The organism is Cypionkella sp. (assembly GCF_034376685.1).
In the GTDB taxonomy this organism is placed as follows: Bacteria; Pseudomonadota; Alphaproteobacteria; order Rhodobacterales; family Rhodobacteraceae; genus Cypionkella.
Genome location: NZ_JAXMJJ010000029.1, coordinates 171,240 through 227,980, shown reverse-complemented (window position 1 = coordinate 227,980; position 56,741 = coordinate 171,240). Strand labels below are relative to the sequence as shown.

The following is a 56,741-nucleotide window of genomic DNA, read 5'->3' as shown; positions in this document are numbered from 1 at the left end:
GGCGGCGTGGCACATCGAGCAGCGGCCTTGCACGATCGAGACGACTTGGTCGAAGTCTTTCGCGCTGGCGTAGGTGAGGGCTTCGGGGTTGAGGGCGGCTTCTTGTGGTGGGTGACGCATCGGCGCGATGGAGAGCCAAGCGATGATCAGGAAGATTACGGCGGTGACGAACCATGTCCAATGCGGGTTGCCTTTTTGGGCGTGTTTGGTGTTGAACCAATGGCGGATGGTGACGCCCATCAGGAACACGAGGGAGGCGATCAGCCAGTTGTACTCGGTGGCGAATACCAAGGGGTAGTGGTTCGACAGCATCAGGAACAATACCGGTAGCGTAAGGTAGTTGTTATGGGTGCTGCGCTGTTTGGCGATCTTGCCGTATTTTGGGTCTGGGGTGCGGCCTGCTTTCAGGTCTGCGACCACGATGCGCTGGTTCGGCATGATGATCATAAAGACGTTGGCGGACATGATGGTGGCGGTGAACGCGCCTAAGTGGAGGAGGGCTGCGCGGCCTGTGAAGACTTGGGTGTAGCCCCAGGCCATGCCGACGAGGATGATGTAGAGGCCGATCATCAGGCGGGTGTTGTCGTCGCCAAAGCGGCTTTTGCAGATTAGATCATAGGCGATCCAGCCGAAGGCGAGGGAGGCGAGCGATATGGCGATGGCTTGGGTTTGGGTCAGGTCGGCTATGGCGGGGTCGATCATGTAGAGGTCGGCGCCGAGGTAGTAGACCAGAAACAGCATGGCGAAACCGGAGAGCCATGTGCTGTAGCTTTCCCATTTGAACCATGTGAGGTGTTCGGGCAGCATCTGAGGTGCGACGAGATATTTCTGGATGTGGTAAAAGCCGCCGCCGTGGACTTGCCATTCCTCGCCGTGGGCAAGCGGTGGCAAGCTGGGGGTTTTGCGCAGGCCGAGGTCGAGGGCGATGAAGTAGAAGGATGAACCGATCCACGCCATCGCGGTGGTGACATGCAGCCAGCGCACCGCGAGTTCGACCCATTCCCACAGCACAACCCAGTCATACATCTGTCGTCTCCTGTTTTGGCTGCACCGCTAATGAGTAAGCTATACTGACCGGTATTGATCTGTTAATCCTGAAAAACCGGGGAATACTTTCAAGATTGGCGCGAAAATGTCCTATGTCAACACGATCAAGATGTTTGTGCGGGTGTATGAGTTGGGCTCAATGTCGGCGGCGGCGCGGGATCAGCGCACCTCGCCTGCGGTGGCCTCGGCGCGGATCTCGGAATTGGAGAAGCATCTGGGGGTAAGGCTGTTTTCGCGCACGACGCGGAGTTTGCAGCCGACCGAGAACGGGCGGATCTTCTTTGAAGGGGCGAAGAAGGTTCTGGAGGCCATCGACGAGGCCGAAGCCGCGGTGATGGATGTGACGCAGAACCCGCGGGGGACGATCTTTGTGTCGGCTCCGTTAGGGGTGGGGCGGCGGTTTATCGCGCCGCATGTGCCGGTGTTCAAGGATATGTATCCGCAGATCGACGTGCGCCTCAGGCTGTCGGACCGGATCATTGATGTGACGGCCGAGGGGCTGGATGTGGCGTTTCATCTGGGGATTTTGGAGGATTCAACGCTGAAGGTGCGGTTGATTTCGGATTGTCCTCGGGTGCTTTGCGCGGCCCCTGCCTATATCGCACGGCGCGGGATGCCGTTGGACGGGGCGGCTTTGGTGGGCGATAAGCACGAGTGTCTGAACCTGCGGTTTCCGGGGGCGAAGGAGTTTCAGTGGGCGTTGCAGACCCCGGACGGGGTGCGGCGCTATGAGATCACCGGGCCGTTTGAGAGCGACGATGGCGATGTGTTGACCGGCTGGGCGCTGGATGGGCGCGGCATCGTGATGAAGCCGGTGTTTGAGGTGGCGGATCATTTGCGCTCGGGCGCGCTGGTGCCAGTGGCTGTGGCGACCCCGCCGCTGCCGACGCAGCTTTCCAGTCTGTCGCAGCATCGGCGGTTGAAAGACCCGAAGGTGAAGCTGTTCACCGATTTCATGGCGGCGCATGTCAGGGATGCGGTGCGCGGGGCGACCCTTGGGCCCGTGGGTTGAGATGTGCGCCTCCGGCGGGAGTATTTAGGCCAGTCTGAAAGCAAATTTTAGATAAATTTTAGCGGTTTAGGTCTCATAGGGCCAGTTGGCTTGGGAGAAAGCGCCGCCGTCGACCCAAAGGGTTTGGCCGGTGACGAAGGCGGCGGCGTCGGAGATTAGGAACAGCAGCGGGCCAGTCAGGTCTTGCGGGGTGCCGACACGGCGCAGGGGCGTGACGCGGGCCCAAGTGGCGTTGTAATCCGGGGCCTCGGCGGCAGTGCGGGCGGTGGCGATGGCACCCGGCGCGATGCAGTTGACGCGGATGTTGTGCGGGCCGAGCTCGACAGCGGCGACTTTGGTGAACTGCTCGATGCCGCCTTTCGAGGTGGTGTAATCGACCAGTTTCGGGAAGGCGAGTTTGTTGCAGCCGGATCCGAGAGTGATGATTGCACCCGGTTGGCGGGCGGCGATCATGGCTTTTGCCGCCATTTGGGTGTTCAGGAACGTGCCGCGCAGGTTGGTCGCGATGGTGCGGTCCCAATCCTCGGGGGCGAGGTCGAGCAGGCTCGACCACGTCTGGATGCCTGCGTTGTTGACCATGACAGAGGGGGCGGTTTCGGCCCATGTGGCGGCCTCGGCGTGGAAGCGGGCGGTTTCGGCGGCGTCGCCTGCATCACATTCCCAAGCGCGGGCGCGTTGGCCTACGGCTTCGACGGCGGCGATCAGGGTTTGCGCGGCATCGGCTTGGCCGAGATGGGTGAAGCCCACGTCATAGCCCGCGCCTGCGAGGGCGGTCACGAGGGCATGGCCGATGGCGGAGGGGCCTGCGGTGACGAGGGCGAGTTTGGGCATCTGCGGGCTCCTATCGGTTTGCGGCAGGATGGCGAAACTTGCGGCGCAAGGAAAGGCCAGCTTGCGGCGGTTTGCCCGCCACTTGCGCGATTTTGGGGTCAATGCTTTAGTGTCGCCGTCACCGATTGTTGCAAGGGGTCAGCCTGCCATGCTCAGCTTGCCGAAAGTTCTGCCGCAGCCCGCTGTCGCCTATATGGCGATCACCGAAACCATCGCGATGACCGCGTTTGACGAGAACGCGTCCAGCCTGTTGGCCGAGGTTTATCACTGGCTGGCTGCGCGCGACATCGCTGTGACGGGGCCAGCCCTGCTGCGGCATAATTTCATCAGTCCGGCCTGTGATCTGGAGATAGAGTTCGGCGTGGTCGTCGCAAAGCCGGTGCCTGGAGATGGGCGGGTGCAGCCCGGCGAGATGCCTGCGGGCGAGTACGGCGTGGTGCGCTATACCGGGCCGTATGACAGATTGTTCGAGGTCAATGCAGTGCTGGTCGGCTGGGCGAAAGAGCGTGGCGTGGTTTGGGATGCCGAGACTGGCCCCGCAGGCGACCGTTTTGCCGCACGGGTGGAATATTACCACACGGACCCCGCAGAAAACCCGGATCCGGCAACTTGGGTCAGTGAGCTGATGATCAAGACCGCTTAGGCACGGTTCGGGGTGTTTCGTGCGGCGATTCTGGAAAGCCCATGCGGGTTAGTTAGCCGGGGCTTTCCAAGTGTGCTGCGCCTCAGACGCCCCATGTCCGATCCAACAGCGCCAGCCAGTTGTCGTAGCACAGCTTTTGCATCAGCGCTTCGCCGTAGCCGTGGTCAAGCATGGCTTGTTGCAGGGTGGGCAGGCCGGTGACGTCACCGATGCCGTTCGGCAGGGTTGCGCCGTCGAAATCGGAGCCGAGGCCGAGATGGTCTTCACCGACGTTTTCCAGCAGGTGATCGAGGTGGGCGAGCACGTCTTCCCAGCCCATATCGCCCGATTGTTTGCCGTCGCGGCGCAGGAACGAGGTGGCGAAGTTCAGGCCGACCATGCCTTTGCTGTCGCGGATCATGTGGAGTTGGCGGTCGGTCAGGTTGCGGCTGGAAGGCGTGATGGCGTGGGCGTTGGAATGGGTGGCAACGAGGGGCGCATCGGTCAAGCGGGCGACGTCGTTAAAGCCTGCTTCGTTGATGTGGCTGAGGTCGATCATGATTTTCAGATCGTTGCAGGCGCGGATCAGGCGTTTTCCGGCGTCTGTCAGGCCCTCACCGGTGTCAGGACCGGAGGGGAAGGCGAAGGGGACGCCGTGGCCGAAAATGGTGGGGCGGGACCAGACCGGGCCTAGGCTGCGCAGGCCCAGGGCGTGGAAGGCGTAGAGGTTGTCGAGATTGGCGTCGATGGCTTCGGCACCTTCCATATGCAGGATGCCTGCGATGGTGTTGGTGTTCAGGCAATCGCGGATTTCGGCGGTGGTGGTGCAGAGTTTGAACTGGCCGTTTGAGGCGCGCTCCATCCACAGCATCTGGCGGGCCATTGACATGGCGACAGGCAGGGCTTCCGGTTCGGTGATCAGGGTGCCGAGCGGCAGGCTGAAGGGCGGATTCTCCATCTGCGCCATGTAGTCGGGAGCGTCGTGGGCCTCGGGTGAGGGGATGTAGATGGCGAAGAAACCGGCCTTGAAGCCGCCCTTTTGCATCCGGGGCAGGTCAAGATGGCCCTTGCCCTCGCCAGTCAGCCAGATCGCCTCGCGGTTTTCGGGGTGGATGTGCAGGCGCAGGAGCAGGTCGTTGTGGCCGTCGAAGGTGGGAAACATTTGTAAGCCTTTGGTTTTATTGGCAGGCGGCTGGGGCGTTGCCCCAGACCCCAGGATATTTGAGCAGAGAGGATGCCCCCTTTAGCCTTCGAGCATCCTGTCGGCAGAAGCCGCGAACAGGCTGCTTGCGTAGGGGGTTTTCATTTGGGCGGTGGCGAGGGCTTCGCGGGTCAGTTCCTCGACGGCTTTGCCATGCTGCATCACGAGAATGCGGTCGCACATGTGGTCGATCACGGCGAGGTCGTGGGAGACCATCAGGAAGGTGAGGCCGCGTTCGGTGCGTAGGCGGGAGAGTAGGTTGAGGGTTTCGGCTTGGACGGAGGCGTCGAGGGCCGAGGTCGGTTCATCCAGCAGCAGGATTTCGGGTTGCAGCATCAACGCGCGGGCGATGGCGACGCGTTGGCGTTGACCGCCGGAAAGTTGGTGCGGGTAGCGGAAGCGGAAGTTGGGCGGGAGGCCGACATCGGTGAGGGCCTTGGTGATGGCTTGGTCGGTGAGCGGCAGGCCGTGAATGGCGAGGGGTTCGCTGAGGGTGCGGTCGATGGTGTGGCGGGGGTGGAGGCTGGCGTAGGGGTCTTGGAACACCATCTGCACTTTGCGCGAGAAGGCGCGGTCGTGGGTGATCGGTTTGCCATTGATGCGAATGGTGCCGCCGCTGATCGGCGCGAGGCCGCAGATCGCGCGCAGGATGGTGGATTTGCCGGAGCCGGATTCGCCGACAAGGCCGAAGGATTCTTGGGCTTTGACGTTGAGCGAGACGCCCTCGACGGCGCGGACGTGGCGGCCTTGGGCGGTGAAGGTGACGGAGAGATTTTCGATTTCTATCAGCATGTTCAGAGCGCCCAACTTGCGTCGCGGTCGAGGCTTGGCAGGGCTTCCCGCGTGCCACCGATGCGGGGCAGGCAGTTCAGCAGGCCTTGGGTGTAGGGGTGTTTGGCGTGCATGAGATCTTTCGCGGCCAGTTCTTCGACGACTTTGCCTTTATACATCACCAAGACGCGGTCGCAGAAGCGGGCGACGAGGCGGAGGTCGTGAGAGATGAAGATCAGGCCCATGCCGCGGGTTTTCACAAGGTTGTCGAGGATCGAGAGGACTTCGGCTTGAACGGTGACATCCAAGGCGGAGGTCGGCTCATCCGCGATCAACAGGTCGGGGTTGGGGATCAGCATCATCGCGATCATCACGCGTTGGCCCATACCGCCGGACAGTTCATGCGGGTAGGCCTCCATCACGCGCTGCGGGTCGCGGATTTGCACGGCGTTGAGGGCGTCGATGGCTTTGGCGATGGCCTCGGCCTTGGAAACTTTATCGCGTTGGCGCAGGCCCTCGGTCAATTGCGCGCCGACTTTCATCACCGGGTTAAGGGAATATTTAGGGTCTTGCATCACCATGGCGATGCGGGGGCCACGGAGGGAGCGCATTTGAGTCTCGGACGCTTTCATCAGGTCGATGCCGTCGAAGGTCATCTCATCCGCTTCGATCTTGCCCGGTGGGCGGATCAGGCGCAGGACGGAGCGGCCGGTCATGGTTTTGCCGGAGCCGCTTTCGCCGACGATGCCGAGGCGTTCGCGGTTCAGATCAAACGAAACGCCGCGCACGGCTTCGACGCGGCCTGCTTCGGTGTCAAAGGTGACGCGGAGGTTTTTGACGGACAGGAGGCTCATTTGCTGGCGCTTTTCGGATCGAGAACATCGCGGAGGCCGTCACCCAGCAGGTTGAAGCCAAGCGAGACGATGAAGATAGCGAGGCCGGGCATGGTGGCGACCCACCACTGCTCGAACAAGAACTTGCGGCCTGCGGAGATCATCAGGCCCCATTCTGGCAAGGGCGGCTGCACGCCAAGGCCAAGAAAGCCGAGGCCTGCGGCGGTGAGGATGACGCCTGCCATATCAAGCGTGACGCGGATGATCACCGAAGGCAGACACATCGGGATGACATGGCCCCAGATGATGCGGATCGGCCCTGCGCCTTGCAGTTTGACGGCGGCGATATAGTCGGAATTGCGCACTGTCAGGGTTTCGGCACGGGCGACACGGGCGTAGGGCGGCCAGCTGGTCAGCGCGATGGCGAGGACGGCGTTTTCCATACCGGGGCCGAGGACGGCAACCAAGGCCAGCGCGAGGATCAGCTTGGGGAAGGCGAGGAAAATATCGGTGATCCGCATCAGGATGGTATCGACCCAGCCGCCGAAATAGCCCGCGACGGTGCCGATGATCAGACCGACCACCGGGGCGGTGAGGATCACCAGCAGCACGATGTAAAGCGTGATACGGCTGCCGTAGAGAATGCGCGACAGGATATCGCGGCCGAAATCATCGGTGCCAAGCACGTTGCCGGGGGTGCCGGGGGGCAGCAGGCGGCGGCCGAGTTCTTGGGTAATCGGGTCATGTGGGGCAAGCAGCGGCGCGAAGATCGCGACGAACAGCAGGGCGGCGGTGATCAACAGGCCGATCATCGCCAATGGGTTGCGGCGCAGGCGGAGCCAGCTAAGGTAGCTTTGACCCAAGCGGGATTGCATCCGCGAGGCGGGGTTGGGGTCGCGCAGCCATGTGGTGAGTGTGCTCATACCCGTGCCCTCGGATCGACCAAGCGGTAGAGCAGGTCTGACAGCATGTTGAGGCCGATATAGGCGATGCCGACGACTACTGTGCCGCCTAAGACGGCGGGCATGTCGGCAACCATCAGGGCGTCGGTGATGTAGCTGCCCAAGCCCGGCCATGCGAAGATGGTTTCGGTCAGCACGGCACCTTCGAGCAGATAGGCGTAGCTGAGCGCGATCACGGTGATCAGCGGCACCATGACGTTTTTCAACGCATGCACCCAGATCACCCGGCGCTCGGGCATGCCTTTGACGCGGGCGGTGGTGATGTATTCCTGGCCAAGTTCGTTCATCATAAAGCTGCGGGTCATTCTGCTGATATAAGCCATTGAGATATAGGCGAGAATCCCTGCTGGCAGGATGATGTGGGAAAACGCGTTGGCGAACATGTCCCAGCGATTGTTCAGGGCGGTGTCGAGCAGGATCATGCCGGTGTATTGGGTGAGCTCGAAATCCAGCGACATTTGATAGGCTGCGTCAAGCCTGCCGGGGCCGCCGACCCAGCCAAGCTGGCCGTAGAACAGCAAGAGGCCCATCAGGCCAAGCCAGAATACCGGCATCGAATAGCCCATCAGGCCGATCAGGCGGGTGGATTGGTCGAAGAAACTGCCCGGCTTGGTGGCGGCGATGACCCCTGCAGGAACGCCCAGAAGCACACCGAGGATTGTGGCAAGGGTGGCAAGTTCCAGCGTGGCGGGGAAGCGTTGGGCGACTTCGTCCAGCACAGGTTCGCGGGTGCGGATCGAGGTGCCGAGATCGCCTTGCAGGGTGTTCGTCACATAGATGCCGAACTGCTTCCACAAAGGTTCGTTCAGGCCCAGCCGTTCACGGGCTTCCTCCATCTGCGCCTCCGTCGCGCGTTCGCCAAGGATCGACAGCACCGGATCCACCGGAATGACGTTGGAGATGAAGAAGGTCACCATCAGCAACCCAAGAAAGGTGACGAATAGCGTAACAACCGTGCTGCCGATTTGGCGAAGCATGGGCATCAGGCGCGAGGACGGAGCGGGGGTGCTGGTCATATAAAAACGGGCGGCCCTTTGCAGGGCCGCCCATGGCCTTACTTGGTCACAAGCCAATAGGCGGTCGAGTCAACCGCGCCACCGGTGTAAAAGCCCTTGACGTTGGCCCGCACGCCGGTCTGACGGGCTTGCTGGAACATCACGATGAACGGGGCGGTTTCGCGGAATTTCTTCTGCAAAGCGGCATACATTTCAACGCGTTTGGCCGGGTCTTGCTCCAACACGGCGGCTTTCGATTCCGCGGTCATCTCACCCGGATCATAGGCGTTGCGCCATGCCAGATAGCCGGTGTTGTTGGCGGCATCCGAGTTGTCGGGGTTCTCGGCGAAGGTCGAGGAGTTGGTGTTCGGATCGGGATAATCCGGGCCCCAGGTTTGCAGCGTGCCATCATGCTGGCGGGCGCGGTATTCTTTCAGTTGTTCGGCGCCTTCACCGACGCTGAGTTCTACCTTGATACCGGCTTGGCCAAAGGTGTTCTGGATCGACTGCGCCACATCCATGCGGTCAGCGGCGTTGCGCACCGACAACTTGATCGCCGGATCTTTGATGCCGGATTCCGCGATAAGTGCTTTGGCTTTCTCGATATCCAAGGAATAGGGGTTGTCGTCCAAAGCACCCAGATAACCCGACGGCAGGAAGTTTTGGTGAACGACGGCGGCGCCCTTCATGAAGGTATCGGCCATGCCGTTGTAATCCACCGCCCAGCGCATCGCGTCGAGGAATTTGGCGTTCTTGTAGTTCTCATTCTTCTGGTTGAACGAGAGATAATAGATCTGGCCGCCAACGTCTTCTTGGATCACCACATCAGCGTTGCCAGCCATGCCCGCGACATCAATCGGGGTCAGGGTGCGGGCGACGTCAATGTCACCTTTTTCCAGCTGCAGACGCTCGGTCGCGGCTTCTGGCACATGGGTCATAAAGACCTTGGCCATCTTCGCATCGCCGCGCCAATAGCCGGGGCGCATCTCCAAAACATAGCCTTCATTCGGCTTGAAGGATTTGAGCGTGTAAGCGCCCGACCCTGCCGAATGGGTTTTCAAATATTCATTGCCAAGGTCCGAGACGCCATCTGTGACGACTTCGTTGGCCTTGACCACATCGGCATCAACGATCGAGGCCACACCTGCGGTCAGGCAGTTGTAGAGGAAGGTCGGCGCGTAGGGCTTGTCGACCTTGATGGTCAGGGTGTCGCCCGCGCCGGTGATCATGCTGTCCACGGTCTCGGCGGTCCAGCCAAACTGGTTGAGGATGAACGCCGGAGTTTTGTTCAGCTTGACCGCGCGTTGCAGCGAATAGGCGGCGGCCTCTGCCGTCACCGGATTGCCGGAGGCGAAGGTCACGCCAGCCTTCATCTTGAAGGTATAGGTCAGGCCATCTTCGGCCACCGACCAGCTTTCGGCCAGACCCGGCTCGGTTTCCAAAGTGGCTGGGTTGATCTCAACCAGACCGTCATAGGTGTTATTCACCACGTCGAGGCCAGAGAATTCATAGGCCTCGTGCGGGTCGAGGCTGACGATGTCGTCGATGGCACCCGCCAGCACCAGCGTATCGGCTGGGGTTTCGGCCATCAGCGCAGCGGGGGCGGTGCCCAGCATCATAGCCGCAATGGCAACAGCGCCCACGCGGCGCAGCGTCGGTTCAAGTAGCATGACAAACTCCCTGTTTTATCATCGTTTTCTTTTGGTTTTATCGTTGTCGTGACTTGGGGCTTGCTGAGTCCCAAGGTATTTCCTGACCGATTGGGCAACTTCTGTGCGGGCTTGTCAACAGCGGCTTGCGGCGTGAAACTGGCGGCAACGGGCAGTTTCACGGGCAGATGGGTAAAATGTCAGACTTTTCAATCTTCGACGGGCATAATGATCTGCTCTCGTGCCTCTGGGCAGAAAAATCCTTTGGTGGCGCTGCGTTTTTCAGCGGGCGGGATGGCGATCTTGATCTGGCGAAATGCCGTGCGGGTGGCTTTGCGGGCGGTTTCTTTGCCGTTTGGGTGGGCGGAGGGCCGGGCACTGGCCCCGATCCGATGGCGACCTACCGGGAGTTTCCGGCGATTGATGCGGTGCGGGCCGAGCGGCAAACGCTGGAGCAGATCGCTATTCTGCTGCGGATGGAACGGGCGCGACCGGATGCGATCCGGCTGTGTCGCACGGTGGCCGAGATCGCCAATGCCCGCGCCGCCGGGGCGATTGCAGCGATTTTGCATATCGAGGGCGTTGAGGGGATTGCTGCAAATCTGGACGCTTTGCATGTTTTCTACGCTGCGGGGTTGCGATCTTTGGGTCCGGTCTGGAGCCGTTCGAACATTTTCGGCCATGGCGTGCCGTTCAACTTCCCGGCCAGCCCGGATACCGGGCCGGGGCTGACCGAGGCCGGGCTGCGGTTGGTGCGGGAATGTGACGCCTTGGGGGTGCTGCTGGACCTGTCGCATCTGAATGAAGCCGGGTTTTGGGATGTGGCGCGGGTGTCGGGCAAGCCTTTGGTCGCCACCCATTCCAATGCCCATGCGGTGACCGCCTCGACCCGCAATCTGACCGACAAGCAGTTGGCGGCGATCAAGGATAGTGGTGGCTTGGTCGGGTTGAACTATGGCTGTGCTTTCATCCGTCAAGACGGCATCAAAAATCCCGCGACCGGGCCAGAGGATATGCTGCGTCATCTGGATCATCTGCTGGCCCACCTGGGCGAAGATGGCGTGGCGCTGGGGTCGGATTTCGACGGCACGATGATCCCAAATTTCATCAGCGATGCCAGTGGGCTGCCGAAACTGACGGCGGCGCTGGAGGCACATTATGGCGCTGCGCTGACCGAAAAACTCTGCTGGAGCAACTGGCAGGGCTTGCTGGCAAGGGTGATTGGCTGAGGTCTATCGCGCGCCCGAAACCCACGTTGCGCCGCCGCGGATTTGATCCGGGGCGGCTTGGGGTTAGACATTAGGCGCGGGTGATGCCTTCGGTCATTTCCCAGATCAGCCGCCCGATTTCAGGGAAGGCTTGGGGATAAGTTTGCGCCATGCCCTGCCCTTGGGTGGTCAGCACAACAGTCAACGGCTTGCGGTTGGGTGCCGCCAGACGCACCATATCATGTTTGAACCAGCTGGTTTTGGCATCGCCGGTCCACAGGTTGTGCCCGGCTTTCGACCAGATCTGCACCGCTTCCGGCAGGTCGCCCGCCAAATACTCCGACAGTTGATAGGCCGGGTTTGCGGCATCAGGGCTGGCTTTGTCACGCTGCAAGATCGCCTGTGCGCGGGCTTTTGAGGGCGGTGACAGTGGCAAATCGCCCTCAAACAGCTCCCACAGAACCCGTGCGGCAGCCAGAGGGGTGAGGCGGTTCAGATGCGCGCCGTCTGCGCCTGCGAATTGCGCCTCACGGCCATAGCGGGTGTCGTCCATCAGCTTTTGCGCGATGCTACAGCCCTGCCATTCGTCCCAGCCCAGCGCCCAGAAAAACCGGTTCAACCGTTCGCGCTTGTTGACCCAATCGAGGTATTCCGCGCCATGCAGCAATGTGTCGCCCGTGGTGCCGGTGATCAGGTCGATGGCGTAGTTGGTGGCGGTGTTCGACGAGACACGGATCATGTCGCGCAACGCCCGATCCATCTCGCCATGCGGGGCGATGCGGGCGTCTTCCAACAGCGCGAGCGCGTGGATCAGATGGAAGGTTTTCACCAAGGAACAGGGGTAGACCGGAATATCGCCGCGATGGGCAAAGCCTTCGGGACCATCGGCGCCTTGGGTGATCAGGACCAGACCAAAGCTTTCAGGATCAAGCCCCTGCGTGCCGTGCAAACCGACCAGAGCGGCGGTGATGCTGGGCCCGAGTGCCGACCAATCCGGGGTTTCGGTGAAGAACATGGCCGACCTCCTGTTTTGCGTACAGCTTAGGGGGTGAGGGGCGGAAAGAAAGCCCGCTATCGGGGTGTTGGGTGGCTTGATCTTCCGGCCTGTGATCGGTTAGCCACAGCGCATGATCCGCTTTGCCCGCCCATTTGCGCAAACTCTGATGGTGCTGCTTTTGGCAGTGGCCCTGAGTGTTTTGGGCTTTGGCCACCGGATCGCGTTGCACGTTCCGGTCGATCTCAGCGCCTATGCGATGCCGGACGGCACTCTGCCAGAGTTGTGTCATGATGGTGGTGGGCCGGAACATGGTGCGAAGGATCAACCACCCTGCCCCGCCTGTCGGATCATCGCGGCGGTGGAACTTCCTGCGGTTATCACCCTACCCCCGGTGCAACTGGTGCCCGTCACCGTAGTCTGGCCGGATGTGGCCTTGGCGGATGCCAGCAGCCACCTGCCGCGCGCGCCACCTGCGCGGGGACCGCCCGTCACCCAGATCTAAGCGCAACCTGCGGGCCTGAGCGCCCGTTTCCTTGGCTTTTTTCTGGGATGACCCCTTATGTCTGACACTTCGACTGCGCCTTCGGGCGTCAATAAACTCTACTTCGCGGTCTGGCGCTGGCACTTTTACGCCGGGCTTTATGTGATCCCCTTCCTGATCATGCTGGCGATCACCGGGATTGTGATGGTCTGGTTCACCGCAATCGCCCCGGAATATGGCGAGCGGTTGGTGGTTGCGCCGCAGGCCCAAACCCTCAGCGTCACCGATCAGGCCAGCGCCGCGCTGGCTGCGCATCCCAAGGGTAAGATCGGGCAATATATTGCGCCACATGATGCGATGACTCCGGCGATTTACCGGGTGGATTTGGGGGATAGCCAGCGGATGATCGCGGTGGACCCCTACACAGGTGCCGTGCTGCGCGACACTGAGAATGGCACGACGTGGTATAGTTTGGCCAATGACATCCACGGCACGCTGCTGATCGGCGATCTGGGCGATCGGTTGGTGGAGATTGCGGCCTCGCTGGGGCTTTTGTTGGTGATCACCGGGCTGTATCTGGTCTGGCCGCGCAATGGTGCGGGGCTGCGCAGCCTGCTGGTGCCGGATTTGCGCGCCAAGGGGCGGGCTTGGTGGAAGTCTTTGCATGGCGTGCTGGGGTTCTGGATTTCTCTGGGGTTGGTGTTTTTCCTGATCTCGGGCCTCGCTTGGGCGGGGATCTGGGGCGGCAAATATGTGCAGGCCTGGTCGACGTTTCCGGCGGCAAAATGGGACAATGTGCCGTTGTCGGACGCCAAGCACAAAGACATGGACATGACCGCCGATGATACCGTGCCCTGGGCGCTGGAGCAGACGCCGATGCCGATGTCAGGCTCGGATGCGGGCGTTGACGGCTTGCCGATGGGCATGCCCGTCAGTTTGGAAAACATCGTCGCCTTGGGCCGTTCGATTGGCTTTCAGGGCCGTTTTCAGGTGGCTCTGCCCGGCGATGACGGTGGGGTTTGGACGCTGAGCCAAGACAGCATGAGCTATGATGGCCCTGACCCTACCGCCGACCGCACCGTGCATATTGATCAGTATACCGGCAAGATTTTGGCGCAGGTGGGCTTTGCTGATTATTCTCTGGCGGGCAAATCGATGGCCGTTGGCATCGCGCTGCACGAGGGGCAGATGGGGCTGTGGAATGTGGTGTTGAACATCGCGTTTTGCGGGGTCGTGGTGTTTGTCTGTGTCAGCGGCGTGGTGATGTGGTGGAAACGACGTCCTGCGGGCGCATTGCGGCTGGCGGCTCCGCCGATGCCTGCGGGCGTCCCGTTGCGCGGCGTGGCTTTGATTGCGTTGGTGTTGGGGGTGGCGTTTCCGATGCTGGGGCTGACGCTGGCGGCGGTGCTGCTGGTGGATTTTCTGGTGTTGCAGAACGTGCCGAAGATGAAGCGGGCGTTCAGCTAACAAGATCGGTCGCGGTGGGGGTTTCCTGCCGCGACCCTGCTCTGGCAAAGGCTTTGGCTTCGTGGCAGGGTGCGCTTGCGGGGGGCTTATATGTCAAAAATCATCATTTCCTGTGCGATCACCGGTTCGATCCACACGCCGTCAATGTCGGAATATTTGCCTGTGACGGGCGCGCAGATTGCGGCTGCCGCGATTGAGGCATCCGAGGCGGGGGCAGCGATTTTGCATCTGCACGCGCGGGTGCCGGAAACTGGGCACCCCTCCAGCGATCCGGCGCATTGGGCGGGGTTTCTGGGGGCGATCAAGGCAGGGTGTGACGGCGTGGTGAATATGACCACAGGGGGCTCGGCGATCATGAGCCTTGCGCAACGACTGGCCGCCCCGATACAGTTTCGCCCCGAGATGTGCAGCCTGAACATGGGGTCGATGAATTTCGCGCTGTATCCGATGGCGGCGAAGATCAGCGATTGGAAATACGATTGGGAAAAGCCGTTTCTGGAAGGCTCGGACGATCTGGTGTTCAAGAACACCCCCCGCGATATTGCCTTTGTTTTGAACGAGATGGGCAGCCTGCGCGGCGCGCGGTTCGAGTTTGAATGCTATGATGTCAGTCATCTTTATATGCTGAAGCATTTTGTGGATCGGGGGGCGGTCAAGGCCCCGTTGTTCATTCAATTCGTGTTTGGCGTGCTGGGGGGGATGGCTGCGGACCCCGATATGCTGATGCTGATGAAGCGCACGGCGGATCGGTTGTTCGGCGACAGTTATCAGTTTTCGGTGCTGGCGGCGGGGCGCAATCAGATCCCGATGGCGACGATGTCGGCGGCGATGGGCGGGCATGTGCGGGTGGGATTGGAGGATAATCTTTACCTGTCGAAAGGCGTGCTGGCGCGGTCTAACGCCGAGCAGGTGCGGCAGATCCGCGGCATTGTCGAAGGACTGGGGCGGGTTGTGGCAAGCCCTGATGAGGCGCGGACGATGTTGGGCTTGAAGGGTGTGGGCGAGGTGGCGTTTTGATCGAGTATCGCCTGGCCGTGGTGGAAGATGCAGCGCTGATCCACGCCATGCTGTCCGAGATGGCGGATGCCGAGGGTGGTGTGATTGGCGGTGGAGTGGAGGCGCTGGTGCGGCATGGCTTTGGAGCCGAGCCGCGGTTTCGCGTGGTGCTGGTGGAGGAACGCGGAATAGCCTTGGGATTCTGTCTGTTCCTGCCAGAATACTCCAGCTGGCGCGGAGCTATGGGGCTGTTTGTGCAGGATATTTACCTCAACCATGCCGCGCGCGGCAAGGGGTTGGGGCGGGGCTTGCTGGCGGCTGCTCTGGCGCATGCGCAGGATTGGCAACCAGCGTTCATGGCACTGATGGTCAAGCGCAGCAATATCTTGGCGATTGGATTTTACGGAACCCTGGGCTTTGCTTTGCGCGACGCCTCGGACCCATACATTCTTGAGGGAGAGGGCCTGAACGCCCTGATGCAGCCATGATTACGGTGTTTGACAACGCGCAGCGGGCGCATGATCCGCAGTTTTTTCTGTCCTCCGGGGCGCGCAAGCCCTGCCCCGAGCAACCCGCGCGGGTGGATGCCTTGTTGGCGGCAGTGCGGCGGATGGGGGGTGCTGTGGTGCAGGCCCCGGACGCCGGACTTTCACCGATTTTGGCGGTGCATCCGCAGCGCTATGTGACGTTCTTGCAGAGGATATATGACCGCTGGCAGCGGATTGACGGTGCTTCGGCCGAAGTGATCCCGAACGTGCATCCGGCCAGTCGGTTGGATGGCTATCCCTTGTCGGCGGTGGGTCAGGCCGGGTTTCATATGACCGATACCTCCTGCCCGATTTCGGCGCAGACTTGGGACGCGGCTTATGCGAGCGCGCAGACGGCACACCATGCCGCCGATCTGGTGTTGGGGGGCGAGAGGGCGGTCTATGCTTTGTGCCGCCCGCCGGGGCATCATGCGTTTGCTGAACTCGCGGGCGGGTTTTGCTATCTGAACAACTCGGGGATTGCGGCGCAACGGCTGACCGATGCCGGGCGGCGGGTGGCGATTTTGGACGTGGATCTGCACCACGGCAACGGCACGCAGGGCATGTTCTATGCGCGCGGCGATGTGCTGACCGTGTCCTTGCACGCGCATCCAGAGCGGTTTTATCCGTTCTTCTGGGGCTATGCCGAGGAGTTTGGCGCGGGCGAGGGGCTGGGGGCCAACCTGAACCTGCCCTTGGCGCGCGGCACGGGCGATACGGGGTTTCTGGCCGCCTTGGCAGAAGGCATTGAAAAGATTCAGGCTTGGCGCGCGGATACCGTTGTGCTGGCGCTGGGGTTGGATGCGTATGAGGGCGATCCGTTCGCCGGATTGACCGTGAGCACGCCGGGCTTTGCCGCGATTGGGCGGGCGGTGGCGGCGATGGGGCTGCCCTGCGTGATCGTGCAGGAAGGCGGGTATTTGTGCCCGGAGTTGGGGGATAATCTGGAGGCGGTTTTGCGGGCTTGGTAAAGCCGCGCTTGGGGCGACCTAGGAGCCTCTGGCTAACCGGAATGCTTGCATTCCGGTCTGGATACTTGAGCGCAGAGGATGACCTAAGCGGCGGTTCGGGCGGGGATTTCGGTGATGTTTTTGCCTTCGGTCAGCGCGAAGAACGCGTCTTGTGGGACGGGGAGCGTGTGGCTGTCGGCCTCGGACAGCCCCGCCCATTGCGCGCGGATCACCCGGCTGACGACGGCGTGGGCGACGATGATTTTCACCGGAGTGGGGTCGGATTGGATCGCGTTCAGAGCGGCGGCCAAGCGGGCGGCGAAGATCGTGTAGGTTTCGCCATCGGGGGAGTGGAACCACCATGCCTCGGGCGGCACAGACGCGCGCAGGCCGGGGTGGGCGGTGTCGATCTCAAGGTCGGTTTTGCCATCCCATGAGCCCATGCCGATTTCCATAAGGCGGGGGTCAAGGGTGATTGGCGCGTGACCCAGCTCGGCTGCGATCAGGCGGGCGGAGTGATGGGCGCGGCCTAAGGGGCTGGCGTAGATGCGAAATTCCGGCAGGTTGAGGGATGCGAGGCGGCGACCCATCGCGGTGGCCTGCGCTTGCCCCATCGCGGTGAGGTTGCTGTCGACCTGCCCTTGGCGGCGGCCAATGGCGTTGAATTCGGTCTGGCCGTGGCGGCAGAGGTAGATCATGCCCACTCTCCAAGCAGGATGTTGCGGGTGACCTGTTCAACCGGGCGCTCGCGGGCGATCAGACCTGCGACCCATTCACACGAGGCGGCGTTGAACACCGCGCCCCTGCCCCGGCGGTATTCGGCCATGCAGCCATTGCCGCGGGACGCGCGGGCGGTATTTTCCGGGGTGAGGCCGCCGTAAAGCCTAAGCGCCAAGTCTTCGGCGTCGCCTGTGCCGATGAAACGGTCGCGGTCGTGGGGTCCGGTGGAATGCGAGAGCGTGGTCGCGGGGGAGAGGCCGACGATGGTGAGATCGCCTTGCAGGCCAGTGTTTTCGGCGGCAAAGGGCAGGCCTTGGGTCATGGAGTAGTCGATGCCGTCGACCTCATAGCCGAAGATTTTTGAGGCCGCACCCAGCACGTCGCCATAGCCGAGACCCGTCCCCGCAAGCGCCCAATGCTCGGGGCGGTAGATCGCGAAACCACCAGAACCGTGCGCGGCGCAGCGGCTCCATCCGGCATAGACGCCTGCCGATCCGGTCAGGCCCATGGTGGCAGTGGCGGGGCGGTTGATCGCGGGATGATCCCAGTAGCTGGTCAAGCGGTTGGTGTCGGCAAAGGGATCGGCAGCCTCGGCGGTGGTTTTGAAGCAGGTTTGGGTGGTCAGATCATCCGACAGCCGGGTTTGCCAGAAGAAATTCCCGGCAAAGCGCGCAAGCTGGCCGCCTTGATCCAGCCAAGCCTCGAGATGGTCGCGCATCTCCCATGTCCAGTATTCGTCATGGCCCGCGATCAGCACACGGTCATAGCCGTTCAGCGCTGCGGGATCGCGGTGCAGGCCGTGTTGGGTGGTGTAGTCGAGCTGGATGTTTTGGGATTCGCACCACAGCGCGAACGGGCGCTCAAACGCGGCCCAGCCGGAGGAGGCGTATTTCTTCGAGATACCCTTGGCGCGGGCATAATCCATATGCGGGTAGCGCGGTTTGGTCAGAAGCGGCGAGGCGTGGGGGATGCGAGGGGCATCGCTTGGCCACGCGACGAAGCCTTTCGCCCAAGGCCGTTGGGTGCTGACATGCGGGGCGAAATCACCTTGGCTGGGTCCGGTGAGGCCTTGGTAGTGGTTCGAGCCGCCCCAGTCATTATAGGCGCACCATGTGCCTGTCGCCAATAGCATCAGGATCTTTACCTGTGGTTTCAGAGGCTTGAGGACGAACAGGCCTTGCGAGGAATGGCCGGGAATGCTGACGGTCAGGGTGTAGACGCCGCTTCGCCAATCCTCGGGGATGGTCAGGCGCAGGGCTTCGGGCCAACCGCATCCCGTCACCGAGGCATCAAACGGGGTGGCGGCGAAAGTGGTGGCAAGCGGGATTTGCAGCAGGATTTCGGGGGAAATGCCATCGCGAGCGATGGTCAGTTGCGCTTCGGGCGCGCTGGACATCGCGTGCAGCACAAGCGTTTCGCCGGGGCTGTAGGACAGCGCCGAGGCATAGATCCAGACCTGCGGGCGCGCGGGGTCAGGGCTTGCGACCTCATAGTAATGCCCCGTCACCGCATCACCGTCGTCGGTGGGCCCCGCGACGAAAAAGTCTTTCAGCATTGCGCCATCCGGGCCGCGATATCCAACATGCGGTTGGAAAATCCCCATTCATTGTCATACCAACCGAACACCCGCAGCATGCCGCCCTTGGTCACGCGGGTTTCCGGCAGAGCCATCACGATGCTTTCCGGGCGGGCGCGCAGATCGGTCGAGACCAGCGCCTTCACGGTTGAACCGATCACCCCGCCCGCCCCGGCCAAGGCCGCGTTGACCTCGGTCACCGTTGGCGCAGCTTCGGTCATCACCGCCAGATCAACGGCAGACACCGATGCCGTCGGCACCCGCACCGCCGAGCCTTCAATGCGGCCCGCAATTTGTGGGAGGACCTGATCCAGCAGGCGCTGCGCCGAAGTCGTCGTCGGCACCATCGACAAGGCGGCAGCGCGCGAGCGGGCGAAATCGGCGGCGGGGGCATCCACCGTGGGCTGACTGCCGGTATAGCAGTGAATCGTCGTCATCGAGCCGGTCACCACACCCCAATGCTCATGGATCAACCGGGCCAAGGGGGCCAGTGCGTTGGTGGTGCAAGAGGCGTTCGAGACGATCTGCTGTGAGGTCAACTGATCGTCATTCGCGCCCAGAACCACGGTCAGATCAGCCGCCTTGGAGGGGCCAGAGATCAACACTTTACGCGCGCCGCCGCGCAACCCACGCGTGGCCATTTCGCGGGCATCGGCGCGGCCTGTGCATTCCAGCACAACATCGACACCCTTCAGCGCAAGGCTGGAAATATCCGGCGTGCGGTAGAGCGGGATCGACAACCCGTCGATGATCAAGACATTGCCCTCAAGGCTGACCTGCCCCGGCCAAGGCCCGAAAACCGAGTCGAACTCAAACAGATAGGCGCACATCTCAGCCGCAGCGATGTCGTTGATACCGACAATCTTCGCCCCCGGCGCAGCCCCTTTCAGCGCCGCGCGCAAGACCGATCGACCAATCCGACCAAAGCCATTGATGAACAGGTTCATGGGCGTGCCCTTTCTGACGATTGCGCCAGTCAGACCACGGGTTTGGATTGCGATCAATGGGGCCTATAAGGTTTTGATCAAATAATTGGCGCAGGAGTGGGGGTGGCGAAGCGCTCCGCGCGGGAGTATTTCAAAAAGCGCAAATTCAAGGAAGCTGACCGCCGGTCGCCTCGGTGATCTGGTCAGCGGCAGCGCGCACAAGGCTGCCAAAACGCGTGGCATCAGACAGGCCCATGCGGAAGGCGGGGCCCGCGATACCAAGGGCGGCGACGGGTTCGGCGAAGGCGTTGAAGATGGGCGCCGCCACGCCGCGCATGCCTTCAGCGCGTTCCTGATCGTCAATGGCAAAGCCACGCTCGCGGGTCCGGGCCAGATCGCGGCTTAGGCTTTCGGGGCTGGAGAGTGAGAGCGTGGTGGCGCGGGCAAGGCCCTTGCGGCTGAGGATTTCGGCAGTCTTTTCTTCGGGATACCACGCCAGCAATGCCTTGCCGGGGGCGCAGAGATGCATCAGACCGCTGCTGCCGGGGGGAAAGAACGCGCGCAGATCAGCGGTGGCTTCAACTTGGGACAGGAACAGAACTTCGCCGGACGCGTCAATGCCAAGGCTGACGGTTTCACCGGTGGCGTCGCGCAGAGCCTCCATCGGGGCGCGGGCGCGCTCGGTGATTTTGGTGCGCTTCAGGAAGGCCGATCCGGCCCGGAAGGTGCCGGGACCGATGTGCCAAACCTGGCCGGGATCTTCGAGTTCAACCATGCCATGACCTTGCAGGGTCACCAAGGCGCGGAACACCGTCGCGACCGGCAGCGCGCTTTGCTCGGCCAGTTCTGAAAGGGTCAGACCCGCGCTGTCTGCCAGCATTTTAAGCAAGCCAATCGCCCGATCAAGCGCCTGCACGGTGTTTTGCTCGGTCTTGTCGGTGGTGGATTTTGGACGGCCGCGCAGGCGGGCTGGATTGGGCACGGGTCGGCTCCTTTATTCTGCATCGCAGCGGCGCTGGCGGAAACATTATGCAAGCGCAGCATAACATGGATTGTCGGGTTGAAAAAAACTTTCGGTGCCCCTGCGACAGATGGCGCAGTTTTTGGTTTTCGGTCACTCTGCGCACAGGTGCAGCAAGGAGACAGCGCATGGATTTCAGCGGCTTGGAGGTGGGTTATGACATTCCGGCCCTGCCGGGGATGGCAGAGGCCGCGGTGCAGACGCCGTGTCTGTTGCTGGATCTGGACGCGTTGGAGCGCAACATCGTCAGGATGGGGAACGCCGCGCGGGCTTTGGGGGTGCGGCACCGGGTGCATGGCAAGATGCATAAATCGGTGGATGTGGCGCTGTTGCAGGCGCGGTTGGGCGGGTCTTGCGGGGTGTGCTGCCAGAAGGTTTCAGAAGCGGAAGCCTTTGTGCGCGGGGGGATCATGGATGTGTTGGTGTCCAATCAGGTGACGGATCTGGCCAAGATCGACCGTTTGGCGCGGCTGGGCTTGCGGGGCGCGCGGGTGATTGTCTGCGTTGACGATCTGAGCAACGTGGCGGATCTGGCGGCGGCTGCGCGGCGGCATGGGGTGGTGGTGGAATGTCTGGTGGAGATGGATGTGGGGGCCGGGCGCTGTGGGGCGCGCGGCGATGCGACCGTCGTGCGGCTGGCGCAGGCGATTGATGCGGCGGAAGGGCTGCGGTTTTCCGGGGTGCAGGCGTATCAGGGAGCGATGCAGCATCTGACGTTGTTTGCGGATCGGAAAGCGGCGATTGAGGTCGCGCTGACTGAGGTCCGCACTGCGGTGGCTGCGCTGCGGGAAGTGGGGCTGGACTGCGATATCATCGGCGGCGCGGGGACCGGGAGTTGGCCGTTGGAGGGCGGTTCGGAGGTCTATAACGAACTTCAATGCGGGTCTTATGCGTTCATGGACGCGGATTATGGCCGGGTTTTGGATCAGGACGGGCGGCGGTTTGATCAGGGGGTGTGGGAGAACGCGCTGTTTGTGCTGACCTCGGTGATGAGTCATGTGCGGTCGGATTGGGCGGTTTGTGATGCCGGGTTGAAGGCGGTAGCGGTGGATTCGGGGCTGCCGGTGGTGTTTGGGCATGAGGGGGTGGAGTATCTGAAATGCTCGGACGAGCATGGTGAGATCAGCGATCCGGGCAGCGTTTTGAAGATCAATGACAAGCTGCGGCTGGTGCCGGGGCATTGCGATCCGACTTGTAATTTACATGATTGGTTCGTGGGAGTCCGGGGCGGCGTGGTCGAGGTGGTCTGGCCGATCTCGGCGCGGGGCAAGGGGTATTGAAGGTGTGTCCACGCGTGGACAAGGGCTGAGGGCTATATTTATCAATCGGTTGCCAAGTCGCGTTCAGGCTTTGTTAAGCTTTACCGCAGTTGCCCTGCAAAGCGCAGCGCGGTGCGTCCAAAGCCGACAGGATGCGATCCGAAAAGCAAAACGCCCAAGCAAAATGCTTGGGCGTTCCATATTCCATTAAACCAACTGGTCTGGGCAGTTAAACTTAGTTAGCAGCGCTAGCGTTGGTGTTGGTGTTCGAGTCGCTGTCGCCCGACGCCAGCAGTGCGCCAACGAGAACAACGCCACCGATGACGGCCCAGAGAGGGGTTGCCGAGGACGAGCTGCTTTCTTCGACGACGACCAGCGGCGGCTCCTCGATCGGGTCAGCCATGCCGCCAGCGAATGCTGCCGAAGAAGCCAAAACGAGCGAAGACGCAAGAACGAAGGAAGTGATGTTTTTCATATGAAATACTCCGGTTGGATGGATGTTCTGCCCCACCATATAGCGATGGAAGTTAAAAGAAAAGTCTGACGCAAGCACTATCAACCATCTTTCCGCTCAACCGCGGCATATCCGACACCCTGTGACACCCATTGGCGCGATTTGCTTACAGAACCAGCAGAATTGAACCAATATTCGTTGCGAATCCTGCCGATATCGGCAGTGCATTCCTCAACTACGCCATTTTCACCGGCGGCATCCCGCTCAACCTTACAGGTGAAAACGTGGCGAATCATCGTGTCCGTGCCGTCGAGATCATAGTAGCTGCGCTGATGCGCGGCACCGGAGCGCAGCGTGGCCGGGCTGGGCGCATCGGCTGACATCAGGTCACGGCCCAAGCCGCGCGTTCCGATCAGAATGCCGTTGCGCAAAAACACCTGCGCGCCGTCTTTCGAGGCGTAGATCGTCACCCCGTCACGCATCGCAACCTGTGTCATCGGAAACTTGATCCCGCGCGACACCAGCGACAGCCAGATTTGCGGCGCACCGGCAACCGGCTTGACCGCAGGTGAGCCGGTCGGCCCGACGAGGCTGCTCGCCGCTTTCGTCACGGCGGCAGAATTGCACGCAGTGAGCGCGAGGACAGCGGCAAGGGTAATCAGGCTACGATGCAAGGTCATCTCCAGAACCGCCCCCAGGCGGCGTCAAGGTCGGATTCCTGATACTTTCTGACCGTGCCATAGAGCCGACCTTCAACATCAAGCTTGGCACCGCCATCCCGCAGCAATGGCCGCAAGGTCACACTGCCAACCTTCTGGGTCGGACGCCCGGTAAAGAAGGCCATCGGCAGCGAGATACGGATGCCCTTGTCGAACGAGCCTTCGCCGAAAGTATCAAACGGCACATCGGTGAGGGTGGCGAAGGCGCCGACTTTGATGCCATTGGCAAATTCGCGGTCGAGTGCCAGCGTCGCGCCATAATCGCCCGCAAGGTAGCGGCCGACATCCAACTGCGCGTGATAGCCATCACCAAAGCTGTAGTAGCCAGAGACATGGCCGGTGACGATGCTGTAATCCCGGAAGCCGAACAACTGATCATAGTCACGTTGCTGGACATAGTTGATCTCGGCCCCCAACGCATAGGGCTTGTCGGGCTGCTGCCACAGCAACTCGCCCGAGATACCGCCATACATCCGCTCCAGATAGCCGACGGTGACGCGGCTAAAAAGCTCGGGGGCCGGCTTGGCATACCATGCGAGCGTCAGCCGCTCCACCGCGGGATCGCCTTCGAGGGTGTAGAGGTTGGCATCGCTGCGGACATGCGGCAGTTTGCTGTCAGACGGGAAGGTAGACCGCTCAATCCCCTTGTAAACCGGCTTGGCGATAGAGGTCGAAACCACCCAGCCGGGGGCGATATCATAGCGCGCCGTCAAGCGGATGCCGACATTGGCCTGCAACGGCTTGCCGGGATCAAACAGGCTGGTGGCAACATAGGGCGCAAGGCCCCATTTGAAGCGCGGATACAGCCCTTCGGTGCGGATCGCGCCGGCAGGCAGGGCAGAAGCGGCGGGCAGAACCTGCACGCGCTGATCCATCGTGATATCCTGACCGGGCGCGAACTCCAGCGCCTCAAGATCGGCGCGGCGGATGACGACGTTTGACAGCGGCACGCCCTGCGCCATCGCCACGATCTCAAAGCTGGAGACCGAAGCAGGCATGGTGGCGGCAAGCGCGCGGGCGGTGCGGCCTATGGCTTGCGGCGCATTGTCGAGCCGGGTGTTGCGAATGCGCAGATGCACGCGGTTGGCATTGATCGCCATGCTTTCGATGGTGATGCCGTCGCGCGCCAGAATGGCTTGGGTCTGGTCGCGCATCGCGGTTTGGGTGCCACGATCATTGACCCAGTTCGGCCCCCAGCTTTTTGCAGCAGCGCGGGCGGTGACGGGCAGCGGGCCGGGGCCAAGCGGGCCGCCGCGCGGATTTTTCTTCGGATCGAGTGCCAGTTGCACCGAAAAGCCGATCTTTGAGCCATAAAGCGAATAAAGCCCCAACCGCATATTGGCTTTGGTGGTGTATTCGACGCCAAAGTTAAACGGGCTGTTGCGTTCAAACGTAGCGCGGTTCTCTGCCTCTTCGACATAGGCGTCAGATGAATACTCGGCCTTCAGCGACCACTGGTCGTTCACTTTCCACTCAACCCCTGCGAAGGGGGCCATATCGCCGCGGAACCACTGGCCGGTGCGCAGCTTGCCACCCTCGCCGAAGTCGACTTCCGGGCGATCGCCGAACGGCGAGCCGATGCTGCCATAGCTGCCATAGCGACCCCAGCCCAGACCTGCGGTGACTTTCACCCGGTCGCCAAAGGTCTTGGTGGCGGCAATATATTCACCCGCCTGCACACCGGTGCCGATGATGTCTTGCAGACCGACGGTGATCGCCGGGACATAGCGGCCCTCTGAGGTCAGCTGATAGCGCAGATCAAAACTGCGGTCGGAATAGGTGGTGATGTCATCGCTGGGATCGACAAACCAGTCTTTCACCGAGGAATAGCGAAAGCTGCCGGACAGTTGCGGGGTGATCTGAAAGGTCAGTGTGGTGCGGCCAATCGGGCCGAATTGTGATTTCACCACCGACAGCGTGCCATCGCTTTGCTGCTCGCCCGAAGGCATGTCGATCAGCCCTGTCACGCCGGAAAACCCAAGACTGGGGCGCATCTCGGCTTGCACTGGCAAAGCGACCATGCCGCAGAGCCCGCACAACACCAGATATTTCGATCGCTTCATGCCTGCCAACCCTACACTGCGCACCCTGTTTCCCCGGCACCTTGCCTTATTCATAAGCGAAAACTTTCATCAATGCCACTGATGCGACAGCAAAATACAAGTCATGTGGTGTGGATGCCGATGCAGATCGGCGGGAATCCCCGCCTCGTTTGCATCGAAAATCCGCCCTGCTGCCGGCGGAAACTGACAGATCCAATGCGCTGCAGGGCGCAGTGCGATCAGCCATGCACCAAGATCAGGCGGCGCTGATCGGGCGCTGCTTTCTCTGCAGCGGCGTCAAAGTCGTCTTCTTCGGTCCAGAACTGGTCAAAGATTTCGCTGGTGGGCTGGTAGGCGGTTTGCTGTTCGATCATGATCTTGCGGATACGCTCGACATCATTGCGGTCGCAGGCCTGCGCCAGTTGCACAAGGGCGGCGGTCAATTCGTCCAGCGGCTGGCGGCGTTCGGTAGCGGACATGATGCGCGGGTGGCTGGTGGCTTTCGGGTCATTGCCGATCAGCAATTCCTCGTGCAGCTTTTCACCCGGACGCAGATGGGTGAACACGATGCCGATCTCGCCCATGCCGGGCTTTTCCACCCTGGGATCGGTAAAGATCACCGGCTTAAGCCCATGCAGCCGCGCCATTTTTGCGGCAAGCTCGGTGATCAGCACCGGATCACCCATATCCAGCACGAACACTTCGCCGCCCTGCGCCATAGCGCCTGCCTGGATCACCAGTTGGGCTGCCTCGGGGATGGTCATGAAGAAGCGGGTGATGTCGGGATGGGTAACAGTGATCGGGCCGCCAGCTTCGATCTGGCGGCGAAACAGCGGGATGACCGAGCCTGATGAGCCCAGCACATTGCCAAACCGCACCATCGAAATCGTGGTGCCGGTGTTGCGTGGCGCATCGGCAAGCGATTGGCAAATCAGTTCGGCCAAGCGCTTGGAGGCTCCCATGATGTTGGTCGGGCGCACCGATTTGTCAGATGAGATCAGGATGAAGGATTTCACGCCTGCCGCAATTGCCGCCTCGGCCAGGGTGGCGGTGCCGAACACGATGTTGCGCACGCCCTCGGCGATATTATGTTCGACCAGTGGCACATGCTTGTAGGCGGCGGCGTGATAAACCGTCTCCACCCCGAAATGCCGCAGCGTGCGATCCACCAGCCGCGCCGATTTGATGCAGCCCAGCACCGGCGAGATCGCCACATCCGAGCGCAGCACTTTCTGCATCGTCGCAAGTTCTTGCTCGATGGTGTAGAGCGCCAGTTCGGAGATTTCATACAGCACCAGCCGCGCAGGCTTCAGGCGCAGGATCTGGCGGCAAAGTTCGCTGCCAATCGAGCCGCCCGCCCCGGTGACCATCACCACCTTGCCGGTGATGTTGGCCCCCAACAACTCACGTTGCGGCGGCACCGGATCACGGCCCAGCAGGTCTTCGATGCTGATGTCATTGATCTGATCAATGCTGGCCTTGCCGGTCATGATATCATCCAGACCCGGCACGGTCTGGATCAGCAGTGGCTGGCACTCCAGCGATTTGAGAATTTCATTGCGCCGCGACTTGCTGGCCGAGGGGATCGCCAGCAGCACGACATTGACGCCATTGTTGCGGATCAGCCTCTCGATTTGCGATGGCGCATAGACCATCAACCCGCCGACATGGGTGCCCTGAGCTTGGCGTGAATCGTCGATGAAGGCGACCGGAACATAGTCGCTGCGCTGGTGCAGCACCTGCAAAAGCTGCCGCCCCGCCGCCCCTGCCCCATAGATCGCCACGCGTTCCTTGCGGCGGTTCTGCGCATAGTTCACCAGCTCACGGAAGCCAAAGCGGATACCACCGACGCTGAAAAAGGTCAGCAGCATGTAGATCAGCGGCACAGCAAGCGGCACGGGCAGATCGGCCAGCTGCACCACGATTGTCATTGTCACCGCAGAGATCATCGCGCCAAGCAGAATGGTGATCAGCGCGCGTCCAGCAATATAGCGCAATACGGCGCGGTAAAACCCCAGCCGCACAAAGCTGAAGATGGTCACCGGAAGCACCGGGATCAGCACCAACCAGACATGTGGATCGCCCACAAATGCCAAGCTGTCGAGTTTGAGCCACATCGCCAGAAAGAACATCAGTGGCAACAAAAGCAAATCAACCGTGACTTGTAGCACCCGCTTTTTTCCACGGTTCATCGACAGCAGCCGATATACATACGGGTTCATCTGGGGTTCCTTAGTCAAACAAAGGCGTAAGCTGCCGCAATCAGATGGGTAAAATCTACGATCTATCCCGCGTGAATATCACAGTTTCTGCACGAAATACAGCACCTCCCGCCAGTTGAACTGTAGCGAGGCTGTTTTTTTAGGCGGTGCATCGCCGATAGGCGTGGAATTACGCATCCCGGAATCAAGTGTCCCAGCGCGCGCTGCCGTTGGCCGGGATTAACGCTTTGCCTATAGCACTGCGACTTCATGCCCTGCGCGGGCCGCAGCGGGTTGGTGTTTTGGCAAAACGAGGCGAGGTTTAGGCGATGAACAAGGCAATTACCCAAGGGCTGGTGTTGATGCCGCCGCCGTTTTCGGCGGGGCTGGGGCTGTGGTCGCGTGAGGACGGGTTAAGCGGGCAAGGCTCTTATCTGGGGCAAGCGAATGCCGCCTATGTGCCAGCCGATCAGGATTTTTCCGGCTGTCTGGAGCTGCAAAAGACCACTGCGGTGCAAAAGCTGCGTTGCTTCCAGTCGATCCCCTGCCAGCCGGGGATGTATCTGCGGGTGACCGCACGGGTGAAGGCGATCAGCGGCGCGCTGCCCGTGGTGCGGATTGCGGGCTGGGCGGGGTCAGGATCAGGGACCAACGTGACAACGGCTGATCAGCAGGGGCCGAATGTGGCGCTGACGGGATATGGCAGCGTGGTCACGGTCAGCGCGATCATCGGCTCGGGCAATCGACCGGGGGTGGATATGGTCTGGGGCACAGCCCCGGCCTTTGGCCATTTCGGGATTGATCTGACCGGGCCGACCGGCGGTGTGGTGCGGATTGACGACATCACCATTGAGGATGTGACGGGTGTGTTTCACACCGAGATGTTCGACTGGGTGGATGTGCGGGATTATGGTGCGGTGGGCGATGGTGTCACCGATGACCGCGCGGCGTTTGATGCCGCCGATACGGCAGCGGCGGGCAAGACGGTGGTGGTGTCGCCCGGGGTCTATTTCATCGGATCGCATCTGACCTTTGAGAACCCGGTGCAGTTTGAGGGCACGATCGTGATGCCCGACAACCAGCGTCTGGCCTGCACCCGCAACTACAACCTAGATACCTATGCAGCGGCGTTTGGCAGCGAGCTTGCGGGCTTCAAGAAGGCGTTGCAGGTGTTGTTCTACTTCACCGACCATGTGACGCTGGATCTGAACGGCCGGCGGGTGGAGTTGACGGCACCGATCAACGTGGCAACCCTGTGCGGATTGAGCAGTTTCTCGACCCGGCGGGCGTTGGTGAACGGCAATCTGGTGGCCTTGCCGGGGGCCGCTTGGAACACGCAGACCGTCAGTGCGGTGGCGACCTATGCAGTTGGCAATCCGCTGGTGCTGACCGGGGTGGCGAATATCGCGGCGATTCCGGTCGGCGCGCGGGTCAGCGGCAGCGGGGTGGGGCGCGAGGTTTATGTCACCTCGAAAAACGTGGGGGCCAGCACGATCAGCCTGAGCCAGCCGTTGTGGGCGGCAGCGGGGACGCGGACCTTCACCTTTGAGCGCTATGCCTACCTGCTGGATTTCTCGGGCTTTACCGAGTTGACCCGGTTTCAGATCAAAGGCGTGGAGTTCAGTTGCGCCAGCATTGCATCGGGGATCAATCTGGCTACGGCGGGGGCGATTTTCGATGTGTCGGAGTGCATGTTCGGGCTGGTGAAAGACCGCGCCATCACCTCGACCGGCGAGGGGTGTCAGGATTTGCACGTCGACCGCTGCCAGTTTTTCTCGGCGGATCAGGGGCAGTTGGCGCAGAACCGCAACTCGATCGTGTTCAACGCCAATGCCAATGACATCAAGATCCGCAACAACCGCTCATCGCGGTTCGGGCATTTCGGCATCGTTGCGGGGTCGGGCGGGCTGTTTGTCGGCAACCATTTCTTTGGCGGTGATGACAGCCCGAATGGCCTCCGGCGTGCGGGGGTGGTGCTGACGCTGCCAAACTCGAAAACCTTCTTCACCGGCAATTACGTCGACAACAGCTTTATCGAGCTGTCGAACGAACATGATGCGACGCCGGAGTATAGCAACGAATACTCCTTCGGCGGGGTCAGCCTGACGGGCAATGTGTTTACCGCGCAAAACGTGGTGCCGTGGTTTTCTTGGATCGTGATCACGCCGCGCGGGCCGGGGCATTTCATCTCGGGCCTGTCGGTGACCGGCAACGTGTTCTATGCGCGGTCCGGCGATATTGACCGTGTGGAGTCTGTTGATACCAGCCATGGCACGCTGGCTTTCAATGCCTTCCGCAATGTCAACTTTGAGCAGAACACCTTCAACGGCGTGATCCAGCGCGCGATTAGCCCGATGGTGGTCGAGCATGTGCAGAACACCGTATCCGACACTTGGGCGGTGAACAGCAACAATCTGCTGCCGTTTGGCGGGCGGGCGCGCAATGTGGTGGCGGTGGTGGCAGAGGGCGCGATCACCAATGGCGCAGGGGCTGTGCAGTTCGTAGCGCCCTACACGCAGGTCGAGCAGGGCGCGGGCGGGCAGTTCGCCAATCTGAAATGGCCCAGCCCGGTGAAGGGCCGGGTGCAGGTGACGCTGCGGGTGGATAATCCGGTTTGATGTTGGGCCGGTTTGACGCTGGGCCGGTTTAATCTGGCAGCAACTCAGCGGCGCTGAACCGGAAGGCTTTGCCAAAGCCGCCATTCAACAGCGCCGATTGCGGCACAAGCCGCACAAAAGCAAAATCGGGCAGGTCAATGTAAAGGGTCGCCTTCGGGTGGCCCTTTAACCAATGCGCGCGCAGGGTGACGCGGGCGGGATCATCCGGGGCGACAAATTCGGCCAGCGCGCGGATCATCAGCCGTGGATGGGTCAACGGATCGCCCTTTTCCCCCGGTTCGCCCAGCATCAACGCACAGGCGGGGTTGGCGCGCAAAGCCGCTGTGTGCGGGGCAAGGCCCGAGATCAGCGCCATCGGCACACCATCCGGGTCCAACCCGAAGGCAATGCGGCTGATGCCGGGGGTCTGGGTTTCGGCATCGCTCCACGCCAAGGCGGCGTGATGCGCCTGCATCAAAGACAGCGCCAAAGCGCGGGCGTCGGGATCGGCGGCGGCGACTGGATCGGGGCGTTTTTGGGTCATGGCGGGCCTTTGAAACCGGGGGACGGGCCTTCGGTGGCGAGACTTGGCTGCCGGGCGGTTGCCCCCGACTATCACCCGAATCACCCTTTTGTGAACGGCGGATTTCGCGAAGCTTTGCGGCTTGCGGGCGCAGGGCTGATCCGCAGAAAAATCTCTGCCGCCGCCGCCGCCCCTTCCGCCCACCGCCATTCGACCCTAAGCTGCCATTGTGACGTACCGTCATTTCATTGCCAATTTTCCAGACATTGACAAACTTCACCGCAGTATCTGTCAATTTATTTACAGAAAAAACGCATGAATAAAAAGAGTTACCAAATATTTTACAAGTGCGCTATGATCATGCAACAAACGGGGGAGCCCTGCCTGTCCGGCAGGCCGTTGGGACGGGTCGCAAGACCTGACTGGGAACTGGGGAGAGAGTTATGTCGGACCACGCTGCTGCGCAGAAATATGCGGCTTCGGAAGAATTTGTCGCCAACGCGCATGTGAACGCCGCAGAATATGAGGCCATGTATGCGGCCTCGGTCGCGGATCCGACCGCGTTTTGGGCCAAGGAAGGCCAGCGCATTGACTGGATCAAGGATTTCACCCGCGTCAAAGATACCAATTTCGATTTGGGCAAAGTCTCGATCAAATGGTTTGAAGACGGCACGCTGAACGTCTCGGCCAACTGCATCGACCGCCATATGATCACCCGCGCCAATCAGACCGCGATCATCTGGGAACCCGATGATCCGAAAACCCCCGCCCTGCACATCACCTATGCGCAGCTGCTGGAAAACACCTCGCGCATGGCGAATGTGCTGAAATCGCACGGGGTTTCGCGCGGTGACCGTGTGGTGATCTATCTGCCGATGATCCCGGAAGCCGCCTATGCGATGCTGGCTTGTGCGCGGATCGGGGCCATTCACTCCATCGTCTTCGCGGGTTTCTCGCCGGATGCTTTGGCAAACCGGATCAACGATTCCGAAGCCAAGGTGGTGATCACCGCCGATTTCGCCCCGCGTGGCGGCAAGAAAACCGCGCTGAAGAACAACGCCGATCAAGCTTTGCGGCATTGTGATGACCGGGTGAAATGCCTGGTTGTCAAGCACACCGGCGATCAGACCCACTGGACCGAAGGCCGCGATATTGACGTGAAGGCCGAGATGGCCACCGCCAAGCCCTATTGCCCCTATGTCGAGATGGGCGCGGAAGATCCGCTGTTCATCCTCTATACCTCGGGGTCGACCGGCAAGCCGAAGGGGGTTGTGCATACCTCGGGCGGCTATCTGGTTTATGCCGCGATGACGCAGCAGATCACCTTCGATTATCACGATGGCGATGTGTTCTGGTGCACCGCCGATGTCGGCTGGGTCACCGGCCACAGCTATATCATCTACGGCCCCTTGGCGAATGGTGCGACCACGGTGATGTTTGAAGGCGTGCCAACCTTCCCCGATGCGGGCCGCTTCTGGGAAGTTTGCGCCAAGCACAAGGTGTCGCAGTTCTACACCGCACCCACCGCGATCCGCTCGCTGATGGGTCTGGGGCCGGAATGGCCTGCCAAGCATGATCTTTCCAGCCTGAAGCTGCTGGGTTCGGTCGGAGAGCCGATCAACCCCGAGGCGTGGAACTGGTATAACCAGCATGTCGGCAAGGGCAAATGCCCGATCGTTGACACGTTCTGGCAGACCGAAACCGGCGGCCATCTGATCACGCCGCTGCCGGGCGCTATCCCGCAGAAGCCCGGCTCGGCCACCCTGCCGTTCTTTGGTGTGAAACCCATCGTGCTGGATCCCGCCACCGCCAAGGTGCAGGACGAGACCGAGACTGACGGCGTGCTTTGCATTGCTGACAGCTGGCCGGGGCAGATGCGCACGCTTTGGGGCGATCATGCCCGGTTTGAGGAAGCCTATTTCAGCCAGTATCCGGGCTATTACTTCACCGGCGACGGCTGCCGCCGCGATGCCGATGGCTACTATTGGATCACCGGCCGCGTCGATGACGTGATCAACGTCTCGGGTCACCGCATGGGCACGGCTGAGGTCGAATCCGCCCTTGTCGCCCATCCGAAAGTCGCAGAATCCGCCGTGGTCGGCTATCCGCATGACATCAAGGGCCAAGGCATCTACGCCTATGTCACCCTGATGCGCGGCGAAGAACCCTCAGACGCTTTGCGCAAGGAACTGGAAGCTTGGGTGCGTACCGAAATCGGCCCGATTGCCAAGCCTGACCTTATCCAATGGGCCCCCGGCCTGCCGAAAACCCGTTCGGGCAAGATCATGCGCCGGATCCTGCGCAAGATCGCCGAGAATGATTTCGGCGCTTTGGGCGATATTTCCACCCTCGCCGATCCGGCTGTGGTGGAAGAGCTGATCGCCAACCGCATGAACAAGGCGTAACACATGGCCCCGGTTCTGATCCTTCTCGGTCCCCCCGGTGCTGGCAAAGGCACGCAAGCCCGCATGCTGGAGGAAGATTTCGGTCTGATCCAGCTGTCCACCGGTGATCTTTTGCGCGCAGCGGTCACGGCGGGCACGCCGGCGGGCAGGCAGGCGAAAGCGGTGATGGAGGCGGGCGCTTTGGTGTCCGACGACATCGTGCTGGCGATCCTGAAAGACCGCATGATCCAGCCCGATGTGGCCAAGGGCATCATTCTAGATGGCTTTCCGCGCACCGCAGGGCAAGCCGCAGCGTTGGATCTGCTGTTGGCCGAAACCGGCCAGAAGATCACCGCTGCGATCAGCCTTGAGGTCGACGATGCCGCGATGGTGGGCCGGGTTTCCGGCCGCCACACCTGTGCGGCTTGCGGCGAAGGCTATCATGATGAATTCAAACGCCCTGCCAAAGCAGGCGTTTGCGACAAATGTGGCGGCACGGAGTTCAAACGCCGGGCCGACGACAATGCCGAAACGGTGCGCGGCAGGCTGTCCGCCTATCACGCCCAGACGGCTCCGTTGATTGCTTACTACGACAGCAAAGGGGTGCTGGAACGGATCAACGCGATGGGCCCCATCGCAGACATCCGCACCGCCCTCGGCCAGATCGTGGCAGGCATCGCGGCCTAAAGCATACCCCGCACCCGTTGAGGAGCGGATGTGGGGGATACACGACCAGACCCGCGTGGCCACACGCTGAACCCGGCTTCGGCAGGGACCGCAGAAGGCTTGCCCGGTCTGGATTGGGATAGGGAACCGGCGACCAGCGCCGGACAACAAGGGAGGCCAAACATGGCAAGCTTAGCAGATGTGAGCGTACGCTCACGGCCAATGACGCGGGAGGAACGCAAGGTCATCATGGCCTCGTCCGCCGGCACGATTTTCGAATGGTATGACTTCTACCTCTACGGCAGCTTGGCTGCCGTGATCGGCGCGCAGTTCTTCACGCCGTTCCCGGAAGCCACGCGCAACGTGTTTGCGCTTTTGGCCTTTGCGGCAGGCTTCATCGTGCGCCCGTTCGGCGCGCTGGTGTTCGGTAGCTTGGGTGACTTGATCGGTCGGAAATACACCTTCCTGATGACGATCGTGATCATGGGTCTGTCGACCTTCCTCGTCGGCATGTTGCCCAGCTACTATTCTTGGGGCATCGCAGCACCGATCATCCTTGTTGGCCTGCGCATGTTGCAGGGCCTGGCTTTGGGTGGCGAATATGGCGGGGCTGCGGTCTATGTGGCCGAGCACGCGCCGCAAAACCAGCGGGGCTATTTCACCGCCTTCATCCAGACCACGGCAACGCTGGGTCTGCTGCTGTCGCTGATCGTCATTCTGCTGGTGCAGGGCTATGTGAACGGCGCCTATCCTGACATGCCGATCCTGGATGCGGCCGGACTGGCAACCACTGCTGCCGATGGCTCGCCTGCGATGCAGAAAGCCTTCAACGCCTGGGGCTGGCGCATCCCGTTCCTGGGGTCGATCTTCCTGCTGTTGATCTCGCTCTATATCCGCCTGCAAATGAACGAAAGCCCGGCCTTCAAGAAGATGAAGGAAGAAGGCGCTGCCTCGAAAGCACCGCTGCGCGAAGCTTTCGGTCAGTGGAAAAACGCGAAAATCGCGCTGATTGCCCTGTTTGGTCTGACCGCTGGTCAAGCCGTGGTGTGGTATTCGGGTCAGTTCTATGCGCTGTTCTTCATCCAGAACGTGGTGAAGGTCGACAGCTTTACCTCGAACGTGCTGGTGGCTTGGTCGCTGATCCTCGGCACCGGCGGCTTCTTGTTCTTCGGCTCGCTGTCTGACCGTATCGGCCGCAAGCCGATCATTCTGGCAGGCTGCCTGATTGCTGCGATCACCTATTTCCCGGTGTTCAAGGCACTGACCTATACGGCAAACCCGATGCTGGCTGCTGCACAGGAAACCACTGTTGTGGTGACGGCTGACCCGGAAGACTGCTCGTTCCAGTTCAACCCGACCGGCACCGCCAAATTCACCTCGTCTTGCGACATCGCCAAAGCCTCGTTGTCGAAGCTGTCGGTGAACTCGACCACCGTCGATGCACCGGCTGGCACCATCGCCTCGGTCAAGGTTGGTGCGACAGAAATCGCGGGCTATGACGGCATTGCACTGGCTGGCGACGAGCTTGCCGCTGCAAAGAAAGCCTTCGACACCGGCGTCAATGATGCACTGAAAGCAGCGGGTTATCCGATGGTGGCGGCCGACAATACTTCGGTTGCCAAAGCGGCGAACTTCTTCGACATCTTCTCCGCGCAAAAGCTGACCATCATCGCGATCCTGACCTATCTGATCCTGCTGGTGACGATGGTATACGGCCCGATCGCGGCCATGCTGGTCGAGCTGTTCCCAACCCGTATCCGCTACTCGGGGATGTCGCTGCCCTACCACATCGGCAACGGCTGGTTCGGTGGCCTGCTTCCGGCAACCGCATTCGCGATCTCGGCGCAGTCTGGCAACATCTACGCCGGTCTGTGGTATGCGATCGTGGTGGCTTTGATGACCGTGGTGATCGGTGCGATCTTCGTGCCGGGCGGAACCCACAAGAAAGACATCTTCTCGGACGCCAACAACAAGTAAGCGTTTGACAGAAAAGCAATGGGCCGGGAGGAAACTCCCGGCCCATTTGCATTGCGAAGCGGTTTAACAGAAGCCGTTTAACCGAAGCGGTCCGGCTTCAGCGCCGGGCGCGCTGATAGATCTCCCAAACCGCCATGATCAGCGCCACGATCACCACATTCACCACCACCCCGACGCCGATCACCTGCGCCAAAGGTGCGGCCAGCGCGGTCTGCACCGTGGTTGGCAAAATCACCGCCACAAACACCACACCCGCCGCCAGCGGCACCCAAGTGCCCGAAGCCGCCCGCGTGCGCAGCATGGTGATGAACAAGGCAATCAGCAGACCGATGCGAAACGGATCAGACAATTGGCTGAGGAACAGATCAGGAAGGGTCATGCAGGCTCCAATGCTTTTGGCATTGATAAGCGATGGAGCCGAGTTGGTCTAGCAGCCGCTGCGCGCTGCATCCACCAAGCCGGGGGCGCGCCCTCGGCTTGGTGGATGCAAGGCGCAGCCTCAAATCCCCGCGAACGGATCCACCGGATAACCCACCCCGGTCATATACAGCCCATCGGGCGGCGAGACCGGCCCGCAGGCGGTGCGATCCGCTGCCTCCAGCGCCACCTTCACCTGATCCGGCGCCCAGGCCCCCGCCCCGACCCGCTCCAGCGTGCCGACAATCGAGCGCACTTGATTATGCAGGAAACTGCGCGCGCGCAGGGTGAAGCGGTATTCCACGCCCGCCGGATAGGGTGCTTCGACAATCGACACCTCGTCCAGCGATTTCACCGGGCTGGCGGCCTGACAATAGGTCGAGCGGAACGTGGTGAAATCGTGCTTGCCGATCAGATGCTTAGCCCCCGCCCGCATCGCGTCCAGATCCAACGGTGCATGCACCCGCCACACCCGCCCCCGATCATGCGTCGCAGGCGCACGCCGTGCCACCAGCCGGAACAGATAGCGCCGCTCGCGGGCCGAGAACCTTGCGTGGAAATCATCCGCCACCCGCACCACTGCCAGCACCGCGACCGGTGCGGGTCGCAGATGCGCGTTCAGCGCCGAGGCCAGCCGGAACGGGTCCCAGTCCTTCACCAGATCGCAATGCGCCACCTGCCCCGTCGCATGCACGCCGGAATCCGTCCGCCCCGCCGCCGCAATCGTATGCGGCCCCGGCTCCAGCCGCGACAGAGCCGCTTCAATCGCGCCCTGCACGGTCAACTGGCCCCCGGCCTGGCGCTGCCAGCCGTTGAACGGACCTCCGTCATAGTCGATGAGCATGGCATATCTGGGCATATGCCGCGCTTAGCGAAACCAAACCGCGCTGTCCATCGTTGCAATAGGCGCGGTGGCTTTCAAAACGCCCATCACCGCCCTATGTTCACCGCAAGCATAAGGATGATCATTGGTGTTTTCCGGCCTAACCCACGGCATTGCCCGGCAAATTGAGGCCGCAGCCTCGGCCATCACCGGCTATGAACCGGTATTGCGCATCGGCGTCACCGGGCTGTCGCGCGCGGGCAAGACCGTGTTCATCACCAGCCTTGTCGCCAATCTTCTCGACCGCGCCCGGATGCCGCAACTGTCGGCGCAAGCGCAGAACCGCATCGAGGCGGTTTATCTGCAGCCGCAACCCGACGACACCCTGCCGCGCTTTGCCTTTGAAGATCACCTCGCCGCGATGACCGGAGATGACCCACGCTGGCCGCAATCCACCCGCGCGATTTCCGAGCTGCGCCTGTCGTTCCGCACCCGGCCCGGCGGCTTCATCAACAGCTTTGCCGGCCCGCGCACCCTGCATGTCGATATCGTCGATTACCCCGGCGAATGGCTGCTCGACCTTGCCCTGCTGGATAAATCCTACAGCGAATGGTCGGAAGACACCCTGCACCGCATCGCCAAACGCCCCGAGGCTGCCGATTTCATGGCCCATGCTCGCGCGGAAGATGGCGCGCTCCGCCTTGAAGAACCCAAAGCCCAAGCCCTTGCCGCCCATTTCACCGCTTACCTGAAAGCCGCCCGTGCCGCTGGTTGGTCGGATTGCACCCCCGGTCGTTTCCTGCTTCCGGGTGATCTGGCAGGCTCGCCGGTCCTCACCTTTGCCCCGCTGCCGCTGCCTGCGCAAACGCCGCGCAACAGCCTGTGGCGCGAGATGCAGCGCCGCTATGACGCCTATAAATCCCGCGTCATCCAGCCGTTCTTCCGCGAGCATTTCGCCAAGATTGATCGCCAGATCGTGCTGGTCGATGTGCTGTCTGCCCTGCACCAAGGCCCGCAAGCGGTGGAAGACCTGCGCCGCACCATGGCCGATGTGCTCGACGCTTTCCGCCCCGGTCGCAATGGCTGGCTGACGGGTATCTTGGGCGGCAAACGGGTCGAGAAAATCCTGTTCGCCGCCACCAAGGCCGACCATCTGCACCACCACCAGCACCCAGCCCTCACCGGGATCATGCGCGCGATGCTGCGTGAGGCGCTCTCCCGTGCCGATTTCGCAGGCGCGCAGACGGCGGCGATTTCGATGGCAAGCCTACGCTGCACCATTGAAGAAACCGTTCTGCGCGATGGGGTTAGCCTTGATGCCGTGCGCGGGCGCTTGCTGTCGAATGGCAAGCAAGCGGTGATGTATCCGGGGCAACTGCCCTCCGACCCGACCCGCCTGCTGTCGCCCGCCCGTGAAGGCGCCGAGAAATGGCTGGATGCCGACTATGCCCTGATGGAATTCGCCCCCGCCCGCACCACCCTGCGCCCCGGCGAAGGCCCGCCGCATATCCGGCTGGACCGCGCCGCCGAATTTCTGATCGGGGATCGGTTATGATCCGCGCGGCCAGCCCTGCCGATGCGCCGGACATCGCGGCCATTCTGGCTGCGTGGAACCGTGACACCGTCTGGATGCCGAAACTGCACACGCCCGCAGAGGATTTGCAGTTTGCACAACATCTGATCACCCACTGCACAACCCGCGTGCTGTATGGCCCTGACACTTTGGGGTTTCTGTCGCGTGCCGGACAGCAGATTGAGGCGCTTTACCTCGTGCCAGCAGCGCGCGGCAAGGGTTTGGGCCGCTTGCTGCTGAACGAAGCGAAAGCCGCCTGCGCCGAGTTGACGCTGTATACCTTTCAGGCAAACCTGTCCGCCCAGCGCTTTTATGCCCGCGAAGGCTTTACCGAAATCGCCCGCAGCGATGGCCGCGACAACGCCGAACAGTTGCCCGACCTGCGCCTTGTCTGGCGAAAGGAACCGCAATGACCCTGCATCTTGACGATCAGCCTCGCCTGCATGGCCCTTTGATGCAGGAATATGACGGTGACGCCGCCGATCCCGGCATGGCGGATGCCGTGCCGGATGCCAACGCCACCCGCGCCTTGCACACCGCGGCTTTCCTTGCCCAGCGCCGTGGGTCTGGCTTTACCCGCTTCGCGCTTTGGGTGTTTGGCAGCCTGTTCCTGCTGGTGCTTTCGGTCTCGGCATGGAATTTCGTTACCGGGTTGTTCAGTGAAAACAGCGCTTTGGGCTGGTTCGCCTTCGTGCTGTTCGTGCTGGCTTTGTGCGTGGTACTTGTGATGGCGGGCAAAGAACTGCTGGCATTTTCCCGCATGGCGCGACTGGATAAGCTGCGCGTGGCCGCCGCCGAAGCCCGCATCAGCGCCGATCTGAAAGCCACCCGCGCCGTGGTCGCCAGCCTTGCCAGCCTCTATTCTGACCGCGCCGATACCGCGTGGGGCCGCAGCCGTCTGGCCGAGCGTGAAGCCGATGTGTTCGACGCCGACGCGCTTTTGTCGCTGGCCGAGGTCGAACTGATGGCCCCCCTCGACCGGGCCGCCTTGGCCGAGGTTGAAGCCGCCGCGCGCCAAGTCGCCACCGTCACCGCGTTCGTGCCACTGGCCTTGGCGGATGTGGCAACAGCGCTGTATTCCAACCTGAAACTGATCCGGCGTCTGTCTGAAATCTACGGCGGCCGCTCTGGCAGCATGGGCAGCTTCCGCCTGATGCGGCGGGTGTTTTCAGCGCTGCTGGGGGCTGGCGCGATTGCCTTGGCCGATGATCTGATCGGCTCTGTGGCCTCTGGCGGCCTGCTTTCCAAAATCTCGCGGCGCTTTGGCGAAGGTGTGGTGAACGGCGCTTTGACAGCCCGTGTCGGTCTGGCGGCGATGGAATTGTCGCGCCCGATGCCGTTCGTGGCCCTGCCGCGACCGGGAACGAGCGCCACCACCAGCCGCGCCTTGGCGGGGCTGTTTGGGCGGGGTGAACAAGCAGAAGAAACCACTCCAAACCGCTAAGATCTTGTCTTGCAAGATTTGGCCGCAGACAAATCTTGCCGCGCCTGCCTGCCCTCGGCAGGCGCGTTTCCGCGCCAGCCCAGTCAGGCACGGCAAGATTATCAACCATTGGTTTGCTGCACCGCACCCCTTGCTCAACGCCTTACGGCTTATGAGCAACGCACCGGAAAACTCTGCCCCGCAGAGTTTTCTTTCAGTGCGGGGAAAGTCCTGAAATGGTCCAAAGGTTAAAAATGTCTTAAATCAGCTATATCAAGACATTGATTTCAAACCATTAAAAATGGTCCCGAGTTGGGACCATCCCTAAAACCCCGCCACACAGCGATCCACCAATTCCGCCAGCATCGCCTGACACCGCTCAATTTGCTCCACCGAAACAAATTCATCCGGCTTATGCCCCTGCGCCATCGACCCCGGCCCGCAGATCACCGTCGGGATACCCAGCCGGGCATCAAACAGCCCGCCTTCCGTTCCGAAGGCCACCTTGATCGTCCCATTCGCCCCGGTCAGCGATTTCACAAAATTCACCACCCCCGCATCCGAAGGCGTGCCGAGGCCCGGATAATCCCACAGCCGTTCGATCCTGATCTCCGCCTCAGGAAACTCTGCCCGCAAGGGTGCCACAATCGCCTCCGCCCCCGCCCGCAGATCGGCGATCAAAGCCTCGGTATCCTCGCCCGCCAAGCTGCGGATCTCGAAATCAATCACCGCAGCGTTCGGCACGATATTGACCTGCACCCCCCCGTTCAGCTTGCCGACATGCAGCGTCGAATAGGGCACATCATAATCGCCATCCCGCAACCCGCTCGCCGCCACCCGCGCCTGCAAGCCCCGCACCACATTGACGAAATCCGCCGCCAGATGCAGCGCGTTCAACGCGAGCGGCGCGAGTGCCGAGTGCCCCTCGCGCCCCACACAAGTCGCGCGCAAAGCAATCTTGCCCTTGTGGCCGGTGGCCACCTGCATCGCAGTCGGCTCGCCGACGATACACATCCGGGGCCGGATCGGCGCGGTATCGAGCATGTCGATCAGACTGCGCACCCCCATGCAACCGATCTCCTCATCATAGGACAAAGCCAGATGCAACGGCACTTTCAGCGGGCGCTTACTGGCCCGCAACACAGCCTCGATCGCGCAGGCAGCAAAGCCCTTCATATCGGCAGAGCCCCGGCCATAGTAGCGGGCGTCTTGTTCGGTCAGCGCGAACGGCGGCACGGTCCAGGCCTGACCTTCCACCGGAACCACATCGGTATGACCCGACAGCATCACCCCTGGCACGCCCTGCGGCCCGACGGTGGCGTAAAGGTTGGCCTTGCCGCCTGATGGATCGGGGATCAGCGTGGCAGCGATGCCCGCCTCGGCCAAAAGATCGCGGACGTAGCCCATCAACGCGATGTTTGGCTTGGAACTGACCGTATCAAAACTCAGCAACCGTTCCAAAATCGCGCGCATCGGGGTCTCCTGTTGTTGGATGCAGGCTAACGTGAAGCCGGGATGGGCGAAAGGCTGGGAACGACGGATATGACGCAATTTGTCACGCGCAACCCACTTCCCAAACGACTGCCTTCCTGCCAAATTCAACGCATAACGCCCATGACGGGCCCCAACCGATTGGACAGACCATGACATTGAAAGCGCTTTTCCCTGCCCTTGCCACCACCGCTTTGGTCGCGCTGAGCCTGCCTGCTTTTGCGCAGACCACGACGACCGAAGAGCCTGCTGCCACCACGGAAGCACCGGCTGCGGCGAAGGGGCCGAACGTGAAATCTTCGGACACCGGGACGAAGGGCGCGGTGGCGACCTTGGCGATGGCGCAGGATCTCTACACGTTGGGCATGGCCAATAAAGATGCGCTGACGGTGTTGACGGCGGCGAAGCTGGCGGGCTCGGTTGAGGTGAAAGACGTCGAGCGCAAGAAAGACACCAAGGGCGCGGAAGTGGCGGGCGAGGCCGAAGGCAAGGATCTGCCGGTGGATGCCGCGATGATGATGGCTTCGGCCAAGGAACTGGCCGGTGAGGATGAGGTGCTGGCGGGGCTGGTTGAGGATGCGATGGTCGAAGCGGGGCGGGGCCGGGTTGGCGGGGCGTCTTCGACCTTGTCGCGGCTGCCCGGCGGACAGACCGATACCTGGGAAGTACCGTTCTATGGCGACAGCTATGCGGAACTGGCCGTGGTTGGCGACGGCGATTCCAATCTGGACGTGCTGGTCACCGATGAGAACGGCAACACGATCTGCTATGATGTGAGCTGGTCGGACAAGATTTACTGCGACTTCGTGCCGGCCTGGAACGGGTATTTCTATGTCACGGTGCAGAATAATGGCAGCTCGCGGAACAGCTATTATTTGATGACGAACTGAGCCGGTTTTCCGGGTGAAGGCGGCGCGCTGAAGGGCGCGCCGTTTTCATTTCGGGGGGTGTCCACGCGTGGACATGGATGTCTTCTACATGATTTCAAAGGGTTACAAATCGGCAGTAACGGTTTGTTAAGAGATACCGCGCGGGCTTTGCTCTTTTTGAAATACTCCCGCCGGAGGCATCCGGGAGAAGCCTTAGAAGCCTCCGGCGGGGATATTTTACCGCAGAGGATGACAATTTTAGCTAAGTTTTAGCGAATTTGGCGGGCCTAGATCAGCAGGCCTGCATGTCTTGCCCCGGCCAGCAGGTTGTCGGCCAGATGGTGCGCCCAGCGACCCTGGCTTGGCACCACATCGGGGATCTGCACCACGAAACAGCCCGCACGATGCGCGGCTTCGGCGCCGGTTTCGCTGTCTTCAAACACCAGACAGCGATCTGTGGCGACGCCGAGTTTTTCAGCGGCCAGCAGGTAGGGCGCCGGGTTGGGCTTGGGGGCGGTCACATCGTCGACGGTGATGATCAGATCGAACATCTCGGCAATGCCTGCGATGGCGAGTTTGTGATGCGCCTCTTGACGGCCAGAAGAGGTGACCAGCGCCATTGGCAGCAAGCGGGCTTGCAGCAGATCCAGCGCGCCAGCTTTGAGATTGAGACCATTTTCATCCATTGCGGCACGAAAGCCACCCTGCCAGAGCGGATGCAGCGCTTCGGGGTCAATCAAGGGCATCGCGGCGCGGATGATTTTGCCCCCCGTCGGCAAGTCGACGCCAACAAGCTGATGCAGGAAAGCCTCGGTCACCGGATGGCCAAGTTCGGCAAAAGCGGCAAGGCCAGAGGCCATCGCCAGACTTTCGGTGTCGATCAGAGTGCCGTCAAGATCGAAGAAAATAGCATCAAACATCGCAAGCCCCGGTTGTCTGCCGCTGTCATAGCCGATCACAGATAGAGGCGAAAGCGGCGAAAACCGCTGGCGAGTTGCATGAGCGGTTCCAGCCGAAGATGCGGCACTTCGTCAAGATGGGCTGCGGCGTTCGGGTTCAGATCCAGCGTCACCGTGCTGCCGGGCATCGGCACAAAGCCCCAGTCAGGCGATGTTGGCGCGGGCACAGCCCCGTTGCGCAGGAAGCTGGCCAGCACCTCACGAATGTTCTCGGTGCCTTCATAGATCACTTGCGCAGTGCCGGTGCCGGGGAACCCCACACCGCCTGCGGCGCGATAGCTGTTGGTGGCGAGGGCGAACATCTGCTCGGGCCGCACGACTTGGCCCTGATGGCGCAGATCGCGGATGCGCTGCGCCTCGGGTGCTATCACACGGCCAAGGGTATTGCAGCGGGGCGGTTCGGCAAGGTCGATCTGATAGCTGAGACCGGGGATAACATCGAAATTGAAGCTGGGGAAATCCTGGTCGATCAGCGCGGCATCGACAGCACCGGGCGTAATCTGGTGGTAGAGGCTGACCGAGCGTTCCAGCCAATCGGCAAGGTCTTGGCCGCTGACGCGCAGGCAAGACAGGCTGTTGGGATGGATGTAAAGGTCGCTGATATGGCGGGCACGCAGCGGGCCTGCGGGAATGTCGGTGTAATTCTCAGGCCCGCCGCGCCCACCCGCCTTGAACGGGGCCACCGCTGAAAGCAGCGGCAGAGACGCGTGTCGTCCCGCCGCAAGCAGCCGCGCCATTTGGTCGGCTTGGGCTGATGCCACCAGCGAGAGTGCCGGAGTTGGTGTCAGCAGCGCGAAGTGGCTGTGCAGCGTGATCGGGCTATCACCGATTTCGACATCGGTGCGCGCCAACAGGGCTTCATGGGCCGGACGGGCGATCTCGGCAATCGCGCTGTCATCACCGACCAGTGCTTGCACTTCGCCTGTGATCGGATCGCGCTGCGATATCGGGCGAGCCTCAGCGCCAAACATGGTGATCCGCCAATTTTTGCCGCTTTGGCGTAGCGTCAGGTCTATAACGCCCAAATGCGAGCCGAAGAACCCCGGCATCACCGCAGGTTTGCCGACCAGATTGGGTTGCATGGCGGTGGGAAAGGTCAGATGGGTGTGGCCGGCAATCACTACATCAATGCCATCAATCGCGGCCAAAGCCGAGCTGGCATTCTCGGCCCCCGGTTCGGACTCTGCGTCGCCGATGCCGGAGTGCGATAGGGCAATGATCAGATCCGCCCCAAGTGCACGCAGTTCCGGCACCAGAAGCCGAGCAGAGGCGGCGATGTCATCGACCGAAGCGCGGCTTTTCAGGTAACGTTTTTCCCATATCGTGGTCTGCGGTGGAATGAAGCCCAGCACGCCGATCTTGAGCCGGTGCGATTTGCCGTGACGGTCGCGCAAATCACGGTGCAGCAACAGATAGGGGGCTGCAAGCGGGGCACCTCGGGTCGGCTTGAAGTAGAGATTTGAGCACACAACAGGAAAGCGTGTGGCGGCCAGCGAGCGGCGCAGGAAGCCCAGACCGTGGCCGAACTCGTGATTGCCCAGCGCCACCGCGTCGTAATCCAATGCGTTCATCGCCGCGATCATCGGATGGGCATGCAGCGGGCGGCCCGAGCGTAGAGTTGGCGTGGTCTCGGCTATAAAATCGCCCAGCACGGTGCCGTGCAGAAAATCTCCATTGTCAAACAGCAGCGCTTGTGGACGCTCAAATCGGGCTTTGTGGATCAGAGTGGCCACCCGCGCCAGCCCGCGCTGTGGGCAGGCACGGTTGGCGTGGTAATCCCAAGCCAGTAGATTGGCATGGAGATCCGAGGTTGCGAGAATGCGCAGATCAATCTCGGCACCGCCAAATGCGCCCGAGATCGCACCGCGGTTGTTCGGATAGCTGTATTGCACCGTAAACCCCAATTCCCTCGCGGCGGAATGCCGATCTGCGTCGGCCTGATCTCCCGCCGGTTTAACGTCTCATTCCAACCTGCCGAAAGGAAGGTAAAATTCGCCATTTCGAGAAATATTTCACCTATAAGTTGCAAATTTGATCAGGCGGTATGGATATCTTGGGACGTGCTGTGAATTGCCCCGCAGGGCGTTCCATGCGAAGAATCGCTAAAGCGGGAGTGCGACGATGCGATTGGCAGAAACGGTGACATTTGGCGGCTCGGGTCTGGATCGGGCGGCGGCGTTGCGGGTCGATGCCAGACGGATGGCAGGGATGTTTGCCGAAGGGCTGGTGTTGCCGATCTGGCGCGGCAAGCCCTTGGTGGTGGCGCAGGGAGCTTTGGGCTGGGTGGCCGCCGACAGCGCGATATTGGGCGCAAAGCCGCCGGTGTTTCTGGGGCTGGACGACGGGCAGGCGCGGTTTACGCAGGATATTTCGGATTGGGAGCCGGAGATGCTGGAAGCCAGCCAGCCAGCCGGGTTTGTCGATGCCAATCGGCAGCGCCACCCTGCCCTGCCCGACGATCACGCCTTTGAGGATCTGCGCGGCGTGATGGCGCTGCTGACCCCGCGTGAGGCTGAACTGGCGGCGACGGCGAAGGCGGTGCTGCATTGGCACGGCTCGCATGGCTTTTGCGCCAATTGCGGCGCGGCCTCGGAGATGAGCCATGCGGGCTGGCAGCGGTCTTGCCCGGCCTGCCACGCGCAGCATTTCCCGCGCACCGATCCGGTGGTGATCATGCTGGTGGTGCGCGGCAACAAACTGCTGCTGGGGCGGTCTGCGCCGTGGCCCGAGGGGATGTATTCGCTGCTGGCAGGGTTTGTCGAACCCGGCGAGACGATGGAAGCGGCGGTGCGGCGCGAGGTGTTTGAAGAAACCGGTATCACCACGGGGGCGGTGCGCTATCTGGCAAGCCAACCTTGGCCATTTCCGGCCTCGCTGATGATGGGCTGCATTGCCGAGGCGACCTCGGAAGAGATCACGATTGACCCCGCCGAGTTGGAAGATGCCCTGTGGGTGACCCGCGAGGAATTGGTTGAGGTGATGGCAGGGCAGCATCCCAGGATCAAAGCTGGCCGAAAAGGCGCTATTGCGCAGTTTCTGATGGGTAATTTCCTTGCAGAACGGCTGGATTGACCGTTATTTCAGACAAGTTGACGGTTTCGCTGGGTGTGCTGGCAAATAAGAACAAGACGGGCAAGGGGACAGCGATGCGGTTTGCGACAAAGCAGGATATTGAGGCACCGATTGCTGACGTGTTTCAGATCCTCACGGATTTTGAAACCTGGGAGCGCGCGGCGATGCGGCGCGGCGCGGAAGTGGCGCGCACCGACAAGCTGCGCAGCACCGCCGCCGGGATGCGCTGGGCGGCGCGGTTTTCCTATCGCAGCAAACCGCGCAGCATGGAGCTGGAGCTGACGCAAATCGAGACGCCGACTTTGCTGCGCTTTGCCGCGCTTGCGCCGTCGGTTGAAGGGGTTGCCTCGGTCGAGTTGATGGAGTTGGGCGGCAAACGCACCCGGCTGCATCTGGTGCTGGATGTCACGCCGCGCAGCTTGACGGCGCGGCTGTTCCTGCAATCTTTGCGATTGGCGCGGGCGCGGATTGACCGCAAATTTGACCAACGCACCGCGCAATTGGCCGGAGAGATTGAGGCGCGCTATCGAGCGGTGAAGAAGTATTGATTTGAAACAGGCGGGGGGAAGGTGCGTGAAATCACGCACCCTACAGCGTTTTCTTTCGGTTCAAAGTCAGTCACGGCGACGATCTGCCGGGTAGACGCCCAAGATGTCGACCTGCGTTGAGAAATAGCGCAACTCTTCCAGCGCGCGTTTCACCGGGGCATCTTCGGGATGGCCTTCGATATCGGCGTAAAACTCGGTCGCGGTGAAGCTGCCGCCGACCATATAGCTTTCCAGCTTGGTCATGTTGATGCCGTTGGTGGCAAAGCCGCCCATCGCTTTATACAGAGCCGCCGGTATGTTGCGCACCCGGAAGGTGAAGGTGGTGATCATCTGATCAGCACGACGGGAATGGTCGGGGCTGCGGCTCATCACCAGAAAGCGGGTGGTGTTGTTGGCGTGGTCTTCGATATGTGGCGCGAGCACATCAAGGCCATAAATTGAGGCCGCAAGTTCGCTGGCCAGTGCGGCTTTGGTCACATCACGGCCTTCTGCCACTTCCCGCGCGGCGCGGGCGTTGTCAGAGCTGACCTTGCCTTTGATGCCATGGGCTTTCAGGAAGCCAGCGCATTGCGGCAGGATCACCACATGGCCATGGGCTTCTTTCACATCCGACAATTTTGCCCCCAGCACGCCGAGCAGGTTCACATGCACCCGCACGAAGGCTTCATCGACGATATGCAGGCCAGCACGCGGCAAAAGCGAGTGCACATCGGCGACCCGGCCATAGGTGGAGTTTTCCACCGCCAACATGCCCAACTCGACCTCGCCCGAGCGAGTCAGTTCGACCACATCTTCAAAGGTGGTGCAGGGAAACGCCTCCATATCCGGTCGCGCCTGCTGGCACGCCTGATGAGAATACGCCCCCAATTCGCCCTGAAACGCGATACGCCCTGACATTTCGAACACTCCGCCGTAAAAAGCCCACCATTGGGGCTATTGGTCGCGCTACTACACCTTGAAAGAAGGCGGGGGAAGCGGGTAGATAACCCCAAATCAGGTTCCGGCTTTGCAGCCCACCCAAACACGACCCGAAGGAAGGCGCGACATGTTCGACACGATGACTTTGACCAAGGTGACCGGTGCGGTCTGTGGCTCGCTTCTGGTGTATCTGTTCATTTCCTGGGCCGGTGAGACGATTTACCACGGCGGCAATGCGGCAAGCCACGGCGGCGAAGAAGTGGCGCAGGCCTATTCGATCGCCGTAGAGGATGCAGCGCCTGCGGATGGTGCGGCAGCCGAGGGCCCGCCCTTCGCTGAAATCTATGCAGCGGCCGACGTGGCTGAGGGCGAGAAAGTCTTCAAGAAATGCGCGGCCTGCCACAAGATGGATGGCAGCAATGGCACTGGCCCGCATCTGAATGGCGTGGTTGGCCGTGCGCGCGGCGGGGTTGACGGCTTTGGCTATTCGGACGGCATGAAATCGGTCAACGCCCCTTGGACGCCGGAAGCGCTGGATGTGTTCCTGTTGAACCCGAAAGCCGATGTCAAAGGCACCAAGATGGGCTTTGCTGGCCTGCCGAAAGTGAAAGACCGCGCCGACGTGATCGCCTATCTGGCCTCGGTGCAATAAGCCGCTGCGCAATTTATCGGAAAAGCCGTCCTTTTGGGCGGCTTTTTGGTTTTCACGGCGATGAGAGCCAAGCTGCGGTGGCGTTCACACATTCGCGCCTTGTGGCCTGATCGGGTTCCGATTTAGCATGTGCGACAATCGAGCTGCGGCACAGCAGCGGCAGACAGGAGGTCGGGGATGCGGCAGATTTACCAGGGTTTTGCGCTGGCGGCGCTGATGTCAGGCGCGGGCATGGTCAGTGCTCAAGACGCGAAGGTGATCACCGCGCATGGCATTTCGACCTTTGGCACTCTGAAATATCCTGCCGACTTCAAGCATCTGGATTACGTCAACCCCGACGCGCCCAAGGGCGGCGAGATTTCGGAATGGGCCCCCGGCACCTTTGACAGCCTAAACCCCTATTCGGTGAAGGGTGTGGCGGCGGTTGCATCTTCGATCTTTTACGAAAGCATTCTGGCCAGCCCTGCCGATGAGATTGGTGCGGCCTATTGCTTGATGTGCGAGACGATGGAATATCCCGAAGACCGCTCTTGGGTGATTTTCCATCTGCGCAAGGATGTGAAATTCTCGGATGGCAGCCCGATGACGGCGGCGGATGTGGTGTTTAGCTATGAGATGTTCCGCGACAAGGGCATTGCGGAATACCGCTCGGTGTTCAACGCGAAGTTCCAGTCGGTGGAAGCCTTGGACGATTACACGGTGAAATTCACCTTCACCCCCGGTGAATCCTTCCGCGACATGCCAGCGATTGCGGGCGGCCTGACGGTGATGTCGAAGGCGGATTACGAGGGCAACAAGCGCGATCTGGAAGACAGCACGCTGAAGCCCTTCCTTGGCACCAGCCCCTATGTGCTGGACAGTCTGAAACCCGGCCAGCAGATCATCTACAAGCGCAACCCGGAGTATTGGGGCGTCAACCATCCGCTGAACGTCGGCCAGAACAACTTTGACCGCATCCGCTATGAATATTTCGGGGATGATACCGCGGCGTTTGAGGCGTTCAAGACCGGGATCTACACGTTCCGGCAGGAGAATTCGTCGAAGCAATGGGCGACGGGCTATCAGTTCAACAATCTCAGCAATGGATCTGTGATCAAGACCGAATTGCCGAATGGCAATATCGCCTCGGGGCAGGCCTTCCTGTTCAACCTGCGGCGCGAAAAGTTCCATGACCCCCGCGTGCGCGAGGCGATTGGGCTGATGATCAACTTTGAATGGTCGAACCAGACGCTGTTCTACGGGCTTTACAGCCGGGTCAACTCGATCTGGGAGAACAGCGATATGGCGGCGAAAGGAGCCGCCAGCCCCGGCGAGGTGGCGCTGTTGCAGCCCTTGGTGGATGAGGGTCTGCTGCCTGCGTCGATCTTGACCGATGATGCGGTGATGGCGTCGGTGTCCACCTCGGAACGGTCGATGGACCGTGGCAATCTGCGCAAGGCGTCGCACCTGCTGGATGAGGCGGGCTGGGAAGTGGGCGCGGATGGGATGCGGCGCAATGCCAAGGGCGAGACGCTGAAGGTCGAGTTTCTGGAAGACAGCCCCAGCTTTGAGCGGGTGATCAGCCCCTATGTCGAAAATCTGCGGGCTGTGGGGGTGGATGCGTCGCTCAACATGATTGACGCGGCGCAGATGAGCCAGCGCACCGATCCGCCGAACTTCGATTTCGACATCATCTCGGCCAATGCGGTGAACGGCGGATACGAGCCGGGCGGCGAGTTGAAGCAGGCGTATTCATCGGTGACGGCGAACAACTCGACCCGCAACCGCGCGGGCTTTGCCAATCCGGCGGTGGACAAGCTGTTGAATCTGGTCGAGGCGGCGAAAAGCCGTGAGGAACTGGATACCGTGGTGAAGGCGCTGGACCGGGTGCTGCGCGCACAACGGTTCTGGGTGCCCGCGTGGTTCAACGATTCCTACTTCGTCGCCTATTATGATCAGTATGAGCATCCCGCGACCCTGCCGCCCCATGCCTTGGGTGAGCTGAGCTTCTGGTGGTTCAACCAAGCCAAGGCCGACAAGCTGAAGGCAGCGGGTGTGTTGAAATAAATGCTGTCCTATATCCTTCGGCGGCTGGTTTTGGTGATCCCCACGTTGCTTGGCATCATGGTGATCAACTTTGCGATGACGCAGTTCGTGCCCGGCGGGCCGTTCGATCAGATCGAGGCGCGGATGCAGGGGTCGGGCGACTCGATCGCGGCGGTGACCGGAACCGGAAGTGGTGACGCGGGCGGCGAGGCTGATGGCGGCAAGGGCTATGTCGGGGCGCGCGGTCTGCCACCCGAGTTTCGCGCCAAGCTGGAAGTTGAATTCGGCTTTGCCCGTTTCATCTGCCCTGCGGGCTATGAAGGGTCGCTGCTGAAGCAGGCGAAAGACTGCCAGAAGGAAATGATCCCGGCCTATGAGCGGTTTTTCCTTATGATGGGGAAATTTATCCGCTTTGACTTTGGCCAAAGCTATTTCCGTTCTGAAAGCGTGATGGGGCTGGTGGCGGAAAAGCTGCCGGTTTCGATCACCCTCGGCCTGTGGTCGACGCTGATCGCCTATCTAATCTCGATCCCTTTGGGCATCCGCAAAGCGGTGACCGATGGCAGCAGATTTGACAGTTGGACCTCTGGCGTGATCATCGCGGCCTATGCAATTCCGGGGTTGTTGGTGGCGGTGATGCTGCTGGTGCTGTTCGCGGGTGGGTCGTATTGGAGAATCTTCCCGCTGCGTGGACTGACCTCAGAGAATTTTGATCAGCTGTCGCTGCTCGGTAAAGCCGGGGATTATCTGTGGCATATCACCTTGCCGGTGATCGCCAGCACGATTTCGTCCTTTGCCACGCTGACCTTGCTGACCAAGAACAGCTTTCTCGATGAGATCAAAAAGCAATATGTGATGACGGCGCGGGCGAAGGGCTTGCCGGAATCGCGGGTGCTTTATGGCCATGTGTTTCGCAATGCCATGCTGATCGTGATCGCGGGTTTTCCGGCGCTGTTCATCAGCGTATTCTTTGGCGGCAGCCTGATCATCGAGACGATTTTCAGCCTCGATGGTCTGGGCCAGCTTGGTTATAGATCGGCGGTCGAGCGCGACTATCCGGTGATCTTCGGCACATTGTTCGCCTTTGGTCTGATGGGGCTGGTGGTGGGGATCCTGTCGGATCTGATGTACGTCTGGATTGACCCCCGGATTGATTTCGAGCGGAGGGGATGATGGCATTGTCCCCGTTGAATCAGCGCCGCTGGCGGAATTTCAAGGCAAATCGGCGGGCATTCTGGTCGCTGATCCTGTTCAGCCTGCTGTTCGGGCTGTCGCTGTTTGCCGAAGTTCTGGCGAATGATCGCCCGTTGCTGGTGGAGTATCGCGGCGAATGGCGGATGCCTTTTCTGAAGTTCTATGCCGAGACCGATTATGGCGGCGATTTCCGAACCGAAGCGAATTACAAAGCCACCGAAGTGCAGTGCCTGATCGTGACCGGCGGCGTGCTGGATTGCTTTGATACGCCGGAAGATATTCTCGCCGCCGTGGCGGCGGGCAGTTACAGCGCCGAGGGTTTCGAGCAGGGCCGCATCATCTGGCCGCTGATCCCCTATTCTTACAACACGATCAATGATCTGGGCGGCAAAGCGGCCCCTTCTGCGCCAGATGCCGAGCATTGGCTGGGCACCGATGACACCAGCCGCGATGTGCTGGCGCGGGTGATCTATGGCTTTCGGTTGTCGGTGGCCTTTGCGCTGATCGTGACGCTGCTGACCTCGGTTATCGGCATCGCGGCGGGGGCGGTGCAGGGTTATTTCGGCGGCAAGGTCGATTTGATCTTTCAGCGCGTGCTGGAGATCTGGAGCGGCACGCCAGAGCTTTACGTCATCATCATCGTGTTTTCCGTCTGGCAGCGCAGTTTCTGGATCCTGATCCTGCTGATGATCGCCTTTGGCTGGACCCGGCTGATCGGCGTGGTGCGGGCCGAGTTTCTGCGGGCGCGGAACTTTGAATATGTGCGCGCGGCCAAGGCCTTGGGCGTGCCGGATTTCGTGATCATGGTGCGGCATGTGCTGCCGAATGCGATGGTGGCGACACTGACCATGCTGCCGTTCGTGATTTCGGGCACCATAGGCTCGCTGGCTGTGCTGGATTATCTGGGCTTTGGGCTGCCTGCATCTTTGCCCTCGCTGGGGCAGTTGTCGCGGCAAGCGCAACAGAATTTGCAGATGCCCTCGCTGGCGTTTACCGCGTTCTTCACCTTTGCCATCATGCTGTCGTTGCTGGTCTTCATCTTTGAAGGCGTGCGCGATGCGTTTGACCCCAGAAAGACCTTCCAATGAATGCTGTGTTGGAAGTGTCAAACCTGAACATCGGCTTTCGTCAGGATGGCCGGGAGATTGCCGCCGTGCGCGGGGTGAGTTTCAGCGTGGACAAGGGCGAGACGGTGGCGCTGGTGGGCGAGTCTGGCTCGGGCAAGTCGGTGACCGCCTTGTCGACGGTGGGGCTGTTGCCGGATAGCGCGCGGGTGACGGGCTCGGTGAAGTATCTGGGCAAGGAAATGGTTGGCGCGACGCAGGCGCAGCTGCGGGCGGTGCGCGGCAATGACATCAGCTTCATTTTTCAAGAGCCGATGACCAGCCTGAACCCACTGCACACGATCGAGCGGCAGCTGGTGGAAAGCCTGAGCCTGCATCAGGGCCTTAGCGGGGCTGCGGCGCGGGTGCGCTGTCTGGAATTGCTGGACAAGGTGGGCATCCGCGACGCCGAAAGCCGCCTGAGCGCCTATCCGCATCAATTGTCCGGCGGGCAGCGCCAGCGGGTGATGATCGCGATGGCTTTGGCGAATGGACCAGAGCTGTTGGTGGCAGATGAGCCAACCACGGCGCTGGATGTGACGATTCAGGCGCAGATTCTGGCGTTGCTCGCAGATCTGAAGCAAACCGAAGGGCTGTCTTTGCTGTTCATCACGCATGATCTGGGCATCGTGCGGCGCATTGCCGACCGGGTCTGCGTGATGCAGGGCGGCGAGATTGTGGAACAGGGGCTGACTGCGGAAATCTTTGCCAATCCACAGCACCCCTATACGCAAAAGCTGCTGGCGGCCGAACCGCAGGGGCGGCCTGATCCGGTGGCGGCTGATGCGCCTGTGGTGGTGGAGACCGAAAACCTGCGGGTGTGGTTTCCGATCCAGCAAGGGTTCATGCGCAAGGTCGTCGGCCATGTGAAGGCGGTGAATGAGGCGTCGCTGTCGGTGCGGGCGGGGGAAACCCTTGGGATTGTTGGCGAAAGCGGCTCTGGCAAGACCACGATGGCGCTGGCGATCTTGCGGCTGATTGACTCGACCGGTCGCATCACCGTGCTGGGGCGGGACATTCAGGATTTGCAGACCAAGGCGATGCGCGCCCATCGCCGCGACATGCAGATCGTGTTTCAGGATCCGTTCGGCAGTCTTAGCCCCCGCATGACGGCGGCAGAGATTATCGCCGAAGGTCTGGGCGTGCACGGGCTGGAACCGGGGCGCAATCGGGCCGAGATGGTGGCGGAAATCATGGCCGAGGTGGGTCTGGACCCGGCGATGGCCGCGCGCTATCCGCATGAGTTTTCCGGCGGTCAGCGGCAGCGCATTGCGATTGCGCGGGCGATGATCCTGCGTCCCAAACTGGTGGTGCTGGATGAGCCGACAAGTGCTTTGGATATGACCGTGCAGGTGCAGATCGTCGATCTGCTGCGCGCCTTGCAGCGCAAATGGGGCTTGGCCTATGTCTTCATCAGCCATGACCTGCGGGTGATCCGCGCGCTTGCGCATAAGGTGATGGTGATGAAAAATGGCGATGTGGTTGAGGCGGGTCTGGGGGCCGATCTGTTTGACAATCCGCAAACCGACTATACCCGCGCGCTGATGGCGGCGGCTTTCGGAGACAATCTGCGGCCATGAAAATCTTGTTCGTGCATCAGAATTTCCCCGGCCAATTCCTGCATCTCGCCCCGGAACTTGCGGCGCGCGGCCATGTTTGCATGGCACTGACCGATTTCAACAACAACCGTGTTTCGCCGATCCCCGTCGCCAAATACAAGCACGAAGCACCTGCCGTGGATCCTGCTGCGACGCGGCTTGGGCGCAACTATACCACGATGAGTGATCGTGGTGTGACGGTGGCGCGGGCGGCGCTGGCGATGCGGGCGAAGGGTTATGTGCCAGATGTGATCTTTGGCCACTCCGGCTGGGGGGAAACTTTGTTCCTCAAAGAAATCTGGCCCGAAGCCAAGCTGATCGTCTATGCCGAATTCTACTATCGCGGGCGCGGCGCGGATGTCGGCTTTGACCGCGAATTTGGCGAGCCGAATTTTGATCAGGTGTTGATTGCGCAGGGCCGCGCCACCTATCTGGGGCAGGCTTTGGCCCATGCCGATGCCGGGTTGTCGCCGACCGAATGGCAAGCCTCGACCTACCCTGACGCCTTGCGCAAGATGATCACGGTGATCCACGACGGAGTCGACACCTCAGGCATGGCCCCCGATCCGCAGGCGCGCTTCAGCTTGCCGAATGGTCGCGTGGTCACGCCGGGGGATGAGGTTCTGACCTTTGTGAACCGCAACCTCGAGCCCTATCGCGGCTATCACACCTTCATGCGGGCTTTGCCCGCCGTGATGGCGGCGCGACCGCAGGCGCAGGTGGTGATCGTCGGCGGCGATGAAGTGTCTTATGGCGCAGCCCCGAAGGGCGAAAAGGGTTGGAAGGAACGCTTCCTGTCGGAAGTGCGCGACCGTTTGGACCTTGGCCGCGTGCATTTCATGGGCAAGGTGCCCTACCCCGATTTCGTGGCGCTGATGAAGGTCAGCCGCGCCCATGCTTACCTGACCTATCCATTCGTTTTGTCATGGTCGATGATCGAGGCGATGGCGGCGGGGTGCCATATCATCGGCTCGGCCACCAAGCCGGTGATGGAGGCTTTGGAGCATGGCAAGACCGGAACCTTGGTCGATTTCTTCGATGTGCCGGGCTGGTCTGCGGCGATGATCGAAGGGTTGGCCCACCCCGAACGGTTCACCGAGATGCGCGCAGAGGTGCGCAAAGTCGCGCTGGAGCGCTATGATCTGCGCGGGAATTGTCTGCCGCGTATGGTGAGGTTTGTGGAGAGCTTCGCACCGACGGCCTAGACAGCCGCCGAATGCTTGGCCTTGCTTTGATCATAGGCATCGAACATCCGCGCCACCATACGGGTCAGCGGGCGGCTTGATTCGGGGATCGACAGGCCCGTCGCATCCAGCACCAGCATCTGTGGGAAGGCGCGTGCGGCAGTGGTCAGCAACGCATCCAGCCGCTCGGGCGTTACCGGGGAATCGCGCAGAATCTCGGCGCGGTTGATGTGGAAATCGCACATCAGCGCCTCGATCAGCCGACCGCGCAGGGTGTCTTCATCGGTAAAGGCATGGCCGCGCTCGGTTGAGAACTGGCCGGCGCGGATGGCTTTGGTATGGGCAGCGGTGGCGGGGGCGTTTTGCGCGTAGCCCTGTGGGAAGCGCGAAATTGACGAGGCCCCCAGCCCGATCAGGATCGGTGAGACATCATCGGTATAGCCTTGGAAATTCCGCCGTAGTTTTCCGGCTTTGGCGGCCTGCGCCATGCTGTCGCTGGGCTTGGCAAAATGGTCGATGCCGATTTCGGCGTAGCCATCTGCCAAAAACAACCGCCGTGCGATCTCAAACAGCTCCAGCCGTTCCTCGGGCGTCGGCAGAGCGTCAGTAGGGATCAATTGCTGGCGGCGGCTCATCCACGGCACATGGGCATAGCCGTAAAGTGCCACCCGGTCAGGCGACAAAGCCAACAGTTTTTGCACGGAATCGGCAATGCGCGTCGGGGTTTGGTGTGGCAGGCCATAGAGAATATCGGCGTTCAGGCTGGTCACGCCACGGGCGCGGATCATCTCGACCACAGCGAGGGTTGTCTCGTAGGGCTGTTCGCGGCCAATCGCGGCTTGGATCTGCGGATCGAAATCCTGCACGCCGATAGAGGCGCGGTTCATGCCAGCGGCAACCAACGCGTCAAGGCGCGGGGCGTCGATTTCCATCGGGTCGATCTCGACCGAGAAGGTGCCGCCATCGGCCATCGGCACCACATCGAAAATCTGCGCCGCCAGTTCGCGGATCAGATCGGGGGCGAGCATGGTGGGGGTGCCGCCGCCCCAGTGCAGTTTGGCCAACCGGATACCGGGGGCAAGATGGGCGCGCAGCAGCTCGATCTCGGCTTTCAGCACCTTGGCATAGGCACGCACCGGATCATCCGACACCGTGCCTTGAGTGCGGCAGGCGCAGAACCAACACAGGCGGCGGCAAAATGGGACGTGCAAATACAGCGAAATCTCTGTATTGACGGGGATACTGCGGATCCATCCTGCGAAATCGGCAGGCCCTATT

At 61.3% G+C, this 56,741-nt stretch carries 50 protein-coding genes (2 of these 50 cut by a window edge); 25 read left to right on the top strand and 25 right to left on the bottom strand.

The annotated features are described in order from the left end of the window. On the bottom strand, positions 1 to 1,026 hold the 5' portion of the coding sequence (locus tag U1A24_RS07145; RefSeq protein WP_322321278.1) for a urate hydroxylase PuuD. Its footprint begins 210 nt before the window's first position; only the first 1,026 of its 1,236 coding nucleotides appear in the window; its start codon is at positions 1,024 to 1,026; its stop codon lies beyond the left edge, outside the window. 106 nt (positions 1,027 to 1,132) lie between these two features. Between U1A24_RS07145 and U1A24_RS07140 the strand changes: the two genes are divergently transcribed. Beyond that, on the top strand, positions 1,133 to 2,059 hold the full coding sequence (locus U1A24_RS07140; RefSeq protein ID WP_322321277.1) for a LysR family transcriptional regulator: 927 nt from the start codon (positions 1,133 to 1,135) through the stop codon (positions 2,057 to 2,059). Positions 2,060 to 2,125: 66 nt separating this feature from the next. Here the strand turns inward: U1A24_RS07140 and U1A24_RS07135 are convergent, their stop codons facing one another. After that, positions 2,126 to 2,890: an SDR family NAD(P)-dependent oxidoreductase gene (locus U1A24_RS07135; protein ID WP_322321276.1), complete on the bottom strand. Its 765-nt coding sequence runs from the start codon at positions 2,888 to 2,890 to the stop codon at positions 2,126 to 2,128. Between the two features lie 148 nt (positions 2,891 to 3,038). On the opposite strand from U1A24_RS07135, the gene U1A24_RS07130 reads away from it, so the two are divergent. Beyond that, positions 3,039 to 3,533 (top strand): GyrI-like domain-containing protein, encoded by a 495-nt coding sequence (locus U1A24_RS07130; RefSeq protein WP_322321275.1) that lies wholly within the window; start codon positions 3,039 to 3,041, stop codon positions 3,531 to 3,533. A gap of 82 nt (positions 3,534 to 3,615) precedes the next feature. Here the strand turns inward: U1A24_RS07130 and U1A24_RS07125 are convergent, their stop codons facing one another. The 6 genes from U1A24_RS07125 to U1A24_RS07100 form a co-directional block, all read right to left on the bottom strand. Next, positions 3,616 to 4,674, bottom strand: coding sequence for a dipeptidase (locus U1A24_RS07125; RefSeq protein WP_322321274.1), 1,059 nt, complete (start codon positions 4,672 to 4,674; stop codon positions 3,616 to 3,618). Positions 4,675 to 4,755: 81 nt separating this feature from the next. After that, positions 4,756 to 5,505 (bottom strand): ABC transporter ATP-binding protein, encoded by a 750-nt coding sequence (locus U1A24_RS07120; protein WP_322321273.1) that lies wholly within the window; start codon positions 5,503 to 5,505, stop codon positions 4,756 to 4,758. A gap of 2 nt (positions 5,506 to 5,507) precedes the next feature. Next, positions 5,508 to 6,338 carry an ABC transporter ATP-binding protein gene (locus U1A24_RS07115; protein WP_322321272.1) on the bottom strand — a complete coding sequence of 277 codons (831 nt, stop codon included), beginning with the start codon at positions 6,336 to 6,338 and terminating at the stop codon, positions 5,508 to 5,510. Then, a complete protein-coding gene (gene nikC, locus U1A24_RS07110; protein WP_322321271.1) occupies positions 6,335 to 7,240 on the bottom strand; it encodes a nickel transporter permease in 906 nt (301 codons plus the stop codon). Before nikC ends, U1A24_RS07115 begins: the two co-directional genes overlap by 4 nt. Beyond that, positions 7,237 to 8,262 carry an ABC transporter permease gene (locus U1A24_RS07105; RefSeq protein WP_322321270.1) on the bottom strand — a complete coding sequence of 342 codons (1,026 nt, stop codon included), beginning with the start codon at positions 8,260 to 8,262 and terminating at the stop codon, positions 7,237 to 7,239. Before U1A24_RS07105 ends, nikC begins: the two co-directional genes overlap by 4 nt. 71 nt (positions 8,263 to 8,333) lie before the next feature. Continuing rightward, the gene (locus U1A24_RS07100; RefSeq protein WP_322321269.1) at positions 8,334 to 9,944 is read right to left on the bottom strand and encodes an ABC transporter substrate-binding protein; all 1,611 of its coding nucleotides are present in this window, start codon (positions 9,942 to 9,944) and stop codon (positions 8,334 to 8,336) included. 176 nt (positions 9,945 to 10,120) lie between these two features. Between U1A24_RS07100 and U1A24_RS07095 the strand changes: the two genes are divergently transcribed. Then, the gene (locus U1A24_RS07095; RefSeq protein WP_416173473.1) at positions 10,121 to 11,152 is read left to right on the top strand and encodes a dipeptidase; all 1,032 of its coding nucleotides are present in this window, start codon (positions 10,121 to 10,123) and stop codon (positions 11,150 to 11,152) included. A 70-nt stretch (positions 11,153 to 11,222) separates the two neighbouring features. Here the strand turns inward: U1A24_RS07095 and U1A24_RS07090 are convergent, their stop codons facing one another. After that, complete coding sequence (locus U1A24_RS07090) at positions 11,223 to 12,146, bottom strand: serine hydrolase (protein WP_322321267.1); 924 nt, start codon at positions 12,144 to 12,146, stop codon at positions 11,223 to 11,225. Positions 12,147 to 12,258: 112 nt separating this feature from the next. On the opposite strand from U1A24_RS07090, the gene U1A24_RS07085 reads away from it, so the two are divergent. The 5 genes from U1A24_RS07085 (at position 12,259) to U1A24_RS07065 (ending at position 16,570) form a co-directional block, all read left to right on the top strand. Next, entirely contained in the window at positions 12,259 to 12,630 is a 372-nt protein-coding gene (locus U1A24_RS07085) for a hypothetical protein (protein WP_322321266.1), read from the top strand. A gap of 57 nt (positions 12,631 to 12,687) precedes the next feature. Next, positions 12,688 to 14,076: a PepSY domain-containing protein gene (locus U1A24_RS07080; RefSeq protein WP_322321265.1), complete on the top strand. Its 1,389-nt coding sequence runs from the start codon at positions 12,688 to 12,690 to the stop codon at positions 14,074 to 14,076. 90 nt (positions 14,077 to 14,166) lie between these two features. Next, complete coding sequence (locus U1A24_RS07075) at positions 14,167 to 15,093, top strand: 3-keto-5-aminohexanoate cleavage protein (RefSeq protein ID WP_322321264.1); 927 nt, start codon at positions 14,167 to 14,169, stop codon at positions 15,091 to 15,093. After that, positions 15,090 to 15,560, top strand: a complete 471-nt coding sequence (locus tag U1A24_RS07070) for a GNAT family N-acetyltransferase (protein ID WP_322321263.1) — start codon at positions 15,090 to 15,092, stop codon at positions 15,558 to 15,560. Before U1A24_RS07075 ends, U1A24_RS07070 begins: the two co-directional genes overlap by 4 nt. Next, complete coding sequence (locus U1A24_RS07065; RefSeq protein ID WP_322321262.1) at positions 15,557 to 16,570, top strand: histone deacetylase family protein; 1,014 nt, start codon at positions 15,557 to 15,559, stop codon at positions 16,568 to 16,570. Before U1A24_RS07070 ends, U1A24_RS07065 begins: the two co-directional genes overlap by 4 nt. An 83-nt stretch (positions 16,571 to 16,653) precedes the next feature. On the opposite strand, the gene U1A24_RS07060 is transcribed toward U1A24_RS07065, so the two are convergent. The 4 genes from U1A24_RS07060 to U1A24_RS07045 all read right to left on the bottom strand — a co-directional run bounded on the left by U1A24_RS07060 (position 16,654) and on the right by U1A24_RS07045 (position 20,753). Next, positions 16,654 to 17,247 carry a histidine phosphatase family protein gene (locus U1A24_RS07060; RefSeq protein WP_322321261.1) on the bottom strand — a complete coding sequence of 198 codons (594 nt, stop codon included), beginning with the start codon at positions 17,245 to 17,247 and terminating at the stop codon, positions 16,654 to 16,656. Then, a complete protein-coding gene (locus U1A24_RS07055) occupies positions 17,244 to 18,824 on the bottom strand; it encodes a N,N-dimethylformamidase beta subunit family domain-containing protein (protein ID WP_322321260.1) in 1,581 nt (526 codons plus the stop codon). The genes U1A24_RS07060 and U1A24_RS07055 overlap by 4 nt, the downstream gene beginning before the upstream one ends. Beyond that, entirely contained in the window at positions 18,818 to 19,792 is a 975-nt protein-coding gene (locus U1A24_RS07050; protein ID WP_322321259.1) for a type I glyceraldehyde-3-phosphate dehydrogenase, read from the bottom strand. Before U1A24_RS07050 ends, U1A24_RS07055 begins: the two co-directional genes overlap by 7 nt. A 145-nt stretch (positions 19,793 to 19,937) precedes the next feature. Beyond that, on the bottom strand, positions 19,938 to 20,753 hold the full coding sequence (locus U1A24_RS07045) for an IclR family transcriptional regulator (RefSeq protein WP_322321258.1): 816 nt from the start codon (positions 20,751 to 20,753) through the stop codon (positions 19,938 to 19,940). 167 nt (positions 20,754 to 20,920) lie between these two features. Between U1A24_RS07045 and U1A24_RS07040 the strand changes: the two genes are divergently transcribed. Then, positions 20,921 to 22,072 (top strand): DSD1 family PLP-dependent enzyme, encoded by a 1,152-nt coding sequence (locus U1A24_RS07040; RefSeq protein ID WP_322321257.1) that lies wholly within the window; start codon positions 20,921 to 20,923, stop codon positions 22,070 to 22,072. Positions 22,073 to 22,286: 214 nt separating this feature from the next. Here the strand turns inward: U1A24_RS07040 and U1A24_RS07035 are convergent, their stop codons facing one another. The 4 genes from U1A24_RS07035 to U1A24_RS07020 form a co-directional block, all read right to left on the bottom strand. Beyond that, entirely contained in the window at positions 22,287 to 22,526 is a 240-nt protein-coding gene (locus U1A24_RS07035; protein ID WP_322321256.1) for a hypothetical protein, read from the bottom strand. 80 nt (positions 22,527 to 22,606) lie between these two features. Further along, positions 22,607 to 23,185, bottom strand: a complete 579-nt coding sequence (locus U1A24_RS07030; protein WP_322321255.1) for a YjbF family lipoprotein — start codon at positions 23,183 to 23,185, stop codon at positions 22,607 to 22,609. Then, on the bottom strand, positions 23,182 to 25,287 hold the full coding sequence (locus U1A24_RS07025) for a YjbH domain-containing protein (protein WP_322321254.1): 2,106 nt from the start codon (positions 25,285 to 25,287) through the stop codon (positions 23,182 to 23,184). Before U1A24_RS07025 ends, U1A24_RS07030 begins: the two co-directional genes overlap by 4 nt. Before the next feature lie 218 nt (positions 25,288 to 25,505). Further along, positions 25,506 to 27,488 (bottom strand): nucleoside-diphosphate sugar epimerase/dehydratase, encoded by a 1,983-nt coding sequence (locus tag U1A24_RS07020; protein ID WP_322321253.1) that lies wholly within the window; start codon positions 27,486 to 27,488, stop codon positions 25,506 to 25,508. Between the two features lie 308 nt (positions 27,489 to 27,796). Between U1A24_RS07020 and U1A24_RS07015 the strand changes: the two genes are divergently transcribed. Beyond that, positions 27,797 to 30,085, top strand: coding sequence for a glycosyl hydrolase family 28-related protein (locus tag U1A24_RS07015; RefSeq protein ID WP_322321252.1), 2,289 nt, complete (start codon positions 27,797 to 27,799; stop codon positions 30,083 to 30,085). A gap of 28 nt (positions 30,086 to 30,113) precedes the next feature. On the opposite strand, the gene U1A24_RS07010 is transcribed toward U1A24_RS07015, so the two are convergent. Beyond that, the gene (locus U1A24_RS07010) at positions 30,114 to 30,608 is read right to left on the bottom strand and encodes a pyridoxamine 5-phosphate oxidase (RefSeq protein ID WP_322321251.1); all 495 of its coding nucleotides are present in this window, start codon (positions 30,606 to 30,608) and stop codon (positions 30,114 to 30,116) included. Positions 30,609 to 31,030: 422 nt separating this feature from the next. Between U1A24_RS07010 and acs the strand changes: the two genes are divergently transcribed. From acs to U1A24_RS06995, 3 genes are all read left to right on the top strand, one after another. Further along, positions 31,031 to 32,992 carry an acetate--CoA ligase gene (acs, locus tag U1A24_RS07005; protein ID WP_322321250.1) on the top strand — a complete coding sequence of 654 codons (1,962 nt, stop codon included), beginning with the start codon at positions 31,031 to 31,033 and terminating at the stop codon, positions 32,990 to 32,992. 3 nt (positions 32,993 to 32,995) lie between these two features. Beyond that, the gene (locus U1A24_RS07000) at positions 32,996 to 33,658 is read left to right on the top strand and encodes an adenylate kinase (protein ID WP_322321249.1); all 663 of its coding nucleotides are present in this window, start codon (positions 32,996 to 32,998) and stop codon (positions 33,656 to 33,658) included. A 162-nt stretch (positions 33,659 to 33,820) separates the two neighbouring features. Beyond that, positions 33,821 to 35,614, top strand: coding sequence for an MFS transporter (locus tag U1A24_RS06995; RefSeq protein ID WP_322321248.1), 1,794 nt, complete (start codon positions 33,821 to 33,823; stop codon positions 35,612 to 35,614). 97 nt (positions 35,615 to 35,711) lie between these two features. Here U1A24_RS06995 and U1A24_RS06990 read toward each other — a convergent pair whose 3' ends face one another. Both U1A24_RS06990 and truA read right to left on the bottom strand, forming a co-directional pair. After that, positions 35,712 to 35,993, bottom strand: coding sequence for a hypothetical protein (locus tag U1A24_RS06990; protein ID WP_322321247.1), 282 nt, complete (start codon positions 35,991 to 35,993; stop codon positions 35,712 to 35,714). A gap of 120 nt (positions 35,994 to 36,113) precedes the next feature. Further along, positions 36,114 to 36,890: a tRNA pseudouridine(38-40) synthase TruA gene (gene truA / locus U1A24_RS06985; RefSeq protein ID WP_322321246.1), complete on the bottom strand. Its 777-nt coding sequence runs from the start codon at positions 36,888 to 36,890 to the stop codon at positions 36,114 to 36,116. A 109-nt stretch (positions 36,891 to 36,999) separates the two neighbouring features. Between truA and U1A24_RS06980 the strand changes: the two genes are divergently transcribed. Genes U1A24_RS06980 through U1A24_RS06970 form a run of 3 tightly spaced genes read left to right on the top strand, consistent with a single transcriptional unit; the run spans position 37,000 to position 39,871 of the window. Beyond that, positions 37,000 to 38,409, top strand: a complete 1,410-nt coding sequence (locus U1A24_RS06980) for a YcjX family protein (protein ID WP_322321245.1) — start codon at positions 37,000 to 37,002, stop codon at positions 38,407 to 38,409. Continuing rightward, a complete protein-coding gene (locus tag U1A24_RS06975) occupies positions 38,406 to 38,840 on the top strand; it encodes a GNAT family N-acetyltransferase (protein ID WP_322321244.1) in 435 nt (144 codons plus the stop codon). Before U1A24_RS06980 ends, U1A24_RS06975 begins: the two co-directional genes overlap by 4 nt. After that, complete coding sequence (locus U1A24_RS06970) at positions 38,837 to 39,871, top strand: YcjF family protein (RefSeq protein ID WP_416173469.1); 1,035 nt, start codon at positions 38,837 to 38,839, stop codon at positions 39,869 to 39,871. Before U1A24_RS06975 ends, U1A24_RS06970 begins: the two co-directional genes overlap by 4 nt. 303 nt (positions 39,872 to 40,174) lie before the next feature. On the opposite strand, the gene argE is transcribed toward U1A24_RS06970, so the two are convergent. Then, on the bottom strand, positions 40,175 to 41,500 hold the full coding sequence (gene argE / locus U1A24_RS06965; RefSeq protein ID WP_322321243.1) for an acetylornithine deacetylase: 1,326 nt from the start codon (positions 41,498 to 41,500) through the stop codon (positions 40,175 to 40,177). Here argE and U1A24_RS06960 point away from each other — a divergent pair. Further along, positions 41,500 to 42,231 (top strand): hypothetical protein, encoded by a 732-nt coding sequence (locus tag U1A24_RS06960; RefSeq protein ID WP_322321242.1) that lies wholly within the window; start codon positions 41,500 to 41,502, stop codon positions 42,229 to 42,231. The genes argE and U1A24_RS06960 overlap by 1 nt on opposite strands. A gap of 266 nt (positions 42,232 to 42,497) precedes the next feature. On the opposite strand, the gene U1A24_RS06955 is transcribed toward U1A24_RS06960, so the two are convergent. Together U1A24_RS06955 and U1A24_RS06950 are read right to left on the bottom strand one after the other, a co-directional pair. Beyond that, positions 42,498 to 43,130 (bottom strand): HAD family phosphatase, encoded by a 633-nt coding sequence (locus U1A24_RS06955; protein WP_322321241.1) that lies wholly within the window; start codon positions 43,128 to 43,130, stop codon positions 42,498 to 42,500. Between the two features lie 35 nt (positions 43,131 to 43,165). After that, positions 43,166 to 45,061 carry a bifunctional 2',3'-cyclic-nucleotide 2'-phosphodiesterase/3'-nucleotidase gene (locus U1A24_RS06950; protein WP_322321240.1) on the bottom strand — a complete coding sequence of 632 codons (1,896 nt, stop codon included), beginning with the start codon at positions 45,059 to 45,061 and terminating at the stop codon, positions 43,166 to 43,168. A 229-nt stretch (positions 45,062 to 45,290) separates the two neighbouring features. Between U1A24_RS06950 and nudC the strand changes: the two genes are divergently transcribed. Together nudC and U1A24_RS06940 are read left to right on the top strand one after the other, a co-directional pair. Then, entirely contained in the window at positions 45,291 to 46,241 is a 951-nt protein-coding gene (gene nudC, locus U1A24_RS06945; RefSeq protein ID WP_322321239.1) for an NAD(+) diphosphatase, read from the top strand. Positions 46,242 to 46,315: 74 nt separating this feature from the next. Next, entirely contained in the window at positions 46,316 to 46,789 is a 474-nt protein-coding gene (locus U1A24_RS06940) for an SRPBCC family protein (protein WP_322321238.1), read from the top strand. Positions 46,790 to 46,855: 66 nt separating this feature from the next. On the opposite strand, the gene U1A24_RS06935 is transcribed toward U1A24_RS06940, so the two are convergent. Further along, on the bottom strand, positions 46,856 to 47,686 hold the full coding sequence (locus U1A24_RS06935) for a prephenate dehydratase (protein ID WP_322321237.1): 831 nt from the start codon (positions 47,684 to 47,686) through the stop codon (positions 46,856 to 46,858). 148 nt (positions 47,687 to 47,834) lie between these two features. On the opposite strand from U1A24_RS06935, the gene U1A24_RS06930 reads away from it, so the two are divergent. From U1A24_RS06930 to U1A24_RS06905, 6 genes are all read left to right on the top strand, one after another. After that, complete coding sequence (locus tag U1A24_RS06930; protein WP_322321236.1) at positions 47,835 to 48,359, top strand: cytochrome c family protein; 525 nt, start codon at positions 47,835 to 47,837, stop codon at positions 48,357 to 48,359. A gap of 177 nt (positions 48,360 to 48,536) precedes the next feature. Beyond that, a complete protein-coding gene (locus tag U1A24_RS06925) occupies positions 48,537 to 50,405 on the top strand; it encodes an extracellular solute-binding protein (protein WP_322321235.1) in 1,869 nt (622 codons plus the stop codon). Beyond that, complete coding sequence (locus U1A24_RS06920) at positions 50,406 to 51,557, top strand: microcin C ABC transporter permease YejB (RefSeq protein ID WP_322321234.1); 1,152 nt, start codon at positions 50,406 to 50,408, stop codon at positions 51,555 to 51,557. Then, positions 51,557 to 52,666: an ABC transporter permease gene (locus tag U1A24_RS06915; RefSeq protein ID WP_322321233.1), complete on the top strand. Its 1,110-nt coding sequence runs from the start codon at positions 51,557 to 51,559 to the stop codon at positions 52,664 to 52,666. Before U1A24_RS06920 ends, U1A24_RS06915 begins: the two co-directional genes overlap by 1 nt. Continuing rightward, the gene (locus U1A24_RS06910) at positions 52,663 to 54,261 is read left to right on the top strand and encodes an ABC transporter ATP-binding protein (RefSeq protein ID WP_322321232.1); all 1,599 of its coding nucleotides are present in this window, start codon (positions 52,663 to 52,665) and stop codon (positions 54,259 to 54,261) included. Before U1A24_RS06915 ends, U1A24_RS06910 begins: the two co-directional genes overlap by 4 nt. Next, the gene (locus U1A24_RS06905; RefSeq protein ID WP_322321231.1) at positions 54,258 to 55,484 is read left to right on the top strand and encodes a glycosyltransferase; all 1,227 of its coding nucleotides are present in this window, start codon (positions 54,258 to 54,260) and stop codon (positions 55,482 to 55,484) included. The genes U1A24_RS06910 and U1A24_RS06905 overlap by 4 nt, the downstream gene beginning before the upstream one ends. On the opposite strand, the gene hemN is transcribed toward U1A24_RS06905, so the two are convergent. Continuing rightward, positions 55,481 to 56,741, bottom strand: partial view of an oxygen-independent coproporphyrinogen III oxidase gene (hemN, locus tag U1A24_RS06900; RefSeq protein ID WP_322321230.1) — the 3' portion only. 95 nt of this gene lie beyond the right edge of the window; 1,261 of the gene's 1,356 nt are visible here — the last part of the coding sequence; its start codon lies beyond the right edge, outside the window; it ends in the stop codon at positions 55,481 to 55,483. The two genes, U1A24_RS06905 and hemN, sit on opposite strands and share 4 nt — an antisense overlap.

Bases quoted from the DNA above. Each gene is read 5' to 3' on its own strand.
- U1A24_RS07140 (WP_322321277.1), top strand. From the start codon at position 1,133: ATGTCCTATGTCAACACGATCAAGATGTTTGTGCGGGTGTATGAGTTG.
- U1A24_RS07135 (WP_322321276.1), bottom strand. From the start codon at position 2,890: ATGCCCAAACTCGCCCTCGTCACCGCAGGCCCCTCCGCCATCGGCCAT.
- U1A24_RS07130 (WP_322321275.1), top strand. From the start codon at position 3,039: ATGCTCAGCTTGCCGAAAGTTCTGCCGCAGCCCGCTGTCGCCTATATG.
- U1A24_RS07125 (WP_322321274.1), bottom strand. From the start codon at position 4,674: ATGTTTCCCACCTTCGACGGCCACAACGACCTGCTCCTGCGCCTGCAC.
- U1A24_RS07120 (WP_322321273.1), bottom strand. From the start codon at position 5,505: ATGCTGATAGAAATCGAAAATCTCTCCGTCACCTTCACCGCCCAAGGC.
- U1A24_RS07115 (WP_322321272.1), bottom strand. From the start codon at position 6,338: ATGAGCCTCCTGTCCGTCAAAAACCTCCGCGTCACCTTTGACACCGAA.
- nikC (WP_322321271.1), bottom strand. From the start codon at position 7,240: ATGAGCACACTCACCACATGGCTGCGCGACCCCAACCCCGCCTCGCGG.
- U1A24_RS07105 (WP_322321270.1), bottom strand. From the start codon at position 8,262: ATGCCCATGCTTCGCCAAATCGGCAGCACGGTTGTTACGCTATTCGTC.
- U1A24_RS07100 (WP_322321269.1), bottom strand. From the start codon at position 9,944: ATGCTACTTGAACCGACGCTGCGCCGCGTGGGCGCTGTTGCCATTGCG.
- U1A24_RS07095 (WP_416173473.1), top strand. From the start codon at position 10,121: ATGTCAGACTTTTCAATCTTCGACGGGCATAATGATCTGCTCTCGTGC.
- U1A24_RS07090 (WP_322321267.1), bottom strand. From the start codon at position 12,146: ATGTTCTTCACCGAAACCCCGGATTGGTCGGCACTCGGGCCCAGCATC.
- U1A24_RS07085 (WP_322321266.1), top strand. From the start codon at position 12,259: ATGATCCGCTTTGCCCGCCCATTTGCGCAAACTCTGATGGTGCTGCTT.
- U1A24_RS07080 (WP_322321265.1), top strand. From the start codon at position 12,688: ATGTCTGACACTTCGACTGCGCCTTCGGGCGTCAATAAACTCTACTTC.
- U1A24_RS07075 (WP_322321264.1), top strand. From the start codon at position 14,167: ATGTCAAAAATCATCATTTCCTGTGCGATCACCGGTTCGATCCACACG.
- U1A24_RS07065 (WP_322321262.1), top strand. From the start codon at position 15,557: ATGATTACGGTGTTTGACAACGCGCAGCGGGCGCATGATCCGCAGTTT.
- U1A24_RS07060 (WP_322321261.1), bottom strand. From the start codon at position 17,247: ATGATCTACCTCTGCCGCCACGGCCAGACCGAATTCAACGCCATTGGC.
- U1A24_RS07055 (WP_322321260.1), bottom strand. From the start codon at position 18,824: ATGCTGAAAGACTTTTTCGTCGCGGGGCCCACCGACGACGGTGATGCG.
- U1A24_RS07050 (WP_322321259.1), bottom strand. From the start codon at position 19,792: ATGAACCTGTTCATCAATGGCTTTGGTCGGATTGGTCGATCGGTCTTG.
- U1A24_RS07040 (WP_322321257.1), top strand. From the start codon at position 20,921: ATGGATTTCAGCGGCTTGGAGGTGGGTTATGACATTCCGGCCCTGCCG.
- U1A24_RS07035 (WP_322321256.1), bottom strand. From the start codon at position 22,526: ATGAAAAACATCACTTCCTTCGTTCTTGCGTCTTCGCTCGTTTTGGCT.
- U1A24_RS07030 (WP_322321255.1), bottom strand. From the start codon at position 23,185: ATGACCTTGCATCGTAGCCTGATTACCCTTGCCGCTGTCCTCGCGCTC.
- U1A24_RS07025 (WP_322321254.1), bottom strand. From the start codon at position 25,287: ATGAAGCGATCGAAATATCTGGTGTTGTGCGGGCTCTGCGGCATGGTC.
- U1A24_RS07020 (WP_322321253.1), bottom strand. From the start codon at position 27,488: ATGAACCCGTATGTATATCGGCTGCTGTCGATGAACCGTGGAAAAAAG.
- U1A24_RS07015 (WP_322321252.1), top strand. From the start codon at position 27,797: ATGAACAAGGCAATTACCCAAGGGCTGGTGTTGATGCCGCCGCCGTTT.
- U1A24_RS07010 (WP_322321251.1), bottom strand. From the start codon at position 30,608: ATGACCCAAAAACGCCCCGATCCAGTCGCCGCCGCCGATCCCGACGCC.
- acs (WP_322321250.1), top strand. From the start codon at position 31,031: ATGTCGGACCACGCTGCTGCGCAGAAATATGCGGCTTCGGAAGAATTT.
- U1A24_RS07000 (WP_322321249.1), top strand. From the start codon at position 32,996: ATGGCCCCGGTTCTGATCCTTCTCGGTCCCCCCGGTGCTGGCAAAGGC.
- U1A24_RS06995 (WP_322321248.1), top strand. From the start codon at position 33,821: ATGGCAAGCTTAGCAGATGTGAGCGTACGCTCACGGCCAATGACGCGG.
- U1A24_RS06990 (WP_322321247.1), bottom strand. From the start codon at position 35,993: ATGACCCTTCCTGATCTGTTCCTCAGCCAATTGTCTGATCCGTTTCGC.
- truA (WP_322321246.1), bottom strand. From the start codon at position 36,890: ATGCCCAGATATGCCATGCTCATCGACTATGACGGAGGTCCGTTCAAC.
- U1A24_RS06975 (WP_322321244.1), top strand. From the start codon at position 38,406: ATGATCCGCGCGGCCAGCCCTGCCGATGCGCCGGACATCGCGGCCATT.
- U1A24_RS06970 (WP_416173469.1), top strand. From the start codon at position 38,837: ATGACCCTGCATCTTGACGATCAGCCTCGCCTGCATGGCCCTTTGATG.
- argE (WP_322321243.1), bottom strand. From the start codon at position 41,500: ATGTCATGGTCTGTCCAATCGGTTGGGGCCCGTCATGGGCGTTATGCG.
- U1A24_RS06955 (WP_322321241.1), bottom strand. From the start codon at position 43,130: ATGTTTGATGCTATTTTCTTCGATCTTGACGGCACTCTGATCGACACC.
- nudC (WP_322321239.1), top strand. From the start codon at position 45,291: ATGCGATTGGCAGAAACGGTGACATTTGGCGGCTCGGGTCTGGATCGG.
- U1A24_RS06940 (WP_322321238.1), top strand. From the start codon at position 46,316: ATGCGGTTTGCGACAAAGCAGGATATTGAGGCACCGATTGCTGACGTG.
- U1A24_RS06935 (WP_322321237.1), bottom strand. From the start codon at position 47,686: ATGTCAGGGCGTATCGCGTTTCAGGGCGAATTGGGGGCGTATTCTCAT.
- U1A24_RS06930 (WP_322321236.1), top strand. From the start codon at position 47,835: ATGTTCGACACGATGACTTTGACCAAGGTGACCGGTGCGGTCTGTGGC.
- U1A24_RS06925 (WP_322321235.1), top strand. From the start codon at position 48,537: ATGCGGCAGATTTACCAGGGTTTTGCGCTGGCGGCGCTGATGTCAGGC.
- U1A24_RS06920 (WP_322321234.1), top strand. From the start codon at position 50,406: ATGCTGTCCTATATCCTTCGGCGGCTGGTTTTGGTGATCCCCACGTTG.
- U1A24_RS06915 (WP_322321233.1), top strand. From the start codon at position 51,557: ATGGCATTGTCCCCGTTGAATCAGCGCCGCTGGCGGAATTTCAAGGCA.
- U1A24_RS06910 (WP_322321232.1), top strand. From the start codon at position 52,663: ATGAATGCTGTGTTGGAAGTGTCAAACCTGAACATCGGCTTTCGTCAG.
- U1A24_RS06905 (WP_322321231.1), top strand. From the start codon at position 54,258: ATGAAAATCTTGTTCGTGCATCAGAATTTCCCCGGCCAATTCCTGCAT.